The sequence below is a fragment of the Staphylococcus pettenkoferi genome (assembly GCF_002902685.1).
Classification (GTDB): Bacteria; Bacillota; Bacilli; order Staphylococcales; family Staphylococcaceae; genus Staphylococcus; species Staphylococcus pettenkoferi.
In genome coordinates this window covers 1-57671 of the sequence record NZ_PPRN01000006.1, presented here as the reverse complement: position 1 = coordinate 57671, position 57671 = coordinate 1, and the positions used below count along the sequence as shown (strand labels likewise).

General features: G+C 39.1%; 44 protein-coding genes and 1 pseudogene (1 of these 45 running past the window's edge). 33 read left to right on the top strand and 12 right to left on the bottom strand.

Annotated elements, in window-relative coordinates; genetic code table 11:
- Positions 1-1050 carry the 5' portion of an argininosuccinate synthase gene (locus CD126_RS01310; RefSeq protein WP_002472274.1) on the bottom strand. It extends 153 nt beyond the left edge of the window, so 1050 of the gene's 1203 nt are visible here — the first part of the coding sequence; it begins with the start codon at positions 1048-1050; its stop codon lies off the left edge, out of view.
- Positions 1051-1374: 324 nt separating this feature from the next.
- Between CD126_RS01310 and CD126_RS01305 the strand changes: the two genes are divergently transcribed.
- From CD126_RS01305 to CD126_RS01270, 8 genes are all read left to right on the top strand, one after another.
- Positions 1375-2706 (top strand): glucose-6-phosphate isomerase, encoded by a 1332-nt coding sequence (locus tag CD126_RS01305; RefSeq protein WP_103369914.1) that lies wholly within the window; start codon positions 1375-1377, stop codon positions 2704-2706.
- Positions 2707-3731: 1025 nt separating this feature from the next.
- On the top strand, positions 3732-4259 hold the full coding sequence (gene lepB, locus CD126_RS01300; RefSeq protein WP_049406626.1) for a signal peptidase I: 528 nt from the start codon (positions 3732-3734) through the stop codon (positions 4257-4259).
- 10 nt (positions 4260-4269) lie between these two features.
- Positions 4270-4839: a signal peptidase I gene (gene lepB / locus CD126_RS01295; RefSeq protein ID WP_103369913.1), complete on the top strand. Its 570-nt coding sequence runs from the start codon at positions 4270-4272 to the stop codon at positions 4837-4839.
- Positions 4840-5257: 418 nt separating this feature from the next.
- A complete protein-coding gene (gene addB / locus CD126_RS01290; protein WP_103369912.1) occupies positions 5258-8719 on the top strand; it encodes a helicase-exonuclease AddAB subunit AddB in 3462 nt (1153 codons plus the stop codon).
- The gene (addA, locus tag CD126_RS01285) at positions 8716-12384 is read left to right on the top strand and encodes a helicase-exonuclease AddAB subunit AddA (RefSeq protein WP_103369911.1); all 3669 of its coding nucleotides are present in this window, start codon (positions 8716-8718) and stop codon (positions 12382-12384) included. The genes addB and addA overlap by 4 nt, the downstream gene beginning before the upstream one ends.
- Before the next feature lie 239 nt (positions 12385-12623).
- Positions 12624-13538 carry a fumarylacetoacetate hydrolase family protein gene (locus CD126_RS01280; RefSeq protein ID WP_049406635.1) on the top strand — a complete coding sequence of 305 codons (915 nt, stop codon included), beginning with the start codon at positions 12624-12626 and terminating at the stop codon, positions 13536-13538.
- A gap of 144 nt (positions 13539-13682) precedes the next feature.
- Positions 13683-14075, top strand: a complete 393-nt coding sequence (locus tag CD126_RS01275; RefSeq protein ID WP_002472215.1) for a YisL family protein — start codon at positions 13683-13685, stop codon at positions 14073-14075.
- Between the two features lie 213 nt (positions 14076-14288).
- Positions 14289-15587 (top strand): NtaA/DmoA family FMN-dependent monooxygenase, encoded by a 1299-nt coding sequence (locus CD126_RS01270; protein ID WP_103369910.1) that lies wholly within the window; start codon positions 14289-14291, stop codon positions 15585-15587.
- Positions 15588-15778: 191 nt separating this feature from the next.
- Here CD126_RS01270 and CD126_RS01265 read toward each other — a convergent pair whose 3' ends face one another.
- Together CD126_RS01265 and CD126_RS01260 are read right to left on the bottom strand one after the other, a co-directional pair.
- Positions 15779-17101 (bottom strand): CoA-disulfide reductase, encoded by a 1323-nt coding sequence (locus CD126_RS01265; RefSeq protein ID WP_049406641.1) that lies wholly within the window; start codon positions 17099-17101, stop codon positions 15779-15781.
- An 18-nt stretch (positions 17102-17119) separates the two neighbouring features.
- Positions 17120-17959: a Cof-type HAD-IIB family hydrolase gene (locus tag CD126_RS01260; RefSeq protein ID WP_103369909.1), complete on the bottom strand. Its 840-nt coding sequence runs from the start codon at positions 17957-17959 to the stop codon at positions 17120-17122.
- Positions 17960-18117: 158 nt separating this feature from the next.
- Here CD126_RS01260 and CD126_RS01255 point away from each other — a divergent pair, with 158 nt between their 5' ends.
- The 3 genes from CD126_RS01255 (at position 18118) to CD126_RS01245 (ending at position 23249) form a co-directional block, all read left to right on the top strand.
- Positions 18118-18426, top strand: a complete 309-nt coding sequence (locus CD126_RS01255; protein ID WP_002472252.1) for a metal-sulfur cluster assembly factor — start codon at positions 18118-18120, stop codon at positions 18424-18426.
- Between the two features lie 352 nt (positions 18427-18778).
- The gene (clpB, locus tag CD126_RS01250; protein WP_103369908.1) at positions 18779-21391 is read left to right on the top strand and encodes an ATP-dependent chaperone ClpB; all 2613 of its coding nucleotides are present in this window, start codon (positions 18779-18781) and stop codon (positions 21389-21391) included.
- Positions 21392-21758: 367 nt separating this feature from the next.
- Positions 21759-23249, top strand: a complete 1491-nt coding sequence (locus tag CD126_RS01245; RefSeq protein WP_049406651.1) for an aldehyde dehydrogenase family protein — start codon at positions 21759-21761, stop codon at positions 23247-23249.
- A gap of 347 nt (positions 23250-23596) precedes the next feature.
- Here the strand turns inward: CD126_RS01245 and CD126_RS01240 are convergent, their stop codons facing one another.
- Entirely contained in the window at positions 23597-23791 is a 195-nt protein-coding gene (locus CD126_RS01240; RefSeq protein ID WP_002472229.1) for a YjzD family protein, read from the bottom strand.
- A gap of 401 nt (positions 23792-24192) precedes the next feature.
- Here CD126_RS01240 and CD126_RS01235 point away from each other — a divergent pair, with 401 nt between their 5' ends.
- The 3 genes from CD126_RS01235 (at position 24193) to CD126_RS01225 (ending at position 27769) form a co-directional block, all read left to right on the top strand.
- The gene (locus tag CD126_RS01235) at positions 24193-25134 is read left to right on the top strand and encodes a beta-ketoacyl-ACP synthase III (protein ID WP_103369906.1); all 942 of its coding nucleotides are present in this window, start codon (positions 24193-24195) and stop codon (positions 25132-25134) included.
- Between the two features lie 12 nt (positions 25135-25146).
- Positions 25147-26391, top strand: coding sequence for a beta-ketoacyl-ACP synthase II (gene fabF / locus CD126_RS01230; RefSeq protein ID WP_049406657.1), 1245 nt, complete (start codon positions 25147-25149; stop codon positions 26389-26391).
- A gap of 145 nt (positions 26392-26536) precedes the next feature.
- The gene (locus CD126_RS01225; protein WP_103369905.1) at positions 26537-27769 is read left to right on the top strand and encodes an MFS transporter; all 1233 of its coding nucleotides are present in this window, start codon (positions 26537-26539) and stop codon (positions 27767-27769) included.
- Positions 27770-27858: 89 nt separating this feature from the next.
- On the opposite strand, the gene CD126_RS01220 is transcribed toward CD126_RS01225, so the two are convergent.
- The gene (locus CD126_RS01220; RefSeq protein WP_103369904.1) at positions 27859-28236 is read right to left on the bottom strand and encodes a DUF3899 domain-containing protein; all 378 of its coding nucleotides are present in this window, start codon (positions 28234-28236) and stop codon (positions 27859-27861) included.
- Positions 28237-28442: 206 nt separating this feature from the next.
- On the opposite strand from CD126_RS01220, the gene opp3b reads away from it, so the two are divergent.
- From opp3b to CD126_RS01195, 5 genes are read left to right on the top strand one after another with little or no spacing between them, the layout of a single operon-like run.
- On the top strand, positions 28443-29372 hold the full coding sequence (gene opp3b / locus CD126_RS01215; RefSeq protein ID WP_049406664.1) for an oligopeptide ABC transporter permease: 930 nt from the start codon (positions 28443-28445) through the stop codon (positions 29370-29372).
- On the top strand, positions 29369-30430 hold the full coding sequence (opp3C, locus tag CD126_RS01210; RefSeq protein WP_049406667.1) for an oligopeptide ABC transporter permease: 1062 nt from the start codon (positions 29369-29371) through the stop codon (positions 30428-30430). The genes opp3b and opp3C overlap by 4 nt, the downstream gene beginning before the upstream one ends.
- Positions 30431-30447: 17 nt before the next feature.
- Positions 30448-31530: an ABC transporter ATP-binding protein gene (locus CD126_RS01205; protein WP_103369903.1), complete on the top strand. Its 1083-nt coding sequence runs from the start codon at positions 30448-30450 to the stop codon at positions 31528-31530.
- Complete coding sequence (locus CD126_RS01200) at positions 31520-32494, top strand: ABC transporter ATP-binding protein (RefSeq protein ID WP_049406672.1); 975 nt, start codon at positions 31520-31522, stop codon at positions 32492-32494. Before CD126_RS01205 ends, CD126_RS01200 begins: the two co-directional genes overlap by 11 nt.
- A complete protein-coding gene (locus tag CD126_RS01195; protein ID WP_049406674.1) occupies positions 32475-34142 on the top strand; it encodes a peptide ABC transporter substrate-binding protein in 1668 nt (555 codons plus the stop codon). Before CD126_RS01200 ends, CD126_RS01195 begins: the two co-directional genes overlap by 20 nt.
- Before the next feature lie 114 nt (positions 34143-34256).
- On the opposite strand, the gene trpS is transcribed toward CD126_RS01195, so the two are convergent.
- Positions 34257-35249 (bottom strand): tryptophan--tRNA ligase, encoded by a 993-nt coding sequence (gene trpS / locus CD126_RS01190; RefSeq protein ID WP_049406676.1) that lies wholly within the window; start codon positions 35247-35249, stop codon positions 34257-34259.
- A gap of 484 nt (positions 35250-35733) precedes the next feature.
- Here trpS and spxA point away from each other — a divergent pair, with 484 nt between their 5' ends.
- The 4 genes from spxA to pepF all read left to right on the top strand — a co-directional run bounded on the left by spxA (position 35734) and on the right by pepF (position 40253).
- Positions 35734-36129 (top strand): transcriptional regulator SpxA, encoded by a 396-nt coding sequence (gene spxA, locus CD126_RS01185; RefSeq protein ID WP_002472203.1) that lies wholly within the window; start codon positions 35734-35736, stop codon positions 36127-36129.
- Positions 36130-36410: 281 nt separating this feature from the next.
- A complete protein-coding gene (gene mecA / locus CD126_RS01180) occupies positions 36411-37124 on the top strand; it encodes an adaptor protein MecA (protein ID WP_002472268.1) in 714 nt (237 codons plus the stop codon).
- A gap of 304 nt (positions 37125-37428) precedes the next feature.
- Positions 37429-38370 carry a competence protein CoiA gene (locus CD126_RS01175; RefSeq protein ID WP_049406683.1) on the top strand — a complete coding sequence of 314 codons (942 nt, stop codon included), beginning with the start codon at positions 37429-37431 and terminating at the stop codon, positions 38368-38370.
- 74 nt (positions 38371-38444) lie between these two features.
- Positions 38445-40253, top strand: coding sequence for an oligoendopeptidase F (gene pepF / locus CD126_RS01170; protein WP_049406687.1), 1809 nt, complete (start codon positions 38445-38447; stop codon positions 40251-40253).
- A gap of 565 nt (positions 40254-40818) precedes the next feature.
- Here pepF and yjbH read toward each other — a convergent pair.
- From yjbH to CD126_RS01155, 3 genes are all read right to left on the bottom strand, one after another.
- Positions 40819-41607 carry a protease adaptor protein YjbH gene (gene yjbH / locus CD126_RS01165; RefSeq protein ID WP_103369902.1) on the bottom strand — a complete coding sequence of 263 codons (789 nt, stop codon included), beginning with the start codon at positions 41605-41607 and terminating at the stop codon, positions 40819-40821.
- Between the two features lie 16 nt (positions 41608-41623).
- Positions 41624-41995, bottom strand: coding sequence for a globin domain-containing protein (locus CD126_RS01160; protein ID WP_232620116.1), 372 nt, complete (start codon positions 41993-41995; stop codon positions 41624-41626).
- A 135-nt stretch (positions 41996-42130) separates the two neighbouring features.
- Complete coding sequence (locus CD126_RS01155) at positions 42131-42712, bottom strand: CYTH domain-containing protein (protein ID WP_049406692.1); 582 nt, start codon at positions 42710-42712, stop codon at positions 42131-42133.
- A 284-nt stretch (positions 42713-42996) separates the two neighbouring features.
- Between CD126_RS01155 and CD126_RS01150 the strand changes: the two genes are divergently transcribed.
- The 7 genes from CD126_RS01150 (at position 42997) to fabI (ending at position 50011) form a co-directional block, all read left to right on the top strand.
- On the top strand, positions 42997-43344 hold the full coding sequence (locus tag CD126_RS01150) for a UPF0738 family protein (protein WP_002472272.1): 348 nt from the start codon (positions 42997-42999) through the stop codon (positions 43342-43344).
- 30 nt (positions 43345-43374) lie between these two features.
- Positions 43375-44010, top strand: coding sequence for a GTP diphosphokinase (gene yjbM, locus CD126_RS01145; RefSeq protein ID WP_049406696.1), 636 nt, complete (start codon positions 43375-43377; stop codon positions 44008-44010).
- A gap of 12 nt (positions 44011-44022) precedes the next feature.
- On the top strand, positions 44023-44832 hold the full coding sequence (locus CD126_RS01140) for an NAD kinase (protein WP_049406699.1): 810 nt from the start codon (positions 44023-44025) through the stop codon (positions 44830-44832).
- Entirely contained in the window at positions 44832-45683 is an 852-nt protein-coding gene (locus CD126_RS01135) for an RluA family pseudouridine synthase (RefSeq protein WP_049406702.1), read from the top strand. The genes CD126_RS01140 and CD126_RS01135 overlap by 1 nt, the downstream gene beginning before the upstream one ends.
- 25 nt (positions 45684-45708) lie before the next feature.
- Positions 45709-47094: a magnesium transporter gene (gene mgtE / locus CD126_RS01130; RefSeq protein WP_049406705.1), complete on the top strand. Its 1386-nt coding sequence runs from the start codon at positions 45709-45711 to the stop codon at positions 47092-47094.
- Between the two features lie 9 nt (positions 47095-47103).
- Entirely contained in the window at positions 47104-48942 is a 1839-nt protein-coding gene (locus tag CD126_RS01125; protein WP_049406707.1) for a monovalent cation:proton antiporter family protein, read from the top strand.
- A gap of 298 nt (positions 48943-49240) precedes the next feature.
- Positions 49241-50011, top strand: a complete 771-nt coding sequence (gene fabI, locus CD126_RS01120; RefSeq protein ID WP_049406709.1) for an enoyl-ACP reductase FabI — start codon at positions 49241-49243, stop codon at positions 50009-50011.
- Between the two features lie 231 nt (positions 50012-50242).
- Here fabI and cozEa read toward each other — a convergent pair whose 3' ends face one another.
- Positions 50243-51328, bottom strand: coding sequence for a lipoteichoic acid biosynthesis protein CozEa (cozEa, locus tag CD126_RS01115; protein ID WP_049406713.1), 1086 nt, complete (start codon positions 51326-51328; stop codon positions 50243-50245).
- 411 nt (positions 51329-51739) lie between these two features.
- Between cozEa and CD126_RS01110 the strand changes: the two are divergent.
- The 3 genes and pseudogenes from CD126_RS01110 (at position 51740) to CD126_RS01100 (ending at position 54769) form a co-directional block, all read left to right on the top strand.
- Positions 51740-53331, top strand: a pseudogene (locus tag CD126_RS01110) (alanine/glycine:cation symporter family protein).
- Positions 53332-53418: 87 nt separating this feature from the next.
- Entirely contained in the window at positions 53419-54165 is a 747-nt protein-coding gene (locus CD126_RS01105; protein ID WP_049406718.1) for an esterase family protein, read from the top strand.
- Positions 54166-54256: 91 nt separating this feature from the next.
- Entirely contained in the window at positions 54257-54769 is a 513-nt protein-coding gene (locus tag CD126_RS01100; protein ID WP_002472217.1) for a 2'-5' RNA ligase family protein, read from the top strand.
- Positions 54770-54852: 83 nt separating this feature from the next.
- Here the strand turns inward: CD126_RS01100 and ltaA are convergent, their stop codons facing one another.
- Positions 54853-56037, bottom strand: a complete 1185-nt coding sequence (gene ltaA, locus CD126_RS01095) for a lipoteichoic acid biosynthesis MFS flippase LtaA (protein WP_049406721.1) — start codon at positions 56035-56037, stop codon at positions 54853-54855.
- A complete protein-coding gene (locus CD126_RS01090; protein WP_049406726.1) occupies positions 56015-57190 on the bottom strand; it encodes a diglucosyl diacylglycerol synthase in 1176 nt (391 codons plus the stop codon). Before CD126_RS01090 ends, ltaA begins: the two co-directional genes overlap by 23 nt.
- Positions 57191-57671: the final 481 nt, after the last annotated feature.

Genomic DNA, 57671 nt, shown 5'->3' with positions numbered 1-57671 from the left:
ACCATTCACTGTGACATTACCTTTGTAAAGTTTCACACGTACATCACCAGTCACGTAAGTTTGTGTACTGTCAATGAAGAGTTTCAAGCTGTCACTTAATGGTGAGAACCATAAGCCATTGTAGATTTGTTCAGAGAATTGTTTCTCAATGACTGGTTTAAAATGCGCCACGTCTTTCGTTAACGTGATTGTTTCTAACGCTCTGTGCGCAGTTTGAATGACTTCAGCAGCTGGTGTTTCGTAAACCTCTCTTGATTTAATACCTACGAGACGGTTCTCAACATGGTCGATTCTGCCGACACCATGTTTACCAGCAAGTTTATTTAAGTGAAGAATCATTTCAGTTAAAGGCATCTTCTTATCATTAAGTGATACAGGTAAGCCTTCTTCAAAATGGATGACGATTTCTTCAGCTTCGTCTGGTGCATCCTCTGGTGCATTAGTTAAGTCGAATGCATCTTCTGGAGGAGCTGCATATGGATCTTCAAGGATACCGCATTCGTTTGCTCTGCCCCATAAGTTCTGGTCGATTGAGTATGGAGAATCTTGTTCAATTGGTAATGGAATATCATGTTTCTTCGCATACTCGATTTCTTCTTCACGGCTCCAGCCCCATTCTCTAACTGGCGCGAAAGCTTTTAAGTTAGGGTTAAGTGCTTTGATTGCTACTTCGAAACGAACTTGGTCGTTACCTTTACCTGTACAACCATGTGCGATACCGATTGCGTTTGTTTTTTCTGCAATTTCTACGAGCTTTTTAGAAATAAGCGGACGAGATAACGCAGAAACGAGAGGGTACGTATTTTCATATTGTAAGTTACCTTTGATGGCATAACTTACATAGTCCTCTGTGAATTCTTCTGTCGCGTCGATGATATGACATTCAACTGCGCCCATGTCTAATGCTTTTTGATGGACAACGTCGAGATCTTTACCTTCCCCAACGTCTAAACAACAAGCAACGACGTCATAACCTTTCTCGATTAACCAATGTACTGCTACGCTTGTATCTAAACCACCTGAATACGCTAATACAATTTTATCTTTCATGTCGAACACCTCGTTTATTAATTTTCTGAATATGATAGTTCTTATCATAGCAGATAAAATGCGTTTTGAAAACCATAAATATACAAAAACTTGCATAAATAAATTATACAACACTATCTTTTTCGATAATGGCAGTAGTTTTAAGAGGTTAATTTTATATAAAGTGCATAAAAAGAGGTATATATTTATAAAATATACAGTGATATTCATCTTTCTATAAAGTGAGAAAGGGCGTGAGTCTATAGTGCGGTAGATAACTCATTTGAATCGGCCACTTAAACTTAGTAAAATATATTTGTAATTAAAAACTCAGGAGGCAGTTTAATGACTCATATTCAATTAGATTACGGTAAGACTTTAGAATTCTTCGGAGAGCACGAATTAGAACAACAGAAAGACAATGTTAAAGCAATTCACCAAACGATTCATAACGGGTCTGGTGCTGGCAGTGACTTCTTAGGCTGGTTAGATCTTCCTGTAGATTATGACAAAGAAGAGTTTAAACGTATCATTGAAGTGGCGAAACGCGTGAAAGGCCATTCAGATGTGTTTGTCGTGATTGGTATCGGTGGTTCCTATTTAGGTGCACGCGCAGCCATTGAAATGTTAACTTCTTCTTTCAGAAATAGTACAGAATTTCCTGAAATCGTCTTTGTAGGTAACCATTTATCTTCATCTTATACGCATGAGTTAATCCAATACTTAGATGGTAAAGATTTCTCAGTGAATGTCATTTCTAAATCAGGTACGACGACAGAACCTGCTGTATCATTTAGGTTATTTAAACAGTTACTTGAAGATAAATATGGTAAAGATGAAGCGAAAGAACGTATCTTTGCGACAACAGATAAAGAGAAAGGTGCTTTGAAACAGTTAGCGACAAACGAAGGTTATGAAACTTTCGTCGTGCCTGATGATGTAGGTGGTCGTTATTCAGTTCTCACAGCAGTAGGCCTTTTACCTATAGCGGTAGCAGGAATCGACGTAGAAGCGATGATGCAAGGGGCTGCGAAAGCACGTGAAGAACTCTCATCAGACGAGTTAGAGAACAACATTGCGTATCAATATGCGACAATCCGTAACATCCTTTACACGAAAGGCTACACAACTGAGATGTTAATCAACTATGAACCATCACTTTCATACTTCAATGAGTGGTGGAAACAGTTGTACGGTGAGTCAGAAGGTAAGGATTACAAAGGTATCTATCCTTCAAGTGCCAACTACACTACAGATTTACACTCTTTAGGCCAATACGTTCAAGAGGGACGCCGTTTCTTATTTGAAACTGTATTGAAAGTTGATACGCCTAAACATGATATCAAGATTGAAGAAGCTCCAGACGACTTAGATGGCTTAAACTATTTAGCTGGTAAAACGATGGACGAAGTGAATACGAAAGCGTTCGAAGGTACATTGCTCGCTCACACAGATGGTGGCGTGCCTAACTTAGTTGTTCGCGTACCTCGTTTAGATGCTGAAACATTCGGCTATCTCGTTTACTTCTTTGAATTAGCGTGTGCGATGAGCGGCTATCAATTAGGCGTGAATCCATTTAACCAACCAGGTGTAGAAGCGTATAAACAAAATATGTTTGCGTTGTTAGGTAAGCCTGGTTATGAAGATAAAAAAGAAGCGTTGGAAAAACGTCTATAATTGAAGTGTGATGACCCGCGGATGAATAATGTCTGCGGGTTTTGTTTTGTGATGAAGTAGTATATGTTTCTGTCATGTAATAAGTTAATGCCTTCTACTAATTTACAATACTGCGTATTGAGTGTGGGAGAATCGGCTCACTTTCATAGGGGGCCGCGCTCAACTAATTTTTTCTCGCTAACTAGGCTCGAAAAAATGGATTTTCGCTGCGTCCTGAATCCTTCATGAGTTTCGCCTTCTCCTCCCACTATACTCGTGCTGCAAGAGTTCTATTATTAATTTCTTTCTAATAACATATTTTATTTCATCACAAATTCTCTTTTGATTTTTGGTTTAATTTAGTGTGTAGAGGATTAGAATGTCTTCTTTTAAATTAGTTGTTTTCATAGAATTTTTATTTCGTTTAATAATATTCAACGCCATAATCGCACGTTTTCTATTTTGTTTGAGATTGTTTAATATCGAGTTTCAAGTACTAAAATGTTTCTTGCTAATTTGTAATACTGCGTATTGTAAAAGTGGCTGCGCTTTCTTAGAGGGTCACGCTTAACTAATTTTTTCTCGCTAACTTAGCTCGAAAAAATGGATTTTCGCTGTGCCCTTAATCTCTCAAGAGTCTTGCCATTTTCCTGCACTTGTATTGCAAGAGTACGTAGAAGAAAATATAACGTATTACGTTCTATTTAAAACTTCCCACGTCTAACTAGACTTTTTCTTTTATTATAGGAGTTAAAGTTAGTGTCTCTATTTGATTTGCAATATTGCGTATTGGGGAGAAGCGCAGAAATCTTTGATTTCGTAGTGTTTCCCCCGCGAGGATGACTAGAATTCGAGAAAGCGAGGTGCCTTCTCGAATTCAGTCAACTACCGCGAATGGTCAACTCATTTCATCTTTCTACATCTCGCGACTGATTTATCTGAGATTCAGATGTAATATTTTTCATTATATGGCTCGCATTTTATAATAGAGGAGAATTTATTGTAGTAGAACGGGAATTCCAACGTTCTACTTAAGGGGTTATGCAATGCCTAGAATACTAAAACATTTGATTTCTCTCGTCATAGCAATTATTATTGTACTGTTGATTCAGACATTTCTCATCAGAGGCTACGTGGTGCAAGATAAAGCAATGCAACCGAAGTTGTCTCCAGATGATCGCGTGATTATTAATAAAGTAAATACGATGTTTAATCGTCTGCACAGCGGCGATGTGATACTGTATCGTCAACATGGTCAGTTACATATAAGTCGGATTATCGGGCAACCTGGAGAGACGATTGAGTTTAAGAAAGGTCAGTTATATCGCAACGATCGACAAGTGGATGAACCTTATGCAACGCAAGGACAGATTAAACATTTAGAATTGCGACATGTGAAAGGGTCTGAAGGCGATATCGTGCCACCAGATGCCTACTTCGTATTGAATGATCAGCGCAAAGACCACAGAGATTCTAGAACATATGGTTATATACAACATTCAGATATTATCGGTCATGTGAGTTTCAGATACTATCCATTGCAACGCATGACTTGGCAATTTAAAGGAGATTGAGGTGTAGAACGTGAAGAAAGAAATTAAAGAGTGGATTATAGCGATAGCGATTGCAGTTATCTTCATCGTTGTAATCACTAAATTTGTCGGGAAATCCTATACGGTACGTGGTGATTCCATGTATCCTACTTTAAAGGATGGAGAGCGCGTTATCGTTAATATCGCGGGTGTTAAAATGGGCCATCTAGAGAAAGGAAATGTTATCGTCTTCCATTCTCAAGAGAAAGATGACTACGTGAAACGTATTATTGGTACACCAGGCGATAAAGTGGAATATAAGAAAGACCAACTTTATGTTAATGGTAAAAAGGTAAAAGAACCTTACTTAGATTATAATGAAAAACATAAACACCTAGATTATATTACTTCCGAAGATTGGAGTACGAAAAAAATCAACAATGGTAAGGCCGAAATTCCTAAAGGCAAACTTCTTGTACTTGGAGATAACCGTGAAGTAAGTAAAGATAGCCGTTCATTCGGTTTAATCGACAAAGATAAAGTAGTGGGTAAAGTCGCACTACGTTATTGGCCATTTAGTCAATGGAAAGCGAATTTCAATCCAGATACAAAATATGAATAATTGAGCAACTACTCCATAATTTAAAATTATGGAGTAGTTTTGGTAGAAGCACAGAAATCTTTGATTTCGTCGTGCTTCACCCGCAAGGATGACTAGAGTTCGAAACAGCGAAAGCGATTTCGAACTCAGACATCTACTGCGACGCTTACTATTTTCTCTTTACTTAACTCAAGAACTGTTTTGTGTCGTGTTTTCGTATATGTTTATTTATGTAGAGACGTGCTTAAAATGTTTACACGTTCTTCCTTTTTTATATACTAGAATCGTATTTAATCATCTTATTCTTCACATATTTTTTTATCTCAACCTTAAATTCCAACCCTCTATATTGAATTCAATGCCCCATACTGATACATAGAGAAAATTTTTCTACGCTGGTCCTATGCGTGTTAAACTATCTTTTGAAGGAGTGTTTTTTATGTTTTTGGATGTGTTATACGGCAAGGCGGGCACAGGTAAATCTTATGCGATGCTAGAAGAAATCAAAGAGAAGATGCGTGAGAATCCATTGGGAGACCCTATTATTCTCATTGCGCCTACGCAGAATACGTTTCAGCTTGAACAAGCGTTTGTGAATGACCCAGATCTTCGAGGAAGTTTGCGTACAGAAGTACTTCACTTTGAGCGTCTGAGTCATCGCGTGTTTCAAGAAGTAGGTGGACTGAACGAAGAACAATTATCTAAAGCAGCTACAGAGATGATGATCTATGATATTTTGCATGAGGAGAAATCTGAACTTCAACTCTATGGTTCTCAAATTGACTATTATGGTTTTAGTGAAAAGCTCTACGAACAAATTCAAGATTTTAAAAAATATGCAGTAAGCCCAGAGCAAATAACTGAACTCATTGCCACGCATCCTATGCAAACACGCATGAAACATAAATTACACGATATTGCGCATATTTATCAGCGTCTAGAAGACCGTATTCAAGGTAATTATGTTTCTACCGAAGATACATTACAACGCTTTATCGAAATGATGCCACAATCGGATTGGTTGTCACGTGCTGAGATTTACATAGATGGTTTCCACAACTTCTCTACGTTAGAGTATCAAATCATCCGTGGATTGGCTCAGAACTGTAAACGCGTGAGTGTCTTGTTGACGACGAATGGCGACAAAGACACGTTTAGTCTGTTCAGAAAGCCTTCAGAAGTGTTAACGCATCTTGAAGACATCGCGCATGATTTAGGCATGACACTACATAAGCGTCAGTTCAAACAACAACAACGCTTTCTCACAGAAGATTTAAGTCACCTTGAGCACCAATTTGATGCTTTACAACCCTCAACAGTGAATGCGCAAGGCAATATTCGCATTCTTGAATCGTCTTCTATGCGCGAAGAGGTGAACGAGGTCGCGCGACAAATTATTAAAGATAATCGCGAACACGGACGTCGTTACCAAGATGTGGCGATTCTCTACCGTGACGAGAGTTATGCGTATCTCTTAGAGTCTATTCTGCCACAATACGATATTCCTTACCATATTGATGTGAAACGTTCAATGACGCACCATCCAGTGATGGAAATGTTCCGCTCGCTCATTGAAGTGGTGCAGACGAACTGGAATTTCGAGCCACTTATGCGCTTATTTAAGACAGGTGTACTTACTCGAAATACGAAAGATGACCACTATCTCATTGATTTACTAGAGAATTTCGTTCTCGAGCGCGGTATTTACGGTCAACGTTGGATTGATGACCGTTATTTTACTATTGAGCAGTTTAGTAAAATGGGCCTAAAACATCATAAATTAACTGAAGAAGATCGTGAAACGTTTGAAAAGGTAGTCCAACTCAAATCCTATGTCATGGATCATGTCCTACAGCTTGAACGTAACTTGAAAGCAGCGACGACAGCTGTAGAATACGCGACGGCTTTCTATGAAACGATTGAAGACTTTGGTTTGCCGAACCAACTCATGACAGAGCGTGATGAATTTGAAGTTGAGGGAGAGACGCAGAAAGCGGAAGAAATTGACCAGATTTGGCAAGGCTTTATCCAAACGCTTGATGACTTAGTGCGTGTATTTGATACGTCATCGATGACAGTGAAACGTTTCCTTGAACTCTTGGATATCGGCTTAGATCAACTTGAGTTCGTCATGATTCCTCAGACATTGGATCAGGTTAGTATCGGTACGATGGATTTAGCGAAAGTAGACAACAAAGCACATGTTTATTTAATCGGCGTCAATGATGGTAGTTTACCTCAGTCTGTAAATGCTTCGAGTCTCATTACAGATGATGAGAAACGGCTTTTTGAGGAAAATGCAGATATCGAACTCAGCCCGACATCAGATATTTTACAAATGGATGAAGCATTCGTCTGCTATATCGCAATGACGCGTGCACGCCAACAACTTACGATGTCCTACAGTTTAATGGGCAATAGCGGAGAAGAGAAAGAACCGAGTCCGTATCTTGCGCAAATTCAAGCATTGTTCAATCAACTACCGACGACAAATATCCATCATTACCACCAACGTGAGCCACTTGCGTTAATGCAACATCCACATCAAACGAAGACGGCTTTATTCGAATCTCTACAAGCATGGCTCAACGAAGAAATTGTCGCGGACACATGGCTAGATACGTATCAAGTGCTGAGAGACGATTCTGGGCTTAATGACGGGCTCAATTACTTACTGTCAGCTTTAACTTACAATAACGAGACAGTGCAGTTATCCAATCAGCTTTCTAAAAAGCTTTATGGTAAAACGATGAATGCGAGTGTGTCTCGTTTCGAAGGCTATCAGAACTGTCCATTTAAGCACTATGCATCTCATGGATTGCGTTTAAACGAACGTACGAAGTATAAATTGGAGAACTTTGATTTGGGCGATATCTTCCACCAAGTCTTGCGTTATATTTCAGAACGTTTGAATGGAGATTTTACCAACTTACAACCTAATCAGATTCACCAATTAACTGTAGAGGCACTCAATGAAATTCTGCCAGAAGTGCAATTCAACGTCTTAAATTCCACAGCCTACTATCGTTATCTGTCACAACGAATTGGCACGATTGTCGAAAGTACGTTGAAAGCGTTGAAGTACCAAGGCGAGCACTCCAAGTTTGTGCCACAACGCTTTGAAGCAGGATTTAGACGTAAACCGCGTAATAACAATGAACTTGAAGCGACGCCACTAAAGACAAGACAAGGTATTCCTATCAATATCCGTGGCCAAATCGACCGCATTGATACGTATCAGAAAGAGGATAAAAGTTATGTCAATGTCGTCGATTATAAATCTTCAAAGACGAGTGGTACGTTAGACTTAACGAAAGTCTATTACGGTCTACAAATGCAAATGATGACATACATGGATGTCGTGCTACAGAACAAGATGCGCTTAGGACTCACGGAGATGACGAAACCAGGTGGACTGTTGTACTTTCATGTGCATCAACCACGCCCGTCATATCAGTTAAATGAGTTGTTACAAAAGGACTTTGGGCAAGAATTTCTAGGTGCATACCGTTTGAATGGCTTGCTTAATGATGACGAAGAGGTGCTCGATGCCTTTGACACACGTTTCGAACCTCAATTCAAATCAGATATCGTTCCTTTGAGAGCGAAAAAAGACGGCGCGTTACATTATTCTAGTAAAGTCGCAAATGAAGAGACGATTTATAAATTCTTGAAGCATAATCGTCAGAACTTTATCGATATTGCTTCAGATATTATGGACGGCCATACAGAAGTGGCACCGCTTCGTTACGACGACAAATTACCATGTGAATTCTGTAATTATCGTGCAGTGTGTCACGTCGATAGTTTAATCGATAGTAAACATTATCGCAGTGTGGATGAAACGATTGATCCACTTCAAGCGATTCAAGATGAGAAGTTAGAAGGTGAAGATAAATGAGAAGTGTAATTCCTGACAAACCTCATGACGTACAGTGGACTGATCAACAATGGAAGAGTATTTATGCGAAAGATCAAGACATTCTCGTAGCTGCAGCAGCAGGTTCAGGGAAGACTGCGGTACTCGTCGAACGCATTATCCAACGCATCTTACGTGACGACATCGATGTCGATCGTCTTCTCGTCGTGACTTTTACCAATGCGAGTGCGAGAGAGATGAAACAACGTGTCGAAGCGCGTATTCAAGAAGCATCGATCGCCGACCCTTCTAACGCTCATTTGAAAGCACAACGTGTGAAGATTCATCAAGCGCAAATCTCAACATTACACAGTTTCTGTTTGAAGCTCATTCAGCAACACTATGATGTGTTGGATATCGACCCGAACTTCAGAACGAGCAGTGAGGCAGAGAACATCCTATTACTCGAGCAGACGATAGATGAGGTCTTAGAACAACATTATGAGAAGTTAGATCCAGCATTTATTGAACTAGCTGAACATCTTGCCTCTGACCGTAGCGATGACCAGTTACGTCAAATCGTGAAACAGTTGTACTTCTTTAGTGTGGCTAACCCTACGCCGTACGCTTGGTTACAGCAACTCGATGAGGCTTACCAAGATGACCGACGTATTGAATCCATGCTTGAGACGATGAAGACGTTCGTAAAAGTGTTCTTACAGGCCGGTAAAGAAGCTTTAGAGAAAAGTCATGAGCTTTTCTCCATGGCGGTTGATACTGAGAAACAAATTGAGACGGTGGAAGCAGAGCTGAAATTCCTCGATAAAGCATTAGAAGGCGACCAAGTGCATCCTGGTGTAATTACTGAACATGAATTGCCTAAACGCTTTCCAACACTTACTAAAAAAATTAAAGAAGCGAACGACGGCATGGAAGAAATGTTGGCGGACGGCAAAGCACAATATGATGCGTATAAAAAGCAACTGACGAAAGTGAAAGAAGAATATCTTTCTCGCTCAGTTGAAGATTTAACTCAAGATATGCAGCGCTTAGCGCCTCGTGTACGTTATTTAGCACAAGTCGCTGAAGATGTCATTAAGCGTTTTAACAAGAAAAAACGTGAACGAAACATTCTCGATTTCTCAGATTATGAACACTTTGCCTTACAAATTCTGACGAAAGCTGACGGTCGCCCTTCAGCAGTGGCAGAAGCCTATCGTGACCAATTTGCGGAAATTCTCGTGGATGAGTACCAAGATACAAACCGTGTGCAAGAGACGATACTACAAAGTATCAAACAAGGCGACGAAGCAGACGGCAACTTATTCATGGTAGGGGATGTAAAGCAATCTATTTATAAATTTAGACAAGCGGATCCTGGATTATTCATCGATAAATATAATCGTTTTACAACAGAAGGTGACGGAACAGGATTACGTATTGATCTGTCTCAAAATTTCCGTTCTCGTAAAGAAGTCCTCTCGACGACGAACTATCTGTTTAAACATATGATGGATGAAGCGGTCGGTGAAATTGAATATGATGATGCCGCGCAACTCTACTACGGCGCGCCATTTGACGAACGTGAGCATCCACTACAGTTAAATATGCTCGTGAAAGATGAGGATTCTGAACTTACGGCGAGTGAACAGGAAGCGGAGTATATCGCGCAACAAGTGGAATATATCATGGAACATAAAGAAGTTTATGATATGAAGACAGGTACCTATCGTAAACCTGAATATAAAGACATCGTTATTCTGGAGCGTAGTTATGGACAGGCGAACACGTTACAACAAGTGTTTAAAGATCACGACATTCCGTTCTTTGTAAACAGTAAGCAAGGGTACTTTGCGCAAACGGAAGTTCAACTCATACTCTCTTTCTTACGTACCGTGGACAATCCGCTTCAAGACATTTATCTTGTCGGCTTAATGCGTTCTGTGATTTATCAATTTACAGAAGATGAGTTGTCTCAAATTCGTGTCATAAGTCCGAATGATGATTATTTCTATCAATCCATCAAACAATATCAACAGTCTGACGAAGCTGATCCAGAACTCGTAGATAAATTGAAGCGTTTCCTTGCGGATATCGCACATTATCAGAACTACAGTCAATCACATCCGGTGTATCAGCTCATCGATAAATTCTACAACGACCACTATGTTATTCAATACTTCAGTGGTTTAGTTGGCGGTAATGGACGACGTGCGAACCTTCATGGACTGTTCAATAAAGCGATAGAGTTCGAGAATTCTAGCTTTAGAGGTTTGTATCAATTTATCCGTTTTATCGACGAATTGATTGAACGTGGAAAAGATTTCGGTGAGGAACAAGTCGTTGGGCCTAACGATGATGTCGTACGTATGATGACGATTCACAGCAGTAAAGGTCTCGAATTTCCATTTGTGATTTATGGTAATCTTAGCGGTCGATTCCAACGCAATGATTTAAATAAAGCTGTGATTCTTAACCAAGAATACGGTTTAGGTATGAAATATTTCGATATGGAGGATTATATCGCTTATCCTTCTCTCGCTTCATTAACTTATCGTGCGATTGCTGAGAAAGAAATGATTTCTGAAGAGATGCGCTTAATCTATGTAGCTTTAACACGTGCGAAAGAACAGCTTTTCCTCATTGGGCGCGTTAAAGAGGATAAAGAATTAGATAACATGGCGAAACAAACGGTGTCAGGCACGCACTTACCTGTTAGTGATCGTTTGACTGCGCAATCACCGATTCAGTTGATTTATCCTATATTGGCTAAACATCAATCACCTGAACTGCCTAGAAATTTACGTTTCGAGGACCATATTGATGATTTGCCTGACGCGATGCATCCTTATGTAACAGTGAATACGACGTATTATGCTGATATCGCTACGGAAAGTGAAGTTCATGCTTCAGAACAACGCACAGTTGAAGACATCGAAGCGCTCAATAGTGGAGATGATGAGTTGAAGTCACAAATTCATCGCCAATTGAGCTATCATTATCCTTACCAAACGGATATTGAGAAACCTTCCAAGCAATCAGTGTCAGAGTTGAAGCGTCAATTAGAGACAGAACAAGCAGATACCAACTATGACCGTGTGAGACAGTATCAAATTGGTTACGCTTCGTACGAGCGACCGACTTTTATGCATGAACAAAAACGTCGTAAAGCGAATGAGAAAGGGACATTGATGCATACTGTCATGCAACATTTACCTTTCCGTCCTGAAGGTTTGACTGAGGATCAACTCGATGCCTATATCGATACATTGATTGATAAAAATATTATCGAAGACGATGCAAAACGGGATATCAGTTACGAAGATATTATGAAGTTTATTCAAAGTGATATTTATCAAGATATCGCACATAGTGAGAAAGTATATCGAGAATTGCCGTTTGTAGTGAACCAAGCCAGTGTGGATCATATTGATACGGATGAAGAAGATGTGTCGATTATTCAAGGTATGATTGACCTGATATACATTAAAGATGGTTGTTATTACTTTCTCGATTACAAGACCGATGCCTTTAACCGCCGTAAAGGAATGACAGATGAAGAGATAGGCCAACAGCTACGTGAGCGTTATCGTGTGCAAATGCAGTATTATAAAGATACGTTAGAAACGATTCTAGATACTGAAGTGAAAGGCTATCTTTACTTCTTTAAATTCAAGACACTGTCCATTGAAGATAGTGAGGGTTAAAGTCATTTTGGTAAAATGATAAAAAATCGGTCTATCATATAAATGACTTCAAGCACGCCATTACCGTAATTATTTAAGGGTAATGCGTGCTTTTTCACATTTAAAAGGTTAATTAATCCATGTCGCAAACTTGACTTGCGAACAATAAAATTTTGAAAATTATGATACTCAGATATTTGTGATTTCTCACAACATTTAGTTATAATGTGATTAAGATTAAGGTGAGGAGCTGATGATGAATGAAATTCCTATCATTCAGATACGAAGGAGAAACATCTTACGGAGTGAAAGTAAAGCGTGAAGAAGCGGCGTGGGATTTAAAGAAAGTCTTCGCTGATTTCGCTCAAGAATCGGACTTTCACCCTAAAACATTATTACAAGGCTTACAACATAATCAATCAGTAGATTTTCAAGAAACAGTACGTAAAGCTGTAGTCGCTGCTGAAGAAAGTGGAAATAGTGAAGCATACAAAGTTCAATTTAACGATATTGAGTTTCTACCACCAGTCACTCCAACCAACAATGTGATTGCGTTTGGTCGTAACTATCAAGAACATGCAGATGAGTTGAATCATGAAGTGCAACGTCTGTACGTCTTCACTAAAGCGGCGTCATCACTCACAGGTGATAATACAACGATTCCAAATCATAAAGATATTACAGATCAACTTGACTACGAAGGCGAGCTTGGCGTTGTCATTGGTAAGGCCGGCGAGAAGATTCCTAAAGGCTTAGCATTAGACTACGTATACGGATATACAATTATTAACGATATTACAGACCGTAAAGCGCAGAAAGCTCACGATCAAGCTTTCCTTTCTAAAAGTTTAACAGGTGGATGCCCAATGGGTCCTTACATCGTGACGAAAGATGAATTACCTGAACCGGATAATGTTAATATCGTAACTAAAGTGAATAACGATATTCGTCAAGACGGGAATACGAGCCAAATGATCTTAAATATTGATGAATTAATTGAAGAAATTTCTAAATACGTGGCATTACATCCAGGGGATATTATTGCGACAGGAACGCCAGCAGGTGTAGGTGCAGGTATGGAACCACCACAATTCTTACAACCTGGCGATGAAGTGAAGATTACTATCGACAATATCGGAACTTTAACGAACTTCATTGCAGATAGTGAAGAATAATAAGATACGATTAATGATGAGCGAGTTGCTTACGAGTGACTCGCTTTTTTTATTTCATGTTCGTAGCATCTTTAATTCGCATTATAATAGGGTATCTATTATAATAGCACATGGTAAATATTAGATTAGTGTGGGGGTATATTCGTGTTACACATTCATATTACAAGTTGGGTGCTCGCAATTATTTTATTCTTTGCAGCATACTTCAACTTTTCAGCTAGAGAAGGTGCGACGCCATTCTTCAAGATAGCACATATTCTATTACGAATCTTTATGGTGTTAGTCCTCATCTCTGGTTTCTGGTCATTAATGCAAGAGATGACAGCCGATGATGGTGGCGGTCACTTGTTACTTACAATCAAGATGCTTTGTGGTATCGTCGTTGTAGCTTTAATGGAAGTGACAATTGCTAAACGTAAGAAAGGTGAAGCGAGCCATGGCTTACTATGGTGGACGATTATCATGATCATTATCACAATGATTCTTGGTGTAATCCTACCATGGGGTCCAATTTCTTCACTCTTTGGCATTCATTAAGAATAAGTTCGTATCTTACCGATACTTGTCGATAATTCACTCATCGATGAGTGTCGGTTTTTTTATGAGATGAAAGAACTTCATATGATAAAAGTAGTCCGTGTCTTGTTATTGATGACATTTTTAAAAGTTTAACTTTCATATATTAATTTTAGTAAAAGAGTTTGCTATACTCATGTTAAATATCAAACTATTGTGAAAGGAGTTGATCGCATGTCAGAAATGCATTTAACGGTACTTTATTATAGTACAGGTTTACACCCAGCATCTTGGCGCTTACCTCATTCTCATATCGACGAAGTGGGAGACATTGATTTTCAAGTTAAAATTGCTCAGTTAGCTGAAAAAGGTAAATTAGATGCTTTCTTTTTAGGTGACGGTCAATACATTTCTGGAGAAGAAACAGGACATATTTCTTATTACTTTGAACTCTTAACTGCTTTAGCAGCACTATCGCGAGAAACACAATACATTGGCTTGATATCAACCATTTCTTCAACCTTTTACGAACCTTATCTTGCGGCTCGGATGTTATCTAGTTTACAACAACTTTCTCACGGAAGAATTGGTGCTAATATTGTGACTTCTCAATTTGATGCAGAAGCGCAGAACTTTTCAATGGATCATTTACCCCCTCTAGAACAACGCTATGCGAGGGCTGATGAGTTTGTTTCAGTGATGAAGAAGCTTTGGAGTTCTTTTACAACTGATGCGATTGTTAATGATAAAGAAAAAGGCGAGGGGCTCGATAATCACTACATACGTCCGATTCAACATAAAGGTGACTACTTTAAAGTTGATGGTGCAATCAATATCCCTACGAGCGCCTACGATAGACCTTTATTATTTCAAGCAGGAACCTCTCTTCCAGGACGCGCTTTAGCGGCCAAGCATGTAGAAGCAATCTTCTCTATCGCTTGGAACCGGCAGGATGCGCAAGATTTCAGATCAGGTATTCATCATCGAGCAGAGTCGGAACAACGTCGTCCGCCGCTTGTTCTTCCTGGTTTAACGGTTTATGTGGATGAAACTTACGAACAGGCAGAGCAATTGAAAGCACAACTTGATGACTTTATACCTGTAGCTAAGCGTAAAATTCAATTGAGTAAAGCGCTAGGAAGGGATATAAGCGATTGGGATTTAGATGCGCGTGTACCACAACTTCCGGATTATTCGAAGTTAACTCGTAAAATGACACGTTCATTATATGAGGCGATTAAAAGGGCATGTGAGGAAGAAGAATTAACATTAAGGCAGTTACTAGATCGTTTCGGTACGTGGGTAGGCCACAAGACAATTGTTGGAACACCTGAGCAGGTAGCTCAAGAAATGATTGACTGGTTTGAAACCGAGGCTTGTGACGGCTTTATGCTTATGCCACCTACATTTCCTGAGTCGTTTGAAAAGTTCATCAATTTAGTTATCCCTATTCTTCAAGAACGGGGCTATTTTAGAAAAGCATATTCAGACCATACTTTAAAAGGTCATCTGAATCGAGAAGCCTTGGATTAAATTTAAGAAACGTCTTCAATAGATAACGAGATACGAGCGAACTACATATAATAATAAAAACACGATGTCATTCTCTTCACGACATCGTGTTTTCACAGTAGCTGTCTGTACTTGAAAAAGTTAGCGCTGTCTCGAATATAAGGCAGCGAGGCGTGAGCAAGACAAAGAAATTATTCTGCTTTCTGTTTTGCTCACTTATTTCTTGCTTTATATCCGATCATATTTATCGCATCTTTAGGACTGCTATATGGCGGCGCATAAGCCACTTCAAAGTCAGTGAGTTCGTCGACGGTAAGTTGATTCTGCATAGCCATTGATAAGACATCGATCCTTTTATCTGCACCGTCTTTGCCTACTGCAGCAGCTCGAATGATCTTACGTGAGCCGTTCTCGAAATACACACGAAGATGTAAGCGTTCATTTCCCGGGAAATAACCTGCGTGTTGATTCTGTTTCGTTTCAACCATCGTGTAATCAAAGTGCTTGAGCTCTTGCGGTTTCACACCCACACTAGCGAACGTATAATCGAAGAATTTCACGATATTCGCACCTAGGAATCCAGGAAACGCTACGTTACTATCGCTAGCAAGTTGTTCAGCAATGATACTTGCGCCACGATGTGCACCCCAAGCTAAAGGTACATGTGCATGGAGGTCAACATGACGATAACGTTGTGTAATTAAATCACCCAAAGCGTAGACATCTGGCACAGTCGTTTCGAAACGGGCATTGACTGGTAAGTAACCTTGATCATCGAGTTGAAGACCAGAACCTTTAAGAAATTCAGAGTTCGGCTTCACACCTACGCCCTCAATGATTAAATCATAATCTTCTTGTTTACCGGATTTGAAAGTAACAGTATGGCCATCCACACTAGTCATTTCTTCATTTAATCTATAGGAAATACCACGTTTTTCTAATTCATCTAGAATAGGTGAATTCATATCTTGATCCATCAATTTATTAATTTCTTCAGAACGATGGATTAACGTTGGCTCGATACCGCGATGATACAAATTCTCCAGAATCTCTAAACTGATATACCCAGCGCCTATCACGAGTGCACGCTGTACTTGATGTTCACGAATGTATTGGTCAATCGCATCTGTATCTTCCATATTGCGTAGTGTGAAGATCATGTCACTGTCCACATCTAGACGGTTAGCGCGACAACCCGGACTCAGTATCAACGTGTCATAGCTTTCTTCAAACGTGCGGTCAGACTCTCGGTTATACACCGTTACGGTCTTCGCTTCAGTATTGACCGCCGTGACTTCATGATAGGGTTTTACTGTAATTTTCTTTTTATCGTAAAATGCCTCAGGAGTGGCTTCTAATATTTGATCTCTATCTTGAACGACGCCACCAATATAATAAGGAAGGCCGCAATTGGCGAAACTCATGTCACGGTCCTTTTCAAAAATTAAAATTTCATTTTCTGAGTCTAAACGTCGAATTTGGCTACCTACTGTCGCTCCGCCAGCTACAGCACCTACGATTACAATCTTACGCATTACTTGTCATGTCCTTTCTTATTTATCTGCATTATAAGGGATATTTAAATTGAAAAAGTCATTTAAATAACGACCGATACCATCTTCGTTATTGGAATATGATGCTTCATTCGCAATCATTTTAATCTCATCTAAGCCATTAGCCATCGCTACGCCATGTGTCGCATATTTCAACATCTCACTATCGTTATCTTCATCTCCGAAAGCGATGATGTGATCGCGATCGATATCGACATACTGACGTGCGTAGTCAATGCCTCCAGCTTTATTAATACCCTTTCTCACAATTTCGATAACTGGGAATGGGGCACCCCAACGACGATGTTCAATATTCTCAGCGTAGAAGTGATTTAACATATCTTTAATCTGAGGAATTTGCGCTTCAGGACTTTCGACTAATAAAGAAGTCGGTGCTTCAGTTAAGTTCTCGAGTAAATTACCGATTTCTATATTTGGGTTACCCATAGAGAACCCTTCGAATAGCGTTTCGTCGTAATTGTCGATGTACACGTGGTCGCGTACTTCTGCAACCAAATTGGACACATTGTATTCTTTGAGCGAACGAATCATTTCATGTGCGACATCCAATTCTAGCTCATCATGAATTATCTCAAATGCTGTGTCATCTGGGTGGTGGACGTAAGCGCCATTGAAATTAACGATGGGCGTATGCATCTTGAGTTCATGATAGTAAATATCGCAAGCGCGGTAAGGTCGACCTGTAGCAATCATTAAATGATGACCTTGTTCTTGCAAAGTGAGCAATACTTGCTTAGTATAAGGTGAAATTTCCTTCTCATCGTTGAGTAGTGTACCATCTAGGTCTAAACAAATAAGATAGGGGTTCGTTGTCTTCATTATTACTTGCTCCTTATCAGTGATTACAACTGCGCAATTCATAGTCGGAAACTATTACTCGTACGCGCAATATTGCACTAACATCATAGCATTTTATTGGCGTTTTGTAATATATTTGATATATTGTGTATATCATTAAATTCTGAGAGGTGAGACGAATGGATGAAGCATTGAAAGACAGTATACTGAATGCGTTAGAAATGGTTATTGACCCTGAGTTAGGGATTGATATCGTTAACTTAGGTTTGGTATATAAAGTTGATGTCGATGACGATGGTCTCTGTACTGTCGAAATGACGCTAACATCTATGGGTTGTCCGCTTGGACCGCAGATTGTTAACCAAGTGAAGACCGTATTAGCAGATATTCCAGAAATTCAAGATACAGAGGTTAATATTGTTTGGGATCCACCTTGGGACAAAGAAATGATGTCTCGCTATGCGAAGATTGCGCTAGGTATTGGATAATCCAACCAGAACTAGCAATGGCTAATAAATCACAAGCTGTTGTTAGTTCTTTTTTATGTGGTTTGATGTTTTGATTTTTATATTTTAGGTAAAAGGTTTATAGTAAAATGAGCTCGAATGATGAGCGCCACTATCCGTTTTAAAACGGGTTTAAAAAAGTTTAACTAATTTTGACCTTTAGGGTTGAATTCTCATAAAAGGCGTCGTATAATATAGTTAAGGTCAAAGAAAGTCAAAGTCAAAAAATTTCTTTGATCAAACCTAGTAGTAATTTTATCTAAAATGAAGCTTAAGGCTTGCTTTCAATCAACCTGAAAAAGCGACAGAAAGCGGCTGTACAGAGGTGAATAATTTGGATATCAATCAAATGACTTATAAAGTCCAAGAAGCCTTACAAAAAGCAATTGGACTTTCTCAAGAATATGAAAATCAAAATATTGAAATTGAAGCCATTTTAAAAGCAGCAGTAGAAGCGGACGAAAGTCTCTTCAAAAGCGTGCTAGAACGCGCAGACATCGATGTCGATGCACTCGCGCAACAATATGATAAGAAATTACAAAGCTATCCGTCTGTCCAAGGAGATAACGTCCAATACGGACAGTATATTAGTGCTAAAGCAAACGAACTCATCAACAAAGCAGAACAATACATGAAGCAGTACGAAGATGAGTTTATCTCAATGGAACATCTCCTCCTAGCAGCGATGGATATTGATGATACAACGCAACAAGCGACACAATATAAGAAAGAAGTTATTGAAGAGATAATCAAGAAAGTTAGAGGGGGAAATCATGTGACGACACAAAATCCTGAAGTAAACTACGAAGCATTAGAGAAATATGGTCGTGACTTAGTTGAAGAAGTACGCCAAGGTAACATGGATCCAGTCATCGGCCGTGACGAAGAAATACGTAATGCGATACGTATTCTCAGCAGAAAAACGAAGAACAACCCAGTCCTCATCGGTGAACCTGGGGTAGGTAAGACTGCGATTGTAGAAGGTTTAGCGCAACGTATCGTGAAGAAAGACGTGCCTGAATCACTCTTAGATAAAACGATTTTCGAGCTCGATTTAAGTGCCCTCGTTGCAGGTGCGAAATATCGCGGTGAGTTTGAAGAACGCTTGAAAGCTGTATTGAAAGAAGTCAAAGAATCAGATGGTCGTATCATCCTATTCATCGACGAAATTCACATGCTCGTTGGTGCAGGTAAGACTGAAGGTTCAATGGATGCCGGCAACATGTTGAAACCGATGTTAGCGCGCGGTGAATTGCACTGTATTGGTGCGACTACACTGAACGAATATCGTGAAAACATCGAGAAAGACTCTGCACTTGAACGTCGTTTCCAAAAAGTTCAAGTTAGCGAACCGGATGTAGAAGATACGATTTCTATCTTACGTGGTTTGAAAGAACGTTACGAAGTGTACCACGGTGTGCGTATTCAAGACCGTGCGTTAGTCGCTGCAGCAGAACTTTCTGACCGCTATATCACAGATCGTTTCTTACCAGATAAAGCGATTGACTTGGTTGACCAAGCGTGTGCGACAATTCGTACAGAAATGGGTTCTAACCCAACTGAGTTAGACCAAGTTAACCGTCGTGTGATGCAGTTAGAAATTGAAGAAAGTGCCTTGAAGAACGAGTCTGATAATGCCAGTCAACAACGCTTGAAAGAACTTCAAGAAGAGCTTTCAAATGAAAAAGAAAAACAATCTGAAATTCAATCTCGTGTTGAACAAGAAAAAGAAAAAATTACCAAACTTCAAGAAAAACGTGCAGAATTAGATGAAAGCCGTAAAGAACTTGAAGATGCTGAAAATAACTACAATCTTGAAAAAGCAGCTGAATTACAGCACGGACGTATTCCACAATTAGAGAAAGAATTACGTGAAATGGAAGACGCTTTCCAAGATGAACAAAGTGGCGACACTGATCGCATCATTCGTGAAGTTGTTTCTGACGAAGAAATCGGTGACATCGTAAGCTCTTGGACAGGTATTCCAGTATCTAAGTTGGTTGAAAGCGAACGTGAGAAATTATTAGGATTATCTGATATTCTTCACGAACGTGTCGTAGGTCAAGATAAAGCAGTAGACCTTGTTTCTGACGCTGTTGTCAGAGCACGTGCAGGCATCAAGGATCCTAACCGACCAATCGGTAGTTTCCTATTCCTAGGTCCAACAGGTGTAGGTAAGACTGAATTAGCCAAATCACTTGCTTCAACATTATTCGATTCAGAAAGACACATGATTCGTATCGACATGAGTGAGTACATGGAGAAACACTCCGTTTCACGTCTCATCGGTGCCCCTCCAGGCTACGTAGGTCATGACGAAGGGGGTCAATTAACTGAATCTGTTCGTCGTAACCCTTATTCAGTTATCTTACTCGACGAAATCGAGAAAGCACATACAGACGTGTTCAACGTCTTATTACAAATTCTCGACGAAGGTCGTTTAACAGACTCACAAGGTCGTAGCGTGGACTTCAAGAACACGATTATCATTATGACTAGTAACATTGGTTCACAAATTTTACTTGAAAATGTGAAAGATTCTGGTGTGATCACAGAGGATACTGAAAAAGCTGTGATGGATAGCTTGAACGCTTACTTCAAACCAGAAATTCTGAACCGTATGGACGATATCGTCTTATTCAAACCATTATCTGAAGAAGATATGAGCCACATTGTTGATAAAATTATCGCTCAATTGAACATCAGATTGATGGATCAACGCTTAAGCATCGATGTTTCAGATAAAGCGAAACAATGGTTAGGTTCAGAAGCATACGAACCACAATTCGGTGCACGTCCATTGAAACGATTCGTACAACGTCAAATTGAAACACCATTAGCACGTCGTATGATTCGTGAGAACCTTCCAGAATGTACACATGTGAATGTTGACCTCACAGACGATGGTTTAACGTTTGATGTAGAGAAACCAGAATCGGCTGAGTAAACGGTGTAGAAGAGTGTGAATAGTAATTGCACTCTGCCATGATAAATTAAATTAGCTCCTTAAACGAGAAGAAGTCGACTTGGAAGCGTAATGCTTTCATAGGTCGGCTTCTTTTTTGCGTTTGAAGTGGAATGGGGAGGAGAAGGGGGGGAATGATTTAGTAGGGCTTGAGCTATCACGGTTTCAACGGCAAATCCTTTTACATAGTCACCTTTAAAATCACCGAAAATTAGTAATTTAAGCTTCTTACTTTTAAAAATAGCGTAAAGAGGGAATATACCATAATAGATATTCCAAAAGCACTAACGACTTATATAGATATTGTCACATCACGCAAAGTCCGAAATAGAGATAGAGGAGGTCTATTATGGCTGTAAATGTGAAAGACTATTTAGATGAACAATATGGTTTATTTATCAATAACGAATTTCAAGCTAGTGAATCAGGTGACACTTTAGAGGTGACGAACCCATCTAACGGTGAAGTGTTATCTAAGATTGCGAAAGCATCTAAGTCAGATGTAGATAAAGCAGTCGAAGCGGCTACACAAGCTTTCGATTCTTGGAGCAAGACTTCTAAAGACGAAAGAGCGAACTATTTACTCGAAATTAGTCGCCGTATCGAAGACAAGATGGAACATTTTGCAACAATCGAATCTTTACAGAATGGTAAACCTTATCGTGAAACAAGCGGTTTCGACTTACCATTCGTTGCGCAACACTTTAAATACTTCGCGAGCGTTCTACAAACTGACGAAGGTACAGTTAATGACTTGAACGAAGACCACATGAGTATCGTACGTCACGAACCAATTGGCGTTGTAGGGGCCGTAGTGGCATGGAACTTCCCATTATTACTCGCTTCTTGGAAACTTGGTCCAGCATTAGCGGCAGGTAACACAGTCGTGATTCAACCTTCATCTTCAACACCGTTATCACTTATTGAGTTAGCGAAGATCTTCCAAGATGTACTACCTAAAGGCGTAGTAAATGTCGTGACTGGTAAAGGTTCTGAATCTGGTCAAGCTATTTTCGATCACGAAGGCGTGCACAAGTTGTCATTCACTGGTTCTACCGACGTAGGTTACAAAGTTGCGCAAGCCGGAGCAGACCGTATCGTGCCAGCTACACTTGAGTTAGGTGGTAAAAGTGCCAACATCGTCTTTGATGATGCGAACCTTGAACAAACCATCGAAGGTATCCAAATTGGTATTTTACTCAACCAAGGTGAAGTTTGCAGTGCCGGATCAAGATTATTACTTCAATCTAGTGTGTATGACAAAGTGATGGATCGCTTGAAAGAGGCGTTCGAAAGCATTAAAGTGGGCGACCCATTCGACGAAGATGTACTCATGGGTAGTCAAACAGGTCAAGAACAAATCGAGAAGATCGAGTCTTATGTGAAATATGCTGAAGAAGCAGACGATGCGCGTATCATTACAGGCGGTAAACGTATCACTGACAATGGCATGGATAAAGGTTACTTCTTTGAACCAACAATCATTGAAGTAGACGACAACAATAATAAATTAGCGCAAGAAGAAATCTTTGGTCCAGTCTTAACAGTGATTAAGTTCGAAGACGAAGAAGAAGCTGTGAAGATTGCGAACGACTCTGAATACGGTTTAGCAGGTGGTATCTTTACTACAAATATCAACCGTGCGTTAAACGTTGCTAAAGCCATGCGTACAGGACGTGTATGGATCAACACTTACAACCAAGTTCCTGCAGGTGCACCATTCGGCGGTTATAAAAAATCAGGTATTGGTCGCGAAACTTATAAAGAAGCGATTAAGAACTATCAACAAGTTAAAAATATCTTTATTGATACAAGTAATGAGAAAAACGGCTTGTATTAATTAGACTATAGCTCATATAGCTATGAGTGGAAGTAATATGTAGAAAGCTCGGTGGCGTTGTGCCATCGAGCTTTTTTGGGGAGTAAGACAGAAATCTATTTGATTTCGTAGTCTTGCCCCTGCAAGGTTGACTAGTATTTGAGACAATGTCAACTGTCTCAAGTACAGTCAACTACTGCGTAATTGCTTGTTTAGAACGATCAGTAGCTTACCTATACTTTCAATATTTATACTTTATTGAGACAGAAATCTTAGATATTGTTGTACCTCTCCATGTGAATAGGTATAAAGGAGGTTTAGACAAAAAAAGAACCAGCTTTATCAGCTGGCTCTCGATCAATTAAAGATTATTGTTCTTCTTGGTAAGATTTGTGCGTAGGTTTGATAATTGCTGTAAAGATCGCTACAAAGATTGTAAATACTACTGCTACGATGATAGGTAGAATCCAGTTAACAGAAGAACCGCCATCGAGACTTGTAAGTACGAAGCCTACCATTTCAAGCAAGAGTATTGACCAAATAAGTACCATAATGTACTTCATGGCTATGCCTCCTATCGTTCCAATATTTCAAGTCATAACTTGTATGATAATTAAGGTTATAATTAGTGATGTCATTGTTTGAAAGTGTCATGTTGAGATGACTTATGTATAAGTTTAATGACACTATCCATTCAGATACAATTATATAGAAGATGAAGCGTTTTGTATAGAGTGGAATATAAAGTGATGTGACATATGCGTGTCCTTCTAGTATACAACAAGCTTATAATGACTCTATCGACTTTTACCTAGGAAGGTCTTATCAATTGTCATCCCTATAGAGATAACTTATAATTTAGTGAACATATGACTATTGTACGAGGATTTGTAATTGTACTTGTGAGAAAGACTATGTTAAATTAAGACCTGGTACCAAAATTAGAATAAGTAGGTGTACAACCATGAGTGTGGGTATTAAGGGATTTGGTGCGTATGCGCCAAGCAAAGTAATTGATAATGCTTATTTCGAGTCATTTTTAGATACATCAGACGAATGGATCTCAAAGATGACCGGAATCAAAGAACGTCGCTGGGCCGCTGATGACGAAGATACATCAGATATGGCTTACGAAGCGAGTGTGAAAGCGATTAAAGATGCAGGAATTCAACCTGAAGATATAGATATGATTATGGTAGCAACGTCCACAGGGGACTATCCTTTCCCAACTGTGGCGAACATGCTTCAAGAACGTCTTGGAACAAAGAAAGTTGCGACGATGGATCAGTTAGCTGCGTGTAGTGGCTTTATGTATGCGATGATCAATGCGAAACAGTTTATTCAATCTGGCGATTACCATAATATTCTTGTCGTTGGTGCGGATAAGTTGTCTAAAATTACAGATTTGAGTGACCGCTCAACAGCAGTGCTCTTCGGTGATGGTGCAGGCGCCGCTGTGATTGGAGAAGTATCAGAAGGTCATGGTATTCTAAGTTATGAGCTAGGTTCTGATGGTAGCGGCGGTAAATATCTTTACCAAGATCAAGAGACCCATAAGATTGTGATGAATGGACGTGAAGTGTTTAAATTTGCTGTACGTATTATGGGCGAAGCGTCTACGAAAGCAGTAGAGAAAGCAGGTCTGACTGCTGAGGATATAGATATGTTCGTACCACATCAAGCAAATATACGAATCATGGAATCTGCACGTTTACGCTTAGGTATTCCTGAAGAGAAGATGAGTGTTTCAGTGGATCAATTTGGTAACACTTCAGCCGCATCTATTCCATTGAGTATTGCACAAGAGTTAGAGAACGGAAAGATTCAAGATGGCGATACCCTAGTCCTTGTCGGATTTGGTGGCGGTTTAACTTGGGGCGCTATCACTTTAAAATGGGGTAAATAGGAGGATAAACATATGAGTAATAAGCATCGAGTGGTAATAACTGGCGTAGGTGCACTTTCGCCGATTGGTAATGACGCGCAGACAACTTGGAAGAATGCTTTAGAAGGTATGAATGGTATTGATACGATTACACGTATTGATACTTCTAAATACAACGTGAGCTTAGCAGGAGAGCTCAAAGATTTTAACATTGAAGACCATATTCCACGTAAAGAAGCGCGCCGTATGGATCGTTTTACACAATATGCAGTTGTAGCTGCTAGAGAAGCGGTGAAGGATGCGAAACTAGAAGTGACTGACGATAATGCTGAACGTATTGGTACATGGATTGGTTCGGGCATCGGCGGTATGGAAACATTTGAGGTAGCGCATAATCAATTGAATGAGCGTGGCCCTAGACGTGTCAGTCCGTTCTTCGTGCCGATGTTGATCCCTGATATGGCTACAGGTCAAGTGTCTATCGATTTAGGTTTGAAGGGACCAAACGGATCAACGGTCACAGCTTGTGCTACAGGTACTAACTCTATCGGCGATGCATTCAAGATTATTCAACGTGGCGATGCCGATGCGATGGTCGCAGGTGGTACTGAAGCGCCGATTACACATATGGCGGTAGCGGGATTTAGTGCGAGCCGCGCATTGTCTACAAATGATGACAAAGAAACAGCATGTCGCCCATTCCAAGAAGGTCGTGACGGTTTCGTAATGGGTGAAGGTGCAGGTATCGTGGTGCTCGAATCTCTAGAGTCAGCGCAAGCACGTGGAGCTGAAATCTACGCAGAAATCGTAGGTTATGGTTCTACAGGTGATGCATATCATATTACGGCTCCAGCTCCAGAAGGTGAGGGCGGTGCACGTGCGATGCAACTCGCTTTAGATGATGCAGGTGTTACAGCAGACCAAGTTCAATACTTAAATGCGCACGGTACAAGTACACCTGTAGGCGATTTAACAGAGGTTCAAGCCATTAAGAATACCTTTGGTGACGCAGCGAAATCGTTGAAGATCAGTTCAACGAAATCGATGACAGGTCACTTACTCGGTGGCACAGGCGGTTTAGAAGCGATCTTCTCAGCTTTATCTATTCGTGATGGTCGTGTAGCGCCTACAATTCATGCAGATAGCCCAGATCCAGAGTGTGACTTAGACTTTACACCTAATCAAGCTGCTGACTTAGATATTAACTATGCGATGAGCAACAGTTTAGGTTTCGGTGGCCACAACGCAGTGTTATTATTTAAAAAGTTTGAAGGATAATAGCTAGACCAAGTTTCCCCGGCTGTACGGCTGGGGATTTTTGTGCTGTAAAGGGACTTTCTCGATATTGGTAAAAGAGGTGTTGTAATTATCTTAAATATTAGGTAAAGTATTTAAAAGTCAGAAAATTAGGAGAAAAAAGTCGATGGGAAAATTCTTCACTTTATCAGCCACGTTAAAAAGTCGAATTATCGGTGACTTTCTACTGAGCACCACGATGAATGCGATTATGCCGTTTATCGCTTTATACTTAACGTCTAAGATTAATGCTATCTTTGCCGGTGTGTTCTTTATTGTGAATATTCTAGTGAATATCGTGATTTCATTCATAGGTGGTTATCTTGGTGATCATTATAATCGCAAGAAGTTGATTCATATCACTTATTTGCTTTACAGTATCTGTTTAATTCTCTTAGCAATAACAGTGACATTAGACGGAATCGGGCTCGTCATCTTTTGCGTAACTCTCTTTATCTTCAGCAATCTCACTGGGATAGGTGAAACTATTCTGAATGCGGCGATTATGGATGCAATTTATGAGGATGTGCGTGAGTATGTCTATCAACTGAATTACTGGGTGTATAACGCTAGTTTAGCGCTTGGTATGTTACTTGGCGCCGCACTTTATCATCACCATAAACACTTATTATTTAGCTTGTTCTTCGTGGCTATGCTGGTGAGTTGGTATTTATTTATTAAATACTATCATGTGGAGCAAGTGATGAGCTATGGAGCTCAGGATTTAGGAAAAGTGAAGCATTTCTTGCAGAATTTAGCACTTGTATTTAAGGACAAGTATTACATGTTACTCAACAGTGGCTTTATCTTGACTATGATGGCTGAATTGAGTTTGAATTCTTATATTATTGTTCGTTTGAGAGACGAATTTCAGACGATACAGTTATGGGGGATTCCAATTGATGGTGTGCGTATTTTTACGACTATCATGATTATTAACGCAATTGTTGTCGTAACGATGACGTTCAAAGTGAATCAATGGATGACGTTCATGCGAAAAGGCCGAGCATTTATAGTAGGAATTCTGCTTTATGCAGTAGGATATGGTGTGCTCACTATGTCGAATTCATTCTGGGTGCTCTGCCTCGTTATGGTCATTGCCACAATTGGTGAGCTCATTTATTCCCCAATTCATAACGCACAACGCTTTCTGATGATACCTGCTGACAAACGAGGAACTTATTCAGCGATGGAGACGATATGCTTTTTCGGATCTGAAATTCTCGCTCGCTTTGGATTGATACTTGGGTCAATCCTATTATCGTGGCAAATGTCAATTTACGTTGTCATACTGATTCTCCTTGGCGGCGCATTGATGTACATTGCACTGTTTAAAAATCCTCATATCCCAAGTGAATAAAACGTGCATCAGGATTATATTTTTGAGAGTGGGCTGTACTAAGCAATCCACTCTCATTTTACATCATTTCATAAATAAATTGCTCTGACTCACATCATCATTAAAGCGATGATAATGTCTAGAGCTAAATAGCATACGTTAACACCGAATGCGATTTTGACCCAACACGCTACACAGTAATCAGATTTTTTCGCTTGTTGCGGATTGAAGAAGTCGTCATTTTGAACTGAAGCTTGATGCTTTTTACTCGACAAGCGATACTTCATACGTCGCATACCATAACTTGTCGCATCAAAGACACCTTCCTGAATCAGAATTAAGATAAAGGTGGCAATGCTTAGTATCATCGCCACATAGAACAGGACATTGACGTATGCCACCCACTGGTGAGAGGTGAATAGCCAGATTATTAATGATATGACGGGTGTTATAAGAATAAACGTCAATAATTGTGATAAATTACGCATCGAACTCATCCTAGCTCTTGAGAAATTTAGTATAAGTATAGCTTAAATCATGGTTTTAGTGTAGATTTCTGCTATGAATTCATAGATAAACTACGAAAATGAAGTGATTTACCATTGATTTCATTCTGAAGTAACTATATAATATTGTTAAATATTTCTGAAAATTGCGAAGGGAATGTTTACTACTTAAACAAGGGGGATGTTATATGCTTAGATACGTCTTAAAGCGTTTTGGTTATATGATATTATCTTTATTTATCATCATAACGATTACGTTTTTTTTAATGAAGCTGATGCCTGGATCTCCGTTTAACGATGCTAAACTTAGCGCAGCTCAGAAGCATATTTTAAACGAGAAATATGGACTCAACGACCCAGTCGCAGTTCAATACTTACACTACATCAAGAACGTTGTGATGGGAGACTTCGGTTACTCGTTCCAATATCACAATCAGCCGGTATGGGAATTGATTAAACCACGATTAATACCATCGATGGAAATGGGACTCTCAGCGATGGTTATCGGTGTCATCCTGGGATTAATCCTTGGTGTTGCTGCAGCGACGAAACAGAATACTTGGGTAGACTATACAGCTACAGTAATTTCAGTTATCGCAGTATCTGTACCGTCGTTCGTACTTGCAGTGTTGTTACAATACGTCTTCTCTGTACGCTTACAATGGTTCCCAGTAGCTGGTTGGGAAGGATTCTCTACAGCAGTGTTACCATCTTTAGCGTTATCGGCTTCAGTTATCGCAACGGTAGCTCGATACATCCGTGCAGAAATGATAGAGGTGCTCAGCGCAGATTACATATTACTGGCGAGAGCAAAAGGGAATTCAACGATGCGTGTATTATTCGGACATGCGCTTAGAAATGCTTTGATTCCAGTTATCACGATTATTGTTCCAATGTTAGCCGGAATCTTAACAGGAACATTAACGATTGAACAAATATTTGGTGTGCCGGGTCTAGGGGACCAATTCGTACGATCAATTACGACGAATGACTTCTCCGTGATTATGGCAACAACATTATTATTCAGTACACTATTTATCGTTTCAATCTTCGTGGTTGATATTCTATACGGAATCATTGACCCACGTATCCGTGTCGAAGGAGGTAATAAGTCATGATGAAGAAGAAAGATACAGGGACTCCAGAAGCGAATTCAGTGATGACGCATACCTCTGAAGGGATTATGGCAGATGATTTCATCCGAAGTGAACGTAATTTAGAGAAAGAGCCAGAGTTACAACGTGAGAGTAAAAGTTTCTGGCAAGACGCCTGGGACCAACTGCGACGTAACAAATTAGCAGTCATCGGAATGATTGGCTTGCTACTCATTATTATATTCGCGTTTGTAGGTCCACTGTTGAGTGACCATGATTATGCAGAACAAGATGTGCAACGACGCAACTTACCAGCGAAGATCCCAGTATTAGACCACATCCACTTTTTACCATTTGATGGTCAAGGTGCTGACGGCCACGACGCTTATAAGAAAGCAGGCGTGAAAGAGAACTTCTGGTTTGGGACTGACCAGTTAGGTCGTGATATGTGGACGCGTACATGGCAAGGTACGCAAGTTTCACTCTTTATCGGTGTAGCAGCTGCCTTACTCGACATCTTCGTCGGCGTAGTCTACGGCGCGATCTCAGGATTCTTTGGGGGTAGGATAGACAACTTTATGCAGCGGTTGATTGAAATTATCGCGTCGATTCCAAACTTAATTGTCGTTATTCTATTCGTGCTCATCTTCGAACCTTCTTTATGGACGATTATCCTAGCGATGACCGTGACAGGTTGGATAGGTATGAGCCGTGTTGTTCGTGGATCATTTTTAAAGTTAAAAAACCAAGAATTTGTCCTAGCGTCACGTACGTTGGGAACATCTAAGCTCAAACTGATCTTCCGACATATCTTACCGAACGCTTTAGGTTCTATCATCGTTACATCAATGTTTACCGTACCTAGTGCAATCTTCTTTGAAGCGTTCCTTAGCTTTATCGGTATCGGTGTACCAGCGCCAAAAACATCGCTTGGCTCGCTCGTTAACGATGGACGTCAAATGCTCTTAATCCATCCACATGAGCTCTTTATACCAGCGATCTTATTGAGTTTACTCATACTCTTCTTCTATCTATTTAGTGATGGACTGCGTGATGCATTCGATCCGAAGATGCGTAAATAATAAAGGGGGCAGGAATTATGTCAGAGAGAATATTAGAAATCAATGATTTGCATGTGTCCTTTGATATTAGCGCAGGGGAAGTGCAAGCAGTACGTGGTGTTGACTTCTATTTAAACAAAGGGGAGACCTTAGCAATTGTCGGTGAATCGGGTTCAGGTAAATCCGTGACGACGAAAGCGATTACGAAACTCTTCCAAGGCGACACAGGTCGTATTAAAAAGGGAAGTATAAAGTTTCTCGGTGAAGATTTAACTCAGAAGACTGAGAAAGAACTCATTAAATTGAGAGGGAAAGATATTTCGATGATCTTCCAAGATCCGATGACGTCACTCAATCCGACGATGAAGATTGGGAAACAAGTTATGGAACCACTGATGAAACATCGAAATTATAGTAAAAGTGAAGCGAAAAAACGTGCGCTAGAAATTCTGAATTTAGTGGGTCTACCCCACGCAGAACAACGATTTAATGCTTATCCGCACCAATTCTCAGGAGGGCAGCGCCAACGTATCGTTATCGCAACGGCTTTGGCATGTGAACCGAAGATATTGATTGCCGATGAGCCAACGACTGCACTAGACGTAACGATGCAAGCGCAGATCTTAGATTTAATGAAATCGTTACAGAAAAAGATCGAAACTTCGATTATTTTTATCACACACGATTTGGGAGTAGTAGCAAACGTAGCTGATCGTGTCGCGATTATGTATGGCGGACAAATGGTGGAAACAGGAGAAGTGGATGAAATCTTCTACGATCCGAAGCATCCATACACATGCGGATTACTATCCTCAATGCCAGATTTAGAGACAGGTTCAGATACAGAATTACTTGCGATTCCAGGTACACCACCAGATTTATTACATCCACCTAAAGGTGACGCGTTTGCAGAGAGAAGTCCTTATGCTTTAGAAATCGACTTCAAGCTCATGCCACCATGGTTCAAAGTGTCACCTACACATTTCGTCAGATCATGGTTGCTCGATTCTCGTGCACCGCATGTTGAACCACCTGAGATGGTGCGTAAACGATTGAGAACTATGCCGAACAACTATACTCAACCGAAGCAGGTAGAAAGGGTGTCGTTTGATGGAGAATAATCAAGAAGTGCTCGTACAAGTCAAGCATTTAAAGCAATACTTTAACCAAGGTAAACGTAATGAAGTCCGTGCCATCAACGATATTTCCTTTGATATCTTTAAAGGTGAGACATTTGGACTAGTTGGCGAATCAGGTTGTGGTAAATCAACGACAGGGAAAGCGATTATTAAATTGAATGATATTACGAGCGGAGATATCTTCTACGATGGAACTAATATTAAAAATATCAAATCGCGTAAGCAATCGTTGAAATTTAATAAGAGAATTCAAATGATCTTCCAAGATCCATACGCTTCGCTAAATCCGCGTCTTAAAGTTATGGATATTATCGCTGAAGGGATTGATATTCATAAATTAGCGACGAGTCGTAAGGATCGTAAGCGACGTGTGTATGATTTGCTGGAAACGGTAGGGCTTAACAAAGAACATGCCAATCGTTATCCACACGAATTCTCTGGTGGACAGCGTCAACGTATCGGTATCGCGCGTGCACTAGCAGTGGAACCAGAGTTTATCATCGCGGATGAACCGATTTCTGCGCTTGATGTATCGATTCAAGCACAAGTCGTTAATTTGTTGCTGAAACTTCAACGTGAACGTAATATCACGTTCTTGTTTATCGCCCATGATTTATCGATGGTGAAATATATTTCAGATCGTATTGCAGTGATGCATTTTGGTAAAATTGTCGAAATAGGGAAAGCCGAAGATATTTATAATCATCCATTACATGCTTATACGCAATCTCTATTGTCAGCAGTACCTCAACCAGATCCAGAAAGTGAGCGTACACGCACGCGCATGACTTATAAAGAAGATGGCAAAGATGGAGAGCGTCAACTCAACGAAATTGAGGACGGTCATTACGTCTTTACGACAGATGCAGAAGCAGCTGAATTAAGAAAGCATATCAACACTCGACAAGATAAAGGAGGGGACGCAGATGAAGTTCAAGTGCACTAAGATTGTCGGCACCCTCATTGCTGCAGCTTTCGTCTTGAGTGGGTGTGGTAAAAATGAAAGTCTTTATGATAACAAAGGGCAGGTATTCCGTAGTACATTAACTCAGGACATGAGTACATTAGATAATGTTATGGCATCTGATAACGTGTCATTTACAACTTTTACACAAGTGTATGAAGGGTTGTATGTATTAGATAAGAATGACAAAGCAACTCCAGGAGTAGCGAAGGGTGAGCCAAAAATTTCGAAAGATGAGAAACGCTATACAATTGATTTGCGTCATGATGCGAAATGGTCTAATGGGGATCCAGTAACTGCTAATGACTTCGTTTATAGCTGGCGTAAAGCAGTAAACCCTAAGACTGGTTCAGAATACGCATTTATCATGAATTATCTTAAGAATGCAGAAGATATCAATAGTGGTAAAAAGCCCGTCAAAGACTTAGGTGTTAAAGCACTTAATAAATATAAACTGCAAATCGACTTAGAAAAACCGGTACCTTATTTCAAAGAACTCCTCGCATTTGGTACATACATGCCACAAGATGAGAAAGTTGCTAAAAAAGAGGGGGATCGATATGGTACAAGCGCAGATAGAGCTGTATACAACGGTCCTTTCAAAATGAAAGACTGGAAAGCCGAAGATAAGATCACGATGGTTAAAAATGACCAATATTGGGATAAAAAGAATGTGAAATTGGATAAAGTAAATTATAAAATCTTGAAAGACCAACAGGCGGGTGCGTCACTTTATGATACAGATTCGGTAGATAATACTGAAATTACTTCAGAGCAAGTTGACAAATATAAAGATAACCCTGGGTTATTTAAAAAGTTAAAAGCATCAACATTTTACTTAAAAATGAATGAGAAAGTGTTCCCTGACTTTAAAAATAAAGATTTACGAATCGCAATTTCTCAAGCAATAGATAAAAAATCTTATGTTGATTCAGTACTCGGTGATGGATCAAAACCTTTTAATAATTTCACAGCCAAACAAACAGCACCTTTACCAAACAGTACGAAAGATTATGCGGAAACGGTTAAATCACCATTGAAGTACAATGTAAAAGAAGCGCAAGATCATTTAGCTAAAGCTAAAAAGGCGCTAGGTAAGGATAAAATTACTTTTACTTTAAATGTCCAAGATACACCAAGTGCTAAAATTTCAGCGGAATTCATCAAGTCAGATATTGAGAAAAATTTACCAGGGGTAACGGTTAAAATTAAACAAATGCCATTTAAACAAAAAGTAAACGCTGAGTTATCTATGCAGTATGAGATGTCTTTAGCTGGCTGGGGACCAGACTATCCAGACCCAACGTCATTTTTAGAAACTATGACTACAGGTAATGCACAGAATAATACAGACTGGAGTAGTAAAGAATATGATTCTATGCTTAAAGAAGCGGACGGACCATTGCTTACTAAAGAAAAGCAACGTATGAATAAACTGAGAGAGGCTGAAGAATTACTATTAAGCGAAGCTCCAGTTGCGCCAATTTATCAACAAGGTAAAGCTTATCTACGAAATCCGCAGGTAAAAGGTATTGAATACCATCAAATCGGTGGGGATTATTCACTGAAAAATGTTCACATCGACAAAAGCATTGACCGCAAAACAGGCAAAAAGAAAAAAGATGAATAAATTTAATAAGCGCTCCGATCTCAACTTATCGGAGCGCTTTTCTACGCATAAAAATACCTTCGCCCTTGGAAGCACCAATAATGCAATCCAAAAAGCGAAGGTATTTTAAATTAATTATTTTCTTTTACGACCTAAGCCCATCGCACGTTCCATTTTTTTCAACGTCTTGAATGATGCTTTTTGTGCTTTATCACGACCGAGGTCTAGAATGTCATCAAGTTGTTCAGAATTATAGAATGACTCATATTTTTCTTGGAAATCTGTAAGGAAGTCTTCTACGACTTCGGCGAGATCACCTTTAAATGTACCGTAATTAGAATCTTTATATTGTTCCACAAGTTCGTCGATTGTCTTATCAGTAAGACCTGCATAGATAGATAGTAAATTAGAGATACCAGGTTTATTCTCACGGTCAAACTTGATGATGCCATCAGAGTCCGTCACTGCACTTTTAATCTTCTTCGCAGCGAGGCGTGGCTCGTCGAGTAGTGAAATAAAGTTCTTCTGATTATCATCACTTTTACTCATCTTACGGGTTGGATCTTGAAGACTCATCACACGACCACCAACTTTAGGCATGCGAATCTCAGGCTTAACGAGTATATCATTGTAACGACTATTGAAACGTTCAACTAAATTACGAGTTAACTCCATGTGTTGCTTCTGATCTTCACCAACAGGGACGATATTCGTGTTGTAGATTACGATATCAGCAGCCATGAGTGGCGGATAAGTCAGAAGACCTGCTGGAATACCTTCAGTTTGTTTCTGTGCTTTATCTTTAAATTGAGTCATGCGTTCGAGTTCGCCGATGGAAGATATCGTCGTTAACATCCAGCTTGCTTGGACGTGGGCTGGAACTTCGGACTGTATAAATAATGTGGATTTCTCAGGATCGATACCTGAAGCTAAGTAAATCGCAGCAAGTTGACGTGTCTGTTTACGTAACTTGAGTCGATCTTGAGGGACAGTGATTGCATGTTGGTCAACGATACAGAAGTAGCAATCATAGTCATCTTGTACATCACGAAACTGTTTGAGTGCGCCTATGTAGTTACCAATTGTAGGGATACCACTAGGTTGAATCCCTGAGAATAAAGTTTCCATAAATCTGATGCCTGCCTTCACAAATAATTTCTAAGTATGATACTCATTATAACAGTATTTCAATCGTTTGTAAGTTATGTTAGACTATAGATAAGAGGCTTATGATGACTTGAAACGCAAGATTAATGAGACTTTAACAATTCTTTAGTTTTTATTAACTAATTCTCATTTAATTTTAATGTTATCAGGGTAGAATGTAATTGTATGATTAAGAAGACTATATCATTTGAAATGAGTGGTATAGATTGTTGATAGATTTTCATAAAAGGTTGCTTGTACTGATATTCATAGACTAGGTCTTAAGTACGATGTCTTATTTGAACTATGTAGTATATCTTAAGATGTACAGCCTAAGATTTCAAGTCAGGGACTTTATGATAAATTTAGAGACAATCGCAGTCGGGTTGAACCCCTTGAATTTCTTAGTCAAATAAATAATGTGAATAATTAGAAATAAGATTCATATAATAGGAGAGTGAGATGTATGGTAACATTATTTACTTCACCAAGTTGCACATCTTGCCGTAAAGCGAAAGCATGGTTACAAGAACATGACATTCCGTATACGGAGCGTAATATTTTTTCTGAACACTTAACAATAGACGAAATTAAACAAATTCTTAAAATGACTGAAGACGGAACAGACGAAATCATCTCTACACGTTCTAAAACATATCAGAAGTTAAATGTAGATATTGATGCGTTGCCACTTCAAGACTTATATACTATTATTCAAGATAATCCAGGCTTATTACGCCGACCAATTATCTTAGACGAAAAACGTCTTCAAGTGGGTTACAATGAAGATGAAATCAGACGTTTCTTACCGAGAAAGGTTCGTACTTTCCAATTACAAGAAGCGCAACGTATGGTGGACTAATTTCAATACACTATTTCACGGGACCATGAAGTCTGTACTACGTCGTACATACTTTGTGGTTTCTTCATTGTTTTAAGACTTTTAACAAGCATATAGCATGTCTCTTCTGTCGACAGCACTCAGTGGGAAGTGCTGTTTTTTTGGGCGATGCGAAGGGTATATGTTATAGTGAGAAGTCATAAATCAATAGTAAAATTTAATCAAACAAAACAATTGTATTTCTCCGAACGTTCTAATACAATAATGATACTATTCATCGACTGTTAAGGAGTGAGATGATAATGAGAATAGAACGCGTTGATGACACAACAGTCAAATTATATATAACTTATAGTGATATCGAAGCCAGAGGTTTTAAAAAAGAAGATTTATGGGCAGACCGTAAACGCGGAGAAGAGTTCTTCTGGAATATGATGGAAGAGATCAATGAGGAAGAAGACTTCGTAGTGGAAGGCCCATTATGGATACAGGTACATGCATTTGAAAAGGGCGTAGAAGTAACAATTTCTAAATCTAAAAATGATGATATGATGAACATGTCTGACGATGACGCTAACAATCTTAACCATCAAGTGACGGACTTACTGTCTCAAACACTTGATCAAGACGCAAGCTTAGAAGATATCTTTGAACAGAAACAATCTTCATCTTCTAAAGGTCAATCAGAAGAACAAGCTTCACAACCACGAAGTGTTCAAACTTTACTCGTGAAGTTCAATGATTTAGAAGAATTAATTTACTTTGCACATCATCACAACTTACCAACGCGTGACTTCGAAGACTTACTCTATAGCTTAGATAACGAATACTATTATATGATTCACTTCGACGATACGGTTAACCAAGAAGTTATTAATGACAGTTATAGTCAGTTGCTCGAATTTGCGAGTCCATCTGACAAGACCGAAGTATTCTTAAACGACTACGCTAAGATTATTATGAGTCATAATGTCACTGCACAGGTAAGACGTTACTTTGACGATAATGCAGAATAATAGATCAATGTAGATGACTAAGTGTACGAAACTGATATTTCGTGCAGTAGCTGTCTGTACTTGAGATAGCTATCGCTGTCTCAAATTCTAGACATCCTTGCGGGGGTGAGACTACGAAATCAAGTAGATTTCTGTCTCACTCCCATTTTTTTATGTTTTGGGAGAGTTGAGCAGGCGCGGCAAATTGCTATTTTCCATCATTTTAAAGAAGTTAATTTTTGTAAAAGTAATTTACGTCACTTCTCCGTGTATATAAGTGAGGTGAAACGTAATGTTATGTGCATTGAATACAGGAGGAGAGGTAGTGTTTGCTTTTAATGCGATGAAAGGGGAGCACTATTGTTGCCCAGACTGTGGAGGAGCGGTGATTTTTAGAAGAGGAACAAAGGTAAAGTCTCATTTTGCGCACAAAGTAAAAAGTGTATGTTTAAACAACAGTTCAGAATCTATGGCGCACTATAATGCGAAATATGTACTTGCGCAACAGTTGTTACAAAAAGGATATCATGTGGCAGTGGAACAGCCTATAGCTCAAATACAACAACGGCCTGATCTCGTAGTCAATGGTACTTATGCGATTGAAATTCAATTCTCTTCCATTCCTCTAGAAGTACTGCAAGCGCGAACGACGGGGTTGGAAGATCAAGGTTATGAAGTGATGTGGATTGTGCCTGAGCCAAAGACTTATCAAAGGCGAATGAAACTACAGCAATTTCAAAGTGCATGTTTAAATCCTGTGACAAGGCGATTAATAGCGTGGTCGGATGAACATCAGAGTCTTGTGGGTATTTCGGAAATTCAATATATAGGGGGGCAGTGGTTTGTAGGTAATAAAAGGGCGATGACAGTGGAAGAGTTATTTCGAAAAAGTGAGGCAGCAGTAACAACGAGATTGTATAAATTAAGTGATCGACGGGTGGAGCGCTATATACAAATGTGTCGACGACAGAACAACGTACATGAACCTACTTTAAATGCGATGTATCATTTGCAGTGGAATCAACGACAAGTGAATACGATGACAGGCTTTATTCTACCTCATCAATTATACATTCGAACGCATCCTGTCGCTTGGCAACTACAATACTGTTACATGCGAAAGTTGGATAACGAACCATCTCAACATTCCCATGGATTATTTCAATTTCGTCATTTTATTCATTCAATCCCGAATTGCCAAGCAATTGAGGAACAACTCTTTGATAGTTATCGTAGCGTGATTCAAAGTATAAGAACGAGAGAGTAGTCGCTTTTAACGTGCAAAAATCAGAGTGACGTGAGAAAATTGTATTAATATGAATATGTAGGAGGTTTACAGTTATGAGTCAACAATTAACGAGAGAAGAACAAGAACGTAAATATCCAGAATATACATGGGATCTAACTACAATATTTGAAAGCGACGAAGCTTTTGAAGAAGCTTTTAAAGAAGTTGAAGGGCAAATTGGTAAAGAACAAGAGTTTAAAGGTCATCTCGGCGATAGTGCTGAAACATTGTATCAAGCGTTAGCACTTGAAGATGAGCTAGTATCAAAACTTGAGAAAGTTTACGTTTATGCGCACTTAAAGCAAGACCAAGATACGGCAAATAGTAAATATACGGGCTTTGAAGCACGCGCGCATCAACTCGTGATTAAGTTTAGCTCAAGTTGGAGTTTCTTAATTCCAGAAATCTTACAAATCGATGAAGAGAAGATTGAACAGTTCGTTAAAGAACATGAAGGACTTCAACGCTATGAGTTTGACTTGAAACTCATCAATGAGAAACGTCCACACGTGTTAAGTGCGGATAAAGAGAAATTGCTTACAGAAGCACAAGATGCCTTATCTACACCAGAGAATGTCTATGGAATGTTTAGTAATGCAGATTTAGAATTTGAAGATGCTGTAGACTCCGATGGACAACGTCATCCTCTAACACAAGGTACATTTATCAAGTGCTTAGAGTCTGATGATCGTACGTTACGTCAATCAGCTTATGATAATTTATATGCTAAATATGGTGCATACAATAACACGTTAAGCTCAACGCTTGCTGGTGAAGTGAAGAAAAATGTCTTCAATGCACGTACACATAACTATAACTCTGCACGTGAAGCAGCATTAAGTAATAACCATATTCCTGAAGAAGTTTATGACAACTTAGTTGCAACTGTTCATAAATATCTTCCATTATTACACCGTTACACTCAATTGAGAAAAGAGTTACTTGGCCTTGACGACATGAAGATGTATGACCTATATACGCCACTCGTTAAAGACGTTAAATTTGAAATGCCATATGAAGAAGCGAAGAAATGGATGTTAGAAGCGCTTCAACCTATGGACGAAGAGTATATGGAAGTAGTTAAAGAAGGATTAGAGAATCGCTGGGTCGATGTTTACGAGAATAAAGGTAAACGTTCAGGCGGTTATTCTTCTGGTGCGCACTTAACTAATCCATTCATTCTTCTGAACTGGTCTAATACTGTGTCAGATTTATATACGCTTGTGCATGAATTTGGTCATTCAGCACATAGTTACTTCAGTCGTAAACATCAACCGTCTAACTCAAGTGACTATACAATCTTCGTAGCAGAAGTAGCATCTACATGTAACGAAGCTTTATTAAGTGATTACATGGATAAACACTTAGATGACGATCGTCGTTTGCTCTTACTTAACCAAGAGTTAGAACGTTTCCGTGCGACGCTATTCCGTCAAACAATGTTCGCGGAATTTGAGCATAAGATTCATCAAATCGAAGAATCAGGAGAACCGTTAACTGCTGAACGCATGAACCAAGAGTATGCAGAATTAAACCGTACTTACTTCGGCGATGCAGTTGAAACGGATGAAGCGATTAGTAAAGAATGGTCACGTATTCCTCATTTCTATATGAACTATTACGTGTATCAATATGCAACAGGATACAGTGCGGCTCAAAGTTTAAGTCATCAAATCTTAACTGAAGGTCAACCTGCAGTTGAAAGATATATTAATGAGTTCTTGAAAAAAGGTAGCTCTAACTATCCAATTGAAATTCTGAAAAACGCTGGCGTAGATATGACAACTCCAGAACCTATCGAACAAGCTTGTCAGGTATTTGAAGAAAAATTAGATGCTTTTGAAAAGCTAATGAAAGCTTAATTTCATTGTATTCGCTTACAATATGAACAGTTTGTGACAAATACGATGAAAGTCAATTTTTAGGTTGAAAAGGGGTTGGGGGCGTGTTATATTACGAACATGAAATTAATCACATAACAAACATACCCCTTTGTTTGAAGTGAAAAATTTCTCCCATCCCCTTTGTTTAGCGCCGTGTATAACAGACACGGCGTTTTTTTATATCCTTTTTTAAATGCTATCCTGCTTATTCACATAGATGTATATGCATGCGTGTGGAAATAAATTACAGAATTAATGTATTGATTAAATGACTACACTCTAAAATTTCTCTGTTACTTATGGCAATCGTCGCAACAACTTAAGATATTCTCTGGTCAGAGGAAAATAAATACTTTTAGTCATAGAGTGACTCTCAGAGCATAGACACTTCTAAGGTGACTCCTGTGATTGGTCGGGTCCACATTTCTACTAAAGTTAGGCATAAAAAACCACTCCATTTTCATTATGGAGCGGCTTTCCAACATTAACGATTTATTTTATATATCGATTTGGACATCTGGCTTTTATTACTAACTAGCGATAATTAGATCTTTGATTTCCAGAAGTTACCCTCTAAACAATCCATCTTTTCAACTTTTTGTTGTAACGCTAACTTTTTCAACTCTTTATCAAGAACCTTTTCAGGCCACTCATAAATCGTTAAAAGCTCTTCTTTCGTTACCAATTGTTGATAATGGATATATCTTTCAATAGATGGTGGCAATTCTTTCTCAATAGAATGGCCCATCAGTTCATTAATGATATAAGTATAAATATGATATGGATAAAGTCCTTCTACCTTCAATCCTTCTTCATGAACATCTTCACTAAAGAAGACGAGGGAAGGTGCCTCATTAATTTCCATTTCTCGTGCAATATGCAAATCAACTTGCAAGCTTTCTTTAAGTTTATTGTGCTTCAAATCTTCTTTGAATACACTGTAGTCTAATCCTGCATTACAAATGCAATCGTTCACCATTTCTTCAGTGATAATATCGCGCTTCGGAATAATCTCATTCTGGATGAGATGGATAAAGCGTTCAGCTCTCACACGTCCTTGAAGTTCGGCTGCTTTATAAGCTAAGGCTATATTATCAAGTTCTGAAGTACTTTGTGCTTGGCATTTCGTTAAGACGCGTAACGAAGGATTAAGAATATGTCTCACGCGTATATATTGCTTATATTCTATACGGAGTTTGGATAGTATAGCGGAGAGTTTAAAGCAATCTTTGCTAAATGGATCGAAAAATGAGTATATCTCTATCTTACTCACAGGTGAAAGATTCGTATCTTCACGACTATTCGGTTGTAACATTTTTAATTCTCCAGTCATGTGGTTTCACCTACAATTATTTTTCGGAATTGACCATGTGATTAGCGGTTAACTTCAGGCGTTCATTCAAGTAGTCACCTACGCCTGCAGGAAAGTCAGCAGTTTGAATCGCTTCATGCATGTTTTCAAGCCATGCATCACGTTCGTAAGGTGAAATGTGAAAGTTCATGTGGCGCATCTTTAACATCGGATGCCCATGTTCTTCTGTGTAGAGTTGTGGACCGCCTAGAAATTGCGTGAGAAATTGTTTCTGTTTTCGGCTCGTTTCTTTAAAATCTCCAGGAAATAAATAATTAATTCGGTCGTCTTGTTCGACCAATCTATAGAAATGATCAATCATTGCATACAATGCTTCTTGACCAATAATATTATAGGGTGTTTGTGCCATAACCTCACCAAATTTAATTAATCTACTACTAATATAACATGAATTTTTACATATGGAAGTAATTCGACTCTGCATAGACTAGGCGGTTACAAGGTTTAACCGACTAGGACAATATGCGACCCGACTCACAAGAATCTAATTTAAAAGTTCAGATTTGCGATCGAAGAAACGCTTCACTTTGTTATCTGGTTCGTGATAATCAATATTAAATTGATTTAATATACGTTCGAATTCTTTGCGACCTTTATCATGATTCTCAACTTCAAATTCGAGTTCGTAATCTGTCATATCTAGATATTCACTTCGGTCCAGTACCAATAAATTCTCATCTAAAGGAACTTCCATACGTTGAGTAGTAAGAGAGCCCAGAACAGTGAGACGTTCGATATCTGCATCGATTGACTTCAATTCGTCAATGATATCTTGAGGTACATCACTCGGGTCGAGCACATCATTCATTTCAGGACGAATCGTTGTCTCGAAATTGTATTCAAGTAATCCCACTTCTGCAGGAACTTTAAGTGTCATCTCAAGACTGTCATCTTTCTCGCGAATGCGCAGTGCAAATAGATGTTCTTTAAGAACGAAATCAGGTGTGTCTATATAGTAATTCGTTTGTGTAAAGGGGGGTGCCTGTTGAAAGTATGCTTCTTTGAGCTGTGTGTATTGCGTTTCAGATAGTAGCTGTTTAAATTCGATTTCATTATTAGTAGCCATAAACTTCACTCCTCTATGTTAGTGTATTCGCGTTTAATCATATTATATAGGAATCGCTTCATGCGATGTAGCGTAGCATATTCTTATCATTGAAGCATAGTTATTTGATGAGTGGATAAAGTATCATCGGGAGATATATTAAATATTTTTAACTTTAGAAAGCGACTGTGAAGTGATTTTAACTTAACAAACATACACTATAATCTTATAGTAAACGCATGACATGTTACGTGTTATGTAAGATTAAATTATGTTAAAATGATTTACGAATAAGGAGGAAGAGCATGCGTATATATGTTAATGAGATTAAAATAACTGATGATAGTATTCGTTGCTATACAGAAGAACCAACTGAAGGATTAACTGAAGCGGGGCAAATGTTAGTCGATAGTGATAACTATGCCTTTGCCTATATTCTTGACGATGGACAATCCTATTCTTATTTACTATTCGTTCAAGAGACTTGGTCGATGTTACATAACAATAAAGGTAAGAAAGTGATTGTTAACGACGACTTAGAACTTGAACATTTCGATGAAGAATTAAGTTATATATTAGATAATATTGAAGGCAATTCTAACTACGGCAAAGAATTTGTCAGTGCTGTAGAAGAAACATTTGAATTGAATTAAAGATAAGTAGTACGAAGCGGAGTGAGCATTATGAATCAATGGGATCAGTTTCTAGCTCCATATAAGCAAGCTGTAGATGAACTGAAGATAAAGTTAAAAGGTTTACGAAAGCAATACGATGTCACTGAGCAAGCTTCTCCGATCGAATTCGTCACAGGACGTGTGAAACCCATGACGAGTATTATCGATAAAGCGAATAAACGACGTATCCCGTTCGATCGTTTACATGAAGAAATGTACGATATCGCTGGATTGCGTATTATGTGTCAATTTGTCGATGATATTGATGTCGTGGTAAATTTACTACGTCAAAGAACGGATTTCCGTGTAGTTGAAGAAAGAGATTATATCAATAATACTAAACAAAGTGGATATCGGTCATATCATGTCATCATTGGTTACCCTATAGAAACACTCAATGGGGGAACTGAGATCTTAGCTGAAATACAAATTCGCACGTTAGCGATGAATTTCTGGGCAACAATCGAGCATACTCTACGTTATAAGTATGATGGGGATTACCCACCAGAAATTCAACATCGTCTTGAAAGGGCTGCAGAAGCGGCGTATTTGCTTGATGAAGAAATGTCAGAGATTAAAGATGAAATTCAAGAAGCGCAGAAATATTATTCGAAAAAAAGAGCAAAAAAGCATGATAATGAGTAGTGGGGTGTGAATATGCGTTATGCAATCTTATCGAAAGGGGATTCAAAGTCTAATGCGTTAAAGCATAAGATGATGAATTATATGCAAGACTTTGAAATGGTCGAAGATGTAGATAACCCTGAAATTGTGATTTCAGTAGGAGGAGATGGTACATTACTTCAGGCCTTTCATCAATACAGTCATATGTTGTCGCGATGTGCATTTGTCGGTGTACATACGGGACATCTAGGATTTTACGCTGACTGGTTACCCCACGAAGTAGAAAAGCTAATCATAGAGATTACGAACTCAGAATTTCAAGTGATTGAATACCCTTTACTCGAGCTGATTGTACGCTATAATGACAACGGTTATGAAACCCGTCATCTCGCGCTTAACGAAGCTACGATGAAGACTGAAAATGGTTCGACACTTGTAGTGGACGTTAACATTCGAGGTAAGCAATTCGAGCGTTTCAGAGGGGACGGTCTCTGTGTATCGACGCCTTCTGGTTCAACAGCATATAATAAAGCGCTTGGTGGCGCACTCATCCATCCATCTCTTGAAGCGATGCAATTAACTGAAATTGCTTCTATTAATAATAGAGTCTTTAGAACAGTCGGTTCACCTCTCGTGTTACCGAAGCATCATACTTGTCTCATTAAACCTGTGAATATCGATACCATTCTTACGACGATTGATCATGTTAGTATCCGTCACAAGAATGTCAATGCGATACAATTCCGCGTAGCTGATGAGAAGATCCGTTTTGCGCGTTTCAGACCCTTCCCGTTCTGGAAACGTGTGCATGACTCGTTTATATCTAGTGAGGAAGATGAGTGATGAAGTTAAGCTATCGTGTGGAGTCTGCGCAATTATTGCGTGAGTTCCTTCAAGCACAACGCTATTCTAAGAAGACTTTGAGCGCCATTAAACGTAATGGCGCTCTATTTGTTAATAATCGTTTCGTTACAGTGAGAGAGCGGTTACAGCCAGGTGATGTCGTTGAGGTGCACTTGCATGAAGAACAATACAGTGATTATCTTCAACCTTTTCAACAAGATTTAAAGATACTGTACGAAGATCAATTTCTGCTGATTGTTTCAAAAGGAGCACATCAAAACTGTGCGCCGTCGAGAGAACATCCACATGGCAGTTTGATTGAACAGGTGTTAGGGTACTTACAAGCTACAGATGGAACGGTACCTCATATTGTGACACGGTTAGACCGTAACACTTTAGGAATAGTAATCTTTGCTAAACATGGTTTTATCCATCACCTTATGTCTTCTTGTCACTTGAAGAAGTGGTATTTAGCCGTCTGTGAGGGACAAACGCCTTCACAAGAACGCATTGATGCCCCTATTGGTCGACGCAAGAATAGTATTATTGAACGACAAGTGTGTGCTGAAGGTAAGCGCGCTTTAACTCAATATGAAACGCTACAGAAGACCGAGAACTATAGTTTGTGTGAAGCTCAGCTTATCACAGGGCGAACACATCAGTTGAGAGTACATTTCGCACATATCAATCACCCTATCGTAGGTGACTCATTATATGGCGAAGTGCACCCTAAATATTCAACCCAATTACTAAGATGTGTTTGTGTGCATTTTCAACATCCAATAACGACTAAAAAAATAGAAATTAAAGATAATTACCACTCAATAGAAACAATATTTAATATGGTATAATAGTGGTGATTCGGAGGTGAGTATTGTGGCGAACGAACGCGATAATAAATATATTGATGAGGAAGAAGTTTATAATAAATCTCTGTTAGATCAGCATTTACTTGATAATGATATTGATGCATTTAGAGATGAATTCCTCGGCATGCATACATACGAACAGAGTGAATACTTCGAGGATAGTGATGACGAGATTAGGCAGCGTATCTTCGAAGTGTTATCTCCTGAAGAAGTTGCTGATTTCTTTGAACAACTCGAATTTGAAGAGGAAGAATACGATCCTCTATTTGATACGATGAATGCCAACTATGCAAGTAAAGTGTTAGAGAACATGTCTTCCGACAACGCTGTCGATATCATGAATCAGCTTTCTAAACAGAAAATCGCTAGCATGCTCACTTTAATGAATAAAGAAGATGCGAAAGAAATCAAAGCCTTGCTTCATTACGAAGAAGATACTGCCGGCGGTATCATGACTACGGAATATATTTCCTTGAAAGTGACGACACCTGTGAAAGAGGCCTTGATGCACGTTAAAGAGCAAGCGCCTGACGCAGAGACCATCTATGTCATCTTTGCGGTAAACGATCACAAGCAGTTGGTCGGCGTGCTCTCGTTACGTGATTTGATCGTAGCTGAGAATGACGCTTACATTGAAGACGTGATGAGCGAGCGTGTCGTGAGTGCGAATGTCGCGGACGACCAAGAAGACGTTGCTCAGAAGATGCGTGACTATGACTTTATCGCGATGCCGGTAGTCGATTACCAAGATCACTTGCTTGGTATTATCACTATCGATGATATCTTAGACGTTATAGACGAAGAGGCAAGCGAAGACTACTCTCGTTTAGCCGGTGTATCTGACGTTAACGCTAAGCACGATTCGGTATTTAAGACTGCAGGTAAAAGGCTCCCGTGGCTGATTACACTGACTTTCTTAAGTATGATTACTGCTACGCTCATTGGTTCATTTGAGGATACGCTATCCAAAGTCGCGTTACTCGGTGCCTTTATCCCGATTATTAGTGGGATGTCCGGTAACTCAGGAACACAATCCCTTGCCGTATCTGTGCGTAAAATATCTACAGGCGAAATCAATGAACAGAGTAAGTTCTTAGTTGCATTGAGAGAAGCGGGTAGCGGTTTAATCAGTGGTGTCGTTTGTGGTATCTTATTGATAATTTGTATTATCGTGCTACATCGTCAGCCTATTCTCGCAACGATTGTCGGCGGTAGTTTAACTGCAGCGATGACAGTCGGTACATTAATGGGTGCAGTGATTCCATTAATTATGAATAAACTCAAAATTGATCCAGCTGTAGCAAGTGGTCCGTTTATCACGACAATCAACGACATTATCAGTATGTTGATTTATTTCGGCCTAGCTACTACATTAATGAGCTATTTAATCTAAGGAGGAACTATGGAATTTGTATCTCTTGTTGTAGTTGTCCTTGCTGCTTTCCTCACACCGATACTCGTTAATAGACTGAATTTAAATTTCATCCCTGTAGTAGTTGCAGAAGTACTCATGGGTATTATCATCGGGCATTCTTTTCTCAATTTAGTAGAAAAGGATGCCATGCTTAATATTTTGTCCACTTTAGGCTTTATCTTTCTCATGTTCTTAAGTGGACTGGAAATTGACTTTAAGACCTTTAGAAAGGATCCACGAACTAAAGCGAAGGAAGAGCAAGGTGAGAATAAGACGCCTGGTCACTTCCAGATGGCGATTACTGTGTTTGCATTAATCATGATTATCTCCATCGTCTTCGCATACATGTTCAAATGGTTTGGTTTAATTGATGACGTCTTATTGATGGTCATTATTATTTCGACAATTTCTTTAGGTGTGGTCGTGCCGACATTAAAGGAAATGAACGTCATGCGTACCACAATTGGTCAGTTTATCTTATTAGTTGCTGTCTTGGCCGATTTGATTACGATGATTCTGTTAACCGCATATGGTGCGCTCAATTCTCAAAGTAACGTGCCGCTTTGGTTAACATTGATTCTTGTAGTGGCTGCCATCATCTTTTACATACTAGGTGTGAAGCTTAAGAAGGTGACTTTCCTACGCAAATTAATGGATGGAACGACACAAATAGGTATACGTGCTGTCTTTGCCTTAATCTTACTTCTCGTCGCACTTGCTGAAGGTGTGGGTGCAGAGAATATTCTCGGCGCATTTTTAGCCGGAGTCATCGTCTCACTTCTAGGACCTGATGAAGATATGGTAGAGAAATTGGATTCCTTTGGTTACGGATTCTTTATACCAATCTTCTTCATCATGGTAGGGGTCGACTTGAATATTCCTTCCTTGATCAAGGAACCTTCAGTACTCATTATTATTCCGGTACTGATTGTTGCGTTTTTAGCGTCGAAGATCTTCCCGGTGATGTACATACGTCGATGGTTTGATCAGCGTACGACGATAGCGTCAGCATTTTTACTCACATCGACATTGTCATTAGTGATTGCCGCAGCAAAGATTGCAGAACAGTTGGGTACGATTTCGGCAGACATATCCGGCATTCTCATCTTAAGTGCCGTCATCACCTGCGTGTTTGTGCCGATTGTGTTTAAAAAGATCTTCCCAGTGCCTGATGAAAGTAATCGTCGCATCGAAGTGAGCATGATTGGTAAGAACCAACTCACGATTCCGATCGCTCAGAACCTCTCGTCAGAACTTTATAAAGTATCGTTGTATTATCGTAATGATTTAAGTGACAATAGACGCTTATCTGATGATATTACGATTATCGAAATTGCGGATTACGAAGCGACGATGTTAGAACGACTCGGTCTATTCGAGAAAGATATCATCGTTTGTTCAACGAATGACGATGACATTAACAGAAAGGTTGCCTTGATGGCGAAAGAGCGAGGCATTAAGCGCGTGATTTGTCGTCTAGAGTCAAGTTCCGATGATCAAGAATTGCGTGCGGAAGGTATTGAAATCTTCAGCAGCTTTACGAGTAACAAGATCTTGCTCAAAGGACTTATCGAGACGCCGAACATGCTTAATCTCCTCAGCAATGTCGAAACATCACTTTACGAGATTGCTATGCTCAACCATAAATACGAGGGCATTCAATTGCGTAACTTCCCATTTGGTGGGGATGTCATTTTCGTACGTATTATTAGAAACAATGAGTCGATCGTGCCGCACGGTGATACACAATTACGTTACCGTGACCGCGTCATCGTTACTGGTGCGAAAGAGTACGTAGATGAGCTGAAACGTGAGCTCGAGTTTTAATAGTTTTACGTGATTTCGTTGAGTAAAATGAGGTTAGGAATGTTTGCGTGATGGACGTGAATCCATTAATAAAGTGCATCTCGTAAATGTCATTAGTAATTGTGAAAACGTAGACCGTTTGAAACACCTGCGCTTACAATTGTTTAATTAAAGATGACAATGTTAGAATAAAGGTGTTAACAATTTAAAAATTGTAACAGTTACGCGATAAATTGATGAGAGTTGTAGAAATGATGCTCATCGAAGTAACTGGCTGAACGAATGAAATGTTATGAATAAAGTTAAAGGAGTTAATCATATGTTTAGTTTAGAAGGTAAGACGTTTGTAATTATGGGAATTGCTAACAAACGTAGTATTGGTTTTGGTGTAGCTAAAGTGCTTGACCAATTAGGTGCAAAACTTGTATTCACTTATCGTAAAGAACGTAGTTTGAAACAACTTGAGAAATTAGTGGACGACTTAAATCAATCAGACAAACACTTTTACCAAATCGATGTTCAAAAAGATGAAGATGTCGTGAACGGTTTCGAAAAAATCGGTCAAGAAGTAGGAAATATTGACGGTGTTTATCACTCTATCGCATTCGCAAATGTTGAAGAATTAAGAGGTCGTTTCTCTGATACATCACGTGATGGTTTCTTACTCGCTCAAGACATCAGTTCTTATTCTTTAACAATTGTAGCTAAAGAAGCAAGTAAATTAATGCCAGAAGGCGGCAGCATCGTCGCTACAACATACATTGGTGGCGAATATGCAGTTCCTAACTACAACGTAATGGGTGTTGCAAAAGCCAGCTTAGAAGCGAATGTACGTTACCTAGCAGCTGATTTAGGTGCAGATAACATTCGAGTGAACTCAATCTCTGCAGGACCTATCCGTACACTAAGTGCGAAAGGCGTGGGCGGTTTCAACGCCATCTTGAAAGAAATTGAAGAACGTGCTCCATTACAACGTAATGTTGATCAAGAAGAAGTAGGTAAGACTGCAGCATTCTTACTCGGTGATTTATCAAGCGGTGTGACTGGTGAAAACATCCACGTGGATGCAGGTTTCCACGCAATCAAATAAGGTAAATAGAATGATGATATAGAGGCAGGTGTCGTAGGGCATCTGCCTTTTTCAATGAATAAAATAAGTTACGTATGCATGGATGAGAAAAGAAAGTTGATGCAAGTGAAAGAGAGGAGAGGGCCTAGGAGAAATTTATAACCATTCTCATAAGAAAGGGGTACGAAGATGAATATCTCTTCGAACCCTAATAGAAGTTGTTAAAGGATATTAACGATTTAAAATACCACTTTAGTCTTTAACATCACTATTTGCTTTTTCAAGAATATGTTGACGGTACTTGAAGACATTTTTAACTACAGTCTTAATCACTGCGTAAAGTGGTACCGCTACGATAATGAGACCAAATCCACCAAGTTCACCTGAAGCTAAGATCACGACGATGATTGTAAGTGGATGGATGCTTAATGATTTACCCATCACGTTTGGAGTGACAACGTTACTTTCAACTTGTTGTGCGACTAACGTAATGACACAGACCCAAATGAATGTGACTGGACTTTGGATGATACCGATGATCGCTGCTGGTATAAATGACATCCATGGCCCAAGGAATGGGATGAGGTGTGCCACACTGGCGAACATAACAAGTAAAAGTGTGTAACGTAAGCCGATAATTGTGTAACCAATATATAACATGATACCGAGAATGATACTGACTAACACTTGTCCTTGAATGTAAGATTTAAGTGTATGATCTAAATCTTTAAGTAAGTTAACAACAAAAACCTTTCTTTCGCCTTTGAATAGGCGTGCGATGAACGGGATAAAACGTTCATGGTCTTTCAACATAAAGATTAAGAAGAATGGCACCATGATGAGTAAGAATAATGTAGAGATAAATGACGTAATATAGCTGATAGAGTTAGATAAGATATCTGTAACACTATCACCTGCTGATTTGACTACATTATTAATACGGTTCGTCACATCGTCAGGTAGACGGTCTTTCTGGTTAAGTGCAAAGTGAATGATGTCTTGTGCCTCACGTTGAAGTGTTGGAATTTGCGAGATAAGGTTTTCCACTTGAGCTACAATGAGTGGACCTACAACGCCAATCACTAACGCGATAAGTGCAATCAAGACGATGAAGATAATCAGTATGCTACCCCATCTTGGCACTTTGTATTTTTCCAATAGCTTTTGAAATGGCAAACATATGTAGAATAGAAAGCCACTAAGTAAGAATGGAAGTAAGACGGCTTGGATAATAATTATGAAAGGAGTGAATATTTGATGTACTTCCATAACCAATTTAATTAAGACGAACAAGATGATCAGCGCGATCCCTGTTCTAAACCAAACTTTATTTAACATTGGCTAGCTTCCTCCTATTAATCTTTAAATACGATACTACTAAGTATAGCTTATTCACCAGTGATACTAAAGTACAAATTACGCATGTATGTAAATTTTGCGCTATTGAATACACTGGTACAACTATTTACTTTATTTCCCACTTCTTTACCTTTTAAAAGTCTGAGAGAGAAAAATTCTTTGTACTTTCCTGAAGGCTTTTGGTATTTTCAGCAATCTGCGTGAAAATTTGTCCATTATTGTCCTATTGTGTAAAAAATTTTATTTCTGGTTAAATGGGATAGGTACAGCGTTTAGTGAAGTTTTTCATCTAGTATAAAAAGAATATAAGTTGAATGGTAATTTTTTAAAGTGTATAATCTTTAAAAACATAACCATTTGCGCAACAAGTAAAAAAGGGGGATGGTACATATGTTAGAACATGTTGTATCATGGTTAAACGATGTTGTGTGGAGTAAACCGTTAGTAATTCTATTGCTACTAACCGGTATTATATTCTCATTATTCACAAGATTTTTACAAGTATGTCATTTTAAAGAAATGATTCGACTCATGTTTCAAGGGGAGAAATCACCTACAGGTATTTCGAGTTTCCAAGCGATCGCATTATCGCTTGCAGGTCGAGTAGGAACTGGGAATATCGTAGGGGTATCTACTGCTATCTTTATTGGTGGACCTGGTGCAGTCTTCTGGATGTGGGTCACAGCATTTCTAGGTGCGAGTAGTTCCTTTATTGAATCGACTTTAGGTCAGATTTACAAACGTGAAACGAAAGGGGAATACCGAGGAGGTCCAGCCTTTTACATTGAGAGAGGTATTAAAGGACGTACAGGTAAGATTTACGGGCTCATCTTTGCGGTAGTGACGGTTATATCGGTAGGATTGTTACTTCCTGGTGTTCAGTCCAATGCGATTGCGAGCTCAATGACGAATGCCTTTAACGTCAATCCGAGGGTGGCAGGATAGGTTTAGCAATCCTACTAGCATTGATTATCTTTGGCGGAATTAAATCTATCGCGAAGGTTGCGACAGCTTGTGTGCCGTTCATGGCAGTTGCCTATATTATTATGGCAGTCATCATTATTATCATAAATATCGATCAAGTTCCTGCCTTGTTCTCACTCATCTTCAAATCAGCTTTCGGTATGGAATCAGCATTTGGTGGTATCTTTGGTGCTATGATTGATATCGGTGTTAAAAGAGGATTGTACTCAAACGAAGCAGGACAAGGTACTGGACCTCACGCAGCTGCAGCAGCCGAAGTATCTCATCCAGCTAAGCAGGGGCTTGTACAAGCGTTCTCAGTCTACGTAGATACATTATTCGTATGTACAGCAACGGCGCTTATCATTCTAATTTCAGGCACTTATAACGTGACAGATGGAGGAAATGACGCGCACGGCAAACCGCATTTAATTAAAGATCATGGTATATTCGTGCAGACTGCTAATGGCGATAAAGACTATTCTGGTACAGCAATGTATGCACAAGCCGGTATTGATAAAGCGTTTCAAGGAAGTCATTATCATTTTGATCCTTTATTCTCAGGATTTGGTTCTTACTTCATTGCGATTGCGTTGTTCTTCTTCGCCTTTACAACGATTCTGTCATATTACTATACAACAGAGACCAACATCTCATATTTAACGCGTCATGCTTCAGCACGCACGACGAAATTATGGGTGAACATCACACGGATACTCTTAATACTCGCGACCATCTATGGTGCTGTCAAGACTGCAGATGTCGCTTGGAGCATGGGTGACCTGGGTGTAGGTATGATGGCCTGGCTCAACATCGTGGCGATTTGGATACTTCATCGCAAAGCACTGAATGCACTGAAAGACTACGAGATGCAGAAGAAACGCTTAGGTTCTGGTCGTTATGCGATTTATCGTCCTGATCCTCGTGAAGTACCTAATGCGGATTTCTGGTTAAAAGACTATCCAGAACGTATCCGTAAAGAAACGAACATCAACATCGACGATTATGATAAGATGTAACGCCTCTTGAATGGCAAACGTGCATATTTCAAATTCACACGTCTCTTGGTACAATAACGATAGGAGTATTGAGGGAGCGTGTTAAGAATGACCGAATTTCAACCGGGTAAGATTACGACAATCGACTTTCCAAGTGAAGCACTTGGACGTTCAATCAAATTATCTATTTACTTACCCAAAGACTATACCGAATTATTTAAACATAAAGTGATTATTTGCTTTGATGGCCGTGATTTCTTTAGCTTTGGTCAATTACATCGCAAATATGAAAAATTACGAGAAGCCGATAAAGTAGAAAAAGCAATCTTCGTTGGCTTTCACTATGAAACAGTAGATGAACGACGTAAAGAATTTCATCCTCAAGGCAGTAAAGCACCGCAAACAGTTAAAGCGGTAACACAGGAAATTCTTCCGTATATTGATCAGACGTTCTCGACGTTCAAAGTAGGAAACAGTCGCATACTGTTTGGAGACAGTTTAGCTGGTAGTATTGCTCTGATGACTGCTTTCTCTTATCCGAGGATCTTTAGTCAAGTCGGTGTTTTGAGTCCACAATTTGCGCAACCGATGGACCAATTAATTGAACGCTGTCAATTTAAGGAACTACTCAATATTTGGCACGTAGTTGGTTTAGAAGAGGAACGATTCAATCTACCGACTACAGGTGAAGAAGCAGACTTTTTAACACCGAATAGAGAACTTCATGAACTGCTCGTGCAAAACAATGTAACCACGCAATATCAGGAATTTGATGGTGGACATCGCTGGAAATCATGGCAAGGTTTATTAGAAGAACTTCTAATTTATTATTTATCTGATGATATTTCGTTTTAAATCATTACAGTAAGAATACATTAGTTATAAGTAACGCTTTTTTCAGAATTTTGATATAATGAAAAGTAAGAGAAACAAAGGAGGAATTTCAATGATATTAGGATTAACATTAATTCCGTCAAAAGACTTCCAAGATGAGGTGAATGCATACCGTAAACGTTATGATTCACATTATGCAATGATTAAACCTCATTTAACGATTAAAAGCGCATTTGAAATTGATGATAAAGACTTTGATTCTGTTAAAGATGAAATTAAACAACGTATTCAAGGTATACCAGCAGCGGATATTCAAGCGACAAAAGCTTCAAGCTTTGCGCCGACGAAAAATGTTATTTACTTTAAAGTAGAAAATACGGATGCTTTACAATCATTATTTGATTCATTCAACACTGAGAAATTCTACGGAACAGCTGAACATCCATTTGTTCCTCATTTTACTATCGCACAAGACTTAACAAGCCAAGAATTTGAAGATATCTACGGACAAATGAAATTAGCTGGTGTGGATCATAAAGAAACAATCAATGAGCTTACTTTATTAAAATACAACCATGACGAAGATAAGTGGGAAGTTGTTGAAACATATCCGTTAGAAGGTTAATCAATAGTATTAAGCTAAGCATGTATACAGATTAGAAGAGCGAGTGAAAGGGTGATGAATCACCATGCTTTCACTCGCTTTTTCTAATGCTTACGTAATCGTAAAAAGTAGATGCCGTAGAATAATGCCAAGAAGAGGTATACGGCAGCTGAGAAATAAAATGTATTAATTTCACTACCTGTAAATTGAGCAATCAATCCACCAGGGAGTGGACCAAGCATTGCACCGAAACCTTGCACACTATTGAACACACCCCAAGTTTCTTCTTGTTCTTTAGGATTGATATAGCCGGCCATAAATGTATTCCAAGCAGGAAGTAGAACCCCGTACATCAATCCGATAATAAGTGCTAAGCCCCACACAATGTAAATGTTAGTAATCAAGGTGAGGGAGAAGATAAGTATCATGTAAAGAACGAAACCACCGAAGACGATGCTATGCATAAATTGTCTACTATTATTATCTATCATCTTAGACAAGAAGAGCATGGATATCGTACAACCGATGCCTCCGATGATTAAAGTTAACGTGTACTCTACAGTAGAAACGCCGACAGTTTGCTTGGCATATGTAGGTAAGATAGGGAGTAATGCTGAGATGGCTGTCCCTTGTAATAATATCCCTGGAAATAATATGAGGTGGCGTTTCATCACATCTACAATTTGAACTAATTGTGCTTTGACTGGGCGTGTATCGTAGTTAGTTAGACGAATTTTCACAAAGTAATACATAATCCACGCGAGAAGAACCACGAGGGCCATTAGGAAGGTGAAACGGGTCGGGCTGAATTTAAAGACGAGATTCATGCCTATCCAACCGACGAGTAAACCTAATAACCACGCAAAGTACACATATCCCATTTGCTTACCGCGTTGTCGATCGTCTACACTAGCCAGCATGATGACCCAAATTGGGCTCACAGCTACGCCAAGTAAGATTGCACTAAGTATCAGTACAGCTGGATGTGTTGGAAACCAAATGACTAAGAATAAACTTCCGAAAGCCAATAGAAAGCCTAATGTAAGTACAACTTTGGTACCTAAACGCTTGAGTATAAATCCTATTACGAAGTTTGTCACGGCATCTGAAATAAAGTGTACAGAGACGGCTAACGATGTGATTCCTACGGCAACAGAAGTCGCTGTAGGTAACATCGAAAGATAGCCGAGAATGTACATGCCTCGCGCAAATTCCATTAAAAATAGGATTAACAACATGATTATAAAGTTTTTACTGATACTTTGCTTATTTAAGGAGGAACTTTGCATATAACGGAACCTTTCCATACATTTCTTGATATTGTGCTGACTGATTTAATAAATCCAGTAAATCTCTACATAATTTATATGTTGAATAAGGCACTTTCGCTTTATGCATGGCTTCAGTCATGTGAGCTAAAGCTTCTGGATGATTCGTTAGACTAGAAACGACGTCAATAGCTTCTTCTGGTGTGTTTGCAATGCGACCGAATCCTTTGTCTTGAAAATAAATCGCATTCTCTAATTCTTGACCTGGCGCCGGATTTAAGAAGACCATCGGAATCTTACGGGTTAATGCCTCAGAAATTGTGATACCGCCTGGTTTCGTTATCATGAGTTGACTAGAAGCCATCCATTCATTCATATAGTTGGTATAACCAAGTATCAAGACATTGTCGTGATACTTAAATTTGGCTGACAAGGAACGTTTCAGCTCTTTGCTCTTACCGCAAATCATCACGATTTGAGAATGGGGGCTACGTTCGAGTATTGAAGTAATCATTTCATCAAAGCCTTTAGAAACTCCGAACGCACCCGCAGACATCAGAATAGTTGGCTTGTCAGGGTTGAGTTGATTATGTGCTAACCACTGTGCTTGATCAATATCTTCTTCAAACTTGTCAGCAATTGGAATACCAGTTACTTTTATTGCGTTGCTAGGGATACCAATTGACTCAAACTCTTTCTTCGTATCTTCAGTGGCAAGGTAATAGCGCTCGGAATGTGGTGTAATCCAGTTCTTATGTAGACGGTAATCTGTCATAACGGTAGCCACTGGTATATTCATATTAAATTGTTCAGTTAATACTGACATTACTGGTGTAGGGAAAGTAAGTAATATAAGGTCAGGTTTCTCTCTCATCAATAAGTTGAGCAATTTATTTAAACCATAATATTTATAGAAACATTTATCTAATTTGTCCGGGCGACTGTAATAGAATTGTTTATAAGTATTACGGAAGTATTTGAAACTATTGATATACCATTTTTTACAAATGGTCGTCACGATGGGATGTGCTTCCATAAATAAATCATGCTCGATAATTTCGAGATTATCTAAATCCATCTTCTGAAACTGATTAACTATACTTTGTGTCACTTGCAAATGACCATTACCAAAAGAACCAGTAAGTATCAATATCTTTTTAGTTTGAGTCACCATAACGAGGCACCCTCCAGTAGTCAAATTTAACTCAAAGTTAGTGTAACGCATTTACATGGCGTATAAAAGAGTCCAAACCCTTGTGAATGCTCTATTTGTTTCATCATTAATCAAAGCTTATTCAGCTCTTTTTATAAACTTCAAATTATACAGTTCATTACATTATATCATTTTACAACCCTATGTGGAATCAGTCATACTATAATCGATACAAATATGATGAACATCGTGGGTGAACTCTGTTGAATAATAGCGACTAGAATAGTCACGACGAAGATTGTCGAGAGTGACTAACATACTAGAGTTGTAAATGGTAAAGATGTAATTAATGATAAAGATTAATTATGCAATTAGCATATCATGAATCTTTACATTTTTCTTTGATTTATATGTCTTTTATATAAATATTTAAAGTAAATTAATCTTACCTTAACGTCAGTTCAGATTGAAGCAGTATGGTGCCTTATTGTGTTTATTAAGC

Coding starts and splice junctions, on each gene's coding strand:
- CD126_RS01305 (WP_103369914.1), top strand. CDS start 1,375: ATGACTCATATTCAATTAGATTACGGTAAGACTTTAGAATTCTTCGGA.
- lepB (WP_049406626.1), top strand. CDS start 3,732: ATGCCTAGAATACTAAAACATTTGATTTCTCTCGTCATAGCAATTATT.
- addB (WP_103369912.1), top strand. CDS start 5,258: ATGTTTTTGGATGTGTTATACGGCAAGGCGGGCACAGGTAAATCTTAT.
- addA (WP_103369911.1), top strand. CDS start 8,716: ATGAGAAGTGTAATTCCTGACAAACCTCATGACGTACAGTGGACTGAT.
- CD126_RS01280 (WP_049406635.1), top strand. CDS start 12,624: ATGAAATTCCTATCATTCAGATACGAAGGAGAAACATCTTACGGAGTG.
- CD126_RS01270 (WP_103369910.1), top strand. CDS start 14,289: ATGTCAGAAATGCATTTAACGGTACTTTATTATAGTACAGGTTTACAC.
- CD126_RS01265 (WP_049406641.1), bottom strand. CDS start 17,101: ATGCGTAAGATTGTAATCGTAGGTGCTGTAGCTGGCGGAGCGACAGTA.
- CD126_RS01260 (WP_103369909.1), bottom strand. CDS start 17,959: ATGAAGACAACGAACCCCTATCTTATTTGTTTAGACCTAGATGGTACA.
- CD126_RS01255 (WP_002472252.1), top strand. CDS start 18,118: ATGGATGAAGCATTGAAAGACAGTATACTGAATGCGTTAGAAATGGTT.
- CD126_RS01245 (WP_049406651.1), top strand. CDS start 21,759: ATGGCTGTAAATGTGAAAGACTATTTAGATGAACAATATGGTTTATTT.
- CD126_RS01240 (WP_002472229.1), bottom strand. CDS start 23,791: ATGAAGTACATTATGGTACTTATTTGGTCAATACTCTTGCTTGAAATG.
- CD126_RS01235 (WP_103369906.1), top strand. CDS start 24,193: ATGAGTGTGGGTATTAAGGGATTTGGTGCGTATGCGCCAAGCAAAGTA.
- fabF (WP_049406657.1), top strand. CDS start 25,147: ATGAGTAATAAGCATCGAGTGGTAATAACTGGCGTAGGTGCACTTTCG.
- CD126_RS01225 (WP_103369905.1), top strand. CDS start 26,537: ATGGGAAAATTCTTCACTTTATCAGCCACGTTAAAAAGTCGAATTATC.
- CD126_RS01220 (WP_103369904.1), bottom strand. CDS start 28,236: ATGCGTAATTTATCACAATTATTGACGTTTATTCTTATAACACCCGTC.
- opp3b (WP_049406664.1), top strand. CDS start 28,443: ATGCTTAGATACGTCTTAAAGCGTTTTGGTTATATGATATTATCTTTA.
- opp3C (WP_049406667.1), top strand. CDS start 29,369: ATGATGAAGAAGAAAGATACAGGGACTCCAGAAGCGAATTCAGTGATG.
- CD126_RS01205 (WP_103369903.1), top strand. CDS start 30,448: ATGTCAGAGAGAATATTAGAAATCAATGATTTGCATGTGTCCTTTGAT.
- CD126_RS01200 (WP_049406672.1), top strand. CDS start 31,520: ATGGAGAATAATCAAGAAGTGCTCGTACAAGTCAAGCATTTAAAGCAA.
- CD126_RS01195 (WP_049406674.1), top strand. CDS start 32,475: ATGAAGTTCAAGTGCACTAAGATTGTCGGCACCCTCATTGCTGCAGCT.
- trpS (WP_049406676.1), bottom strand. CDS start 35,249: ATGGAAACTTTATTCTCAGGGATTCAACCTAGTGGTATCCCTACAATT.
- spxA (WP_002472203.1), top strand. CDS start 35,734: ATGGTAACATTATTTACTTCACCAAGTTGCACATCTTGCCGTAAAGCG.
- mecA (WP_002472268.1), top strand. CDS start 36,411: ATGAGAATAGAACGCGTTGATGACACAACAGTCAAATTATATATAACT.
- pepF (WP_049406687.1), top strand. CDS start 38,445: ATGAGTCAACAATTAACGAGAGAAGAACAAGAACGTAAATATCCAGAA.
- yjbH (WP_103369902.1), bottom strand. CDS start 41,607: ATGACTGGAGAATTAAAAATGTTACAACCGAATAGTCGTGAAGATACG.
- CD126_RS01160 (WP_232620116.1), bottom strand. CDS start 41,995: ATGGCACAAACACCCTATAATATTATTGGTCAAGAAGCATTGTATGCA.
- CD126_RS01155 (WP_049406692.1), bottom strand. CDS start 42,712: ATGGCTACTAATAATGAAATCGAATTTAAACAGCTACTATCTGAAACG.
- CD126_RS01150 (WP_002472272.1), top strand. CDS start 42,997: ATGCGTATATATGTTAATGAGATTAAAATAACTGATGATAGTATTCGT.
- yjbM (WP_049406696.1), top strand. CDS start 43,375: ATGAATCAATGGGATCAGTTTCTAGCTCCATATAAGCAAGCTGTAGAT.
- CD126_RS01140 (WP_049406699.1), top strand. CDS start 44,023: ATGCGTTATGCAATCTTATCGAAAGGGGATTCAAAGTCTAATGCGTTA.
- CD126_RS01135 (WP_049406702.1), top strand. CDS start 44,832: ATGAAGTTAAGCTATCGTGTGGAGTCTGCGCAATTATTGCGTGAGTTC.
- CD126_RS01125 (WP_049406707.1), top strand. CDS start 47,104: ATGGAATTTGTATCTCTTGTTGTAGTTGTCCTTGCTGCTTTCCTCACA.
- fabI (WP_049406709.1), top strand. CDS start 49,241: ATGTTTAGTTTAGAAGGTAAGACGTTTGTAATTATGGGAATTGCTAAC.
- cozEa (WP_049406713.1), bottom strand. CDS start 51,328: ATGTTAAATAAAGTTTGGTTTAGAACAGGGATCGCGCTGATCATCTTG.
- CD126_RS01105 (WP_049406718.1), top strand. CDS start 53,419: ATGACCGAATTTCAACCGGGTAAGATTACGACAATCGACTTTCCAAGT.
- CD126_RS01100 (WP_002472217.1), top strand. CDS start 54,257: ATGATATTAGGATTAACATTAATTCCGTCAAAAGACTTCCAAGATGAG.
- ltaA (WP_049406721.1), bottom strand. CDS start 56,037: ATGCAAAGTTCCTCCTTAAATAAGCAAAGTATCAGTAAAAACTTTATA.
- CD126_RS01090 (WP_049406726.1), bottom strand. CDS start 57,190: ATGGTGACTCAAACTAAAAAGATATTGATACTTACTGGTTCTTTTGGT.